Genomic DNA, 56,213 nt, shown 5'->3' on the forward strand with positions numbered 1-56,213 from the left:
AGGGCGTGCAGGTCCACCGCGTCCACGATGTGGCCGCCCATGTGCAGGCGCTGCGCCTGTGGCAGGCGGTCGCCAAGAACGAGAAGGCAGAGGGATGAGCAGGAAACTCTTCGGAACGGACGGCGTCAGGGGCCGGGCGAACAGCCACCCGATGACGGCCGAGATGGCGCTGCGCCTCGGCGCGGCGGCGGGCCGCTACTTCCGCCGCGGCGGGCAGTCGGCGCATCGCGTGGTGATCGGCAAGGACACGCGCCTGTCGGGCTACATGCTGGAGAACGCGCTGACGGCGGGGCTGACTTCGACGGGCATGAACGTGCTGCTGCTGGGGCCGGTGCCGACGCCGGCGGTCGGGTTCCTGACGCGCTCGATGCGGGCGGATCTGGGGATCATGATCTCGGCCAGCCACAACCCGGCCGAGGACAACGGCATCAAGTTCTTCGGCCCCGACGGCTTCAAGCTGTCCGACGAGGCCGAGGCCGAGATCGAGGCCATCGTCGCGGGCGAGATCGCCCTCGCGCAGCCCGGCAATATCGGCCGCGCCAAGCGGATCGAGGACGGGCGCGGGCGCTACATGGAATATGCCAAGACCACCTTCCCGGCCGGCCGTCGGCTCGACGGGCTGAAGGTGGTGGTGGATTGCGCCAACGGCGCCGCCTACCGCGCCGCGCCCGAGGTGCTGTGGGAGCTGGGCGCGACGGTGATCCCGCTCGGCGTGAAGCCGGACGGCTCGAACATCAATGCCGGCGTCGGCAGCACCCACCCCGAGGCCTGCGCGGCGGCCGTACGCGAGCATGGGGCGGATCTGGGGATCTCGCTCGACGGGGACGCGGACCGGGTGGTGATCGTGGACGAGCGCGGGCGGGTGGCCGACGGCGACCAGATCATGGCGCTGCTGGCCGCGCGTTGGGCCGCGCAGGGCCGCCTGTCGGGCGGGGCGCTGGTCGCGACGGTCATGTCGAACCTCGGGCTCGAGCATTTCCTGACGGGCAAGGGGCTGCGGCTCGAGCGCACGCGCGTCGGCGACCGCTACGTGGTCGAACGGATGCGCGAGGGCGGCTTCAACCTCGGCGGCGAGCAGTCGGGCCATATCGTGATGACCGACTACGCGACCACCGGCGACGGGCTGATGGCGGCGATCCAGGTGCTGGGCGCGATGGTCGAGACGGGCGACACGGCCAGCGCGCTGGTCGCGCAGTTCGACCCGGTGCCGCAGCTGCTGAAGAACGTGCGCTACGCCGAGGGGGCCGATCCCCTGTCGGCCGAGCCGGTGCGGCGGGTGATCGCGGCGGCCGAGGCGCGGCTGGCGGGCTCGGGCCGGGTGCTGATCCGCAAGTCAGGCACCGAGCCGCTGATCCGCGTCATGGCCGAGGCCGAGGACGAGGTGGTGCTGCGCGACGTCGTCGACGAGATCGTGGCGGCGGTGGAAACGGCGGCCTGAGGGCGTCCCGCGACGGCCGGGGGCTCTGCCCCCGGACCCCCGGGGTTTTTGGTCAACGAAGAAGCGCTAGGCGCCGCTTGCCACCGGGTCGTGGTCGTAGAGCCAGTCGAAGCGGCTTGGCATCAGGTCCGGCGTCAGGCGGTTCGCGAGGCGCAGGGCAGTGTGGCCGGCGAGGCGCCTCAGCCCTGAGAGGTGGTAGTTGCGGGCGTTTCCGTTGGCCGCCGCGACGATGCGCGCGGCGCGCGGAGCACGGAGCGACTGGTAGCGTGCAAGAGCCGCGGGCTGGTCGGGATCAGCGTCGAGGCAGGCGGCGAGCGTCCAGGCATCTTCCAGCGCCATGACCGCGCCCTGGGCGAGGAAGGGCAGCGTCGGGTGGGCGGCGTCGCCGACGAGGGCGAGGCGGCCGTCCTGCCAGATCGGGGCGACCTCGTGGCGGAAGAGGCCCCAGAGATGCGTCCGCTCAACCGCATCGAGCCAGCCCGGCACCGGGCCGCCGAACCCGGCGAAGGCAGCGCGGAGGTCCGCCGGATCGCCTTGATGCGACCAGCCCTCGTCCTGCCAGTCGCGCCGCTCCTCGATGGCGACGATGTTGCGCAGGCCGCCGGAAAGCGGGTAGCTGACGAGGTGGCGGCCCGGGCCCATGAAGACCTCGGCGCCGCTGCGCCCGCCGTCGTCGGGGATCAGCGCGCGCCAGGCCGTGTGGCCGGTGAAGAAGGGCACCTCGCGCCCGTTCAGCGCCTGCCGGATGCGGCTGCGGAGACCGTCGGCGCCGATGACCAGCGGGCCGGCGGGCGGTTCGGCCACATCCGCCCCGAGCCGGATGGTGATCCCGGCGGCGCGGGCGGCCTCGGCCAGCACCTCCAGAAGGCGGGCGCGGTGGATGAGGCGGAAGGAGGCATCGGGACGGCGGCGGGTGAAATCGAGCCGGATCACCGGGCGGCCACTATGGTCGTGAAGCCGGACGGTGCCGCCGGGGACGGAGACGGCCTCGACGGCGGATCCGAGCCCGAGCGCGTCGATCACGCGCATGCCGTTCGGCGAGAGTTGCAGCCCTGCGCCGACCTCAGCCAGCTCGGGCGCGCGCTCCAGCACGGTGACCTCGGCCCCGCGCCGGGCCAGCGCCAGGGCCGCGGCCAGCCCGCCGATCCCCGCGCCGACCACCGTCGCGCGGCGTTGCTGCAAGGCGGATGCCATCGGCTTCTCCCGCACCGCCGGAAAGCGGCCGTCAGTCGTCGCGGTGGACCCGCTCCTTGCGCTCGTGGCGCTCCTGCGCCTCCAGCGTCATGGTGGCGATGGGGCGGGCGTCGAGGCGCTTGAGGCTGATCGGCTCGCCCGTCATCTCGCAATAGCCGTATTCGCCCGTCTCGATCCGGCGCAGCGCGGCGTCGATCTTGCTGACCAGCTTGCGCTGGCGGTCGCGGGTGCGCAGCTCGATGGCGCGGTCGGTTTCCTCGCTGGCGCGGTCGGCGAGGTCGGGAACCGCGCGGGCGCTGTCCTGCAGACCCTCCAGCGTCTCGGCCGACTGGTCGAGCAGCTCCTGCTTCCAGGCCTCGAGCTTCCGCCGGAAATACTCGAGCTGACGCTCGTTCATGAAGGGCTCGTCCTCGGCGGGGCGGTAATCCTGGGGAAGGAAGGTCTGGGCTTTCATAAGTCCTCCGGCGGCGCCGGGCGGTCAGAAATCCGGCACCTTGGGCGCCCCCATAAAGTATGATCCGCAGCTTGTCACTAGGCTCGCGCAGATGTGGGTGCCTTATCTGCAACTGCTTCCGCGGGGCCGTGGAAAAGCGCCGGGTTGCAGGGAATGATCGCCTCGCACGGGGCGTCGCGGCAGCAGCCTCGCGCTGCCACCGGGCCTTCCGGGAGGCGGGCTTTCCCCGTTGCCGATGCGGGACCGGCGCGGCTAGGCTGCGGCGCAAAAGGGAGGATGCGACATGAGCGATGAACAGGGCTTCGACACGCTGGCGATCCATGCGGGAAGCACGCCGGACCCGGCGACGGGCGCGCGGCAGGTGCCGATCTACCAGACCACGGCCTATGCCTTCCGCGACGCCGATCATGCCGCGCGGCTCTTCAATCTGCAGGAGGTCGGCTACATCTATTCGCGGCTGACCAATCCCACCGTCGCCGCGCTGCAGAGCCGCATCGCCGCGCTGGAAGGCGGCGCCGGGGCCGTCTGCTGCTCGTCGGGCCATGCCGCGCAGATCCTCGCGCTCTTCCCGCTGATGGAGCCGGGGCGCAACATCGTCGCCTCGACGCGGCTCTATGGCGGGACGGTGACGCAGTTCAGCCAGACGATCCGCCGCTTCGGCTGGTCGGCGAAATTCGTGGATCTCGACGACCCCGAGGCGCTGCGCGCCGCCATCGACGAGGACACACGGGCGATCTTCTGCGAATCGATCAGCAATCCCGGCGGCTACGTGACCGACATCCCGGCCGTCGCCGCCGTCGCGGATGCGGCGGGGCTGCCGCTGATCGTGGACAACACGCTGGCGACGCCCTTCCTCTGCCGCCCGATCGAGATGGGCGCCACGCTGGTCGTGCACAGCCTGACGAAATACATGACCGGCAACGGCACGGTCACCGGCGGCGTGGTGGTGGACAGCGGCCGCTTCGACTGGTCCGCCTCGGACAGGTTTCCCAGCCTGTCCGCGCCCGAGCCCGCGTATCACGGCCTGAAGTTCCACGAGACCTTCGGCAACCTCGCCTTCACCTTCCACGGCATTGCCATCGGGCTGCGCGATCTGGGGATGACCATGAACCCGCAGGGCGCCCACTACACGCTGATGGGGATCGAGACGCTCGGCCTCAGGATGGAGCGGCACGTGGCGAACGCCCTGCGCGTCGCCGAATGGCTGGAGAAGGACCCGCGGGTCGAGACGGTGACCTATGCCGGCCTTGCCAGCTCGCCCTGGAACCAGACGGCGCAGCGGCTCTATCCCAAGGGCGCCGGCGCCCTTTTCACCTTCGCGATCCGCGGCGGGTACGAGGCGGCGGTGAAGCTGGTCGACGCGCTGAAGCTGTTCAGCCACGTCGCCAATCTGGGCGATGCGCGTTCGCTGGTCATCCACTCGGCCTCGACCACGCACCGCCAGCTGACCGAGGCGCAGCAGCGCGCGGCAGGGGCCGCCCCCGAGGTGGTGCGCCTGTCGGTCGGGCTCGAGGACGTGGACGATCTCATCGCGGATCTCGACCAGGCGCTGGCCAAGGCTGCAGGCTGACGCCGAGACTTCCTTCGTTGAGCTGAGGCCGGGGCAGCGTCCCCGGCCTCCTTGGCGGCGCGGCAGTCCGTCGGACTGCCGCGGCATCCTCAGTTCGCCGGCGCCTGCGGCTCGGGCAGGTCGACCGGCGGCTGCGGCTCGGGCTGCGGCGCGGGTTCCGGCTGCGGCTCCGGGATCGGCGGATGGCCCGGCGGCAGCTCGGGCGCGCCATGGTGCCCCCCGCCGCGCGGGCCGCGCATCGGCATCGGCGCGCAGGCACCCTCGCCCGTCAGCGCGAACTCGATCTCGACCAGCGCCGCCATCGACATCTCGCCCGGCTGCACCGGCACCGAGGCGTCCGCCATCGCCGCCTCCATTCGCATCATCGGCCGCGGCATCCCGCCGTTCTGCGGCACGTCGCGCAGCACCATGATCGGGCCAAGCGTGACGCCCGCCGCCTCGGCCATGACCTCGGCCTTGCGCCGCGCGTCCTCGACCGCCTCGCGCCGCGCCTCGTCCAGCGTGTCGGCGCCGTCCTCGCGGGTGAACTGGATGCCCTGGATATCGTTCGCGCCCGCCGCCACGATCGCGTCCAGCACCTCGCCGAGGCGCTCCATCTCGGCCACGCGCACCGTCACCAGGTTGCTCGCCTGGTAGCCGGTCACCTCGGGCGCCACGCCGTCGCCGTAGCGCATCAGCGGGTTCAGGTTCAGCCCCGAGGTCTGGATGTCGGCCTCCGAAAGACCGGACTCGCGCAGGGCGGCGATGACTGCGCTCTGCTGCTCGGCGTTCTGCCGCATCGCCTCGGAGGCGCTTTCCGCCTGCGTCGTCACGCCCAGCTGCACGGTCGCAAGATCGGGCGCGACGCGCGATTGGCCCTCGCCCGTGACCGTCAGGCGCGAGGGGCCGTGCATCGGGCCGCAGCTCTCCTGCGCCATCACGGCAGGCGCGGCGAGGCCGAGGGCCAGCGCAGAGACCGCGCCAAGCCGCACGAGGCGCGGCGAAATTAGGGTCGCGAACATGGGGGTTCCTTTCAGGTCAGATCACCATGCGAAAAGAGTGCCTTGCAGATGATGCAGAAGATAGGGGCAAGAGCGCCCAAGTCCTTCACAGATGCGCCAGTTCTGCTTTCCCGGAAGCACAATTTGCGGTAGTGGTGGGTGAGGTCAACGACGTCGTGCCGCAGAAGCATGATGCAAATCGAGCAGCGAAGCAGAACCATGAACCAACATGCCGCCGGTCCTGAATTTGCCATGAGCTTCACGCAGGATGCCGTGTTGCTGGAACGACGCGAGGGGCGGCGGTGGCGACCGCTCGGCCAGGCGCGCTTCGCCGAGGGCGACCTGGCCTTCGTCCTGAACGGCCTGCGCGACCAGGCCGGCGGGCAGTCGGGCGATCTGGACACGATCCTGGTGATCCCGGACGACCAGATCCTCTACACCACGCTGACGGTGCCCTTCGGCTCGGACACGGCGGCCACCATCGCCCGTGCGCTCGAGGGGTTGACGCCCTATGCCGCGGCGGATCTGGCCTTCGACTGGTGTCCGTCGGCCAATGGCGACATCGAGACGCTGCGCGTCGCCGCCGTCGCCCGCCGCACGCTGGTCGAGGCCGAGGAATTCGCCCGCGCCCAAGGCTTCCGCCCCTCGGGCTTCCAGGCCCGCCCGGACGACGACCGCTTCGACGGCCAGCCCGATTTCGGCCCCTCGGGCCTCGTGCAGGAACAGTTCGACCGCCGCCCCTTCAGCGAGCCGGACCTTGGCGAGGTGCGCGTGACCGCACCTGTCATCGACCTGCAGGACGACCCTGCCCCGTCGGCCGCGCCGGCCCTGGTCATCTCGCGCATCACCCCGCATGTCGCCCCCGTTCCCGCCGCCGCCGCGCCCGCGCGGCCCGTTGGCGCGCCCGAGGCCGCAGCCGAGGCGGCATCCGCACCGCTGGCAGAGGACGCGGCAGAGGACGGCGCTGCGCGGACCGGCTCGCCCGTCATCCGCCACGGCCAGGTCGGCAGCCCGGTGGCGACCCGCCGGCTCTCTCCGCGCGCCGAGGCCGTTCTGACGCGCGCCGCCGAGGCCCGCGCGCGCCGCGCCCCGCCGCCGCCCGTCGATGCGCCCTCGGGCGTGCTCGGCCGCATCCGCAGCCTCGATCCGGCGCGGCTTCCGGTGATGGTGGGCGCGCTGGCGCTGGCCCTCGTCGTGGCGCTGCTGATCTTCGGGCGCCAGGCGCCCAACACCCCGCCCGTGGCCGAGGCCGTCCCCGAGACGCTGCCGATCCCCGCGCCGGCGCCCGAAGCCGAGGCGTCCGCGACCGAGGTCACGGAGGCCGCCCCGACCGCGGAGCCCGCTTCGGCGCAGGCCGTGACCGAGGCCGCGCCAGAAAGCGCGGCTCCGGTTGCCGCACCGCTGCCCGCACCGACGCCTGCGCCCGAGGCCACGGCCACCGCGCCCGTGGCGCCGGCCGAACCGGCACCGTCCGCTCCGGCACCGTCCGCTCCGGCCGCCGTGGCCGAGACCGCGCCCGCCCCGGCCAATGAGGCGGCAGCCGAGGCCGCACCCGCAGCCCCGACCGATCAGGACGCGCTGACCCGCGCCCTGGCCGAGGCGCTTGGCCAAGCCGCCCCGACCCCTGCGGCCGCGACGGCCGATCCGGCTGAGGCCCAGGCCGCCGCCACGACCGTCGCGGGCCTCGTGCCGCCTGCCCCCACCCCGCCTGCAGCAGCCGCGCCGACAAGCGCAGCCCCGCCGGCCGCGCCCCGGCCCGCATCCCCGACAACGGCCGCATCCACCGCGGACACCGCCCCGGCCGCCACGCCCGCCACGGCTCCGCCGCCGGCGCCGCGCGCGTCAGAGAGCGCCGCCACGCAAGCAGGCCGCCTGGCCAGCTCCGCCCGCCCGCCCCGGGCGAACCCGACGCCCGCCACCGCTCCGGCCGGCCCGGATGCCCAGCCTGCCGTCCCGGCCGCACCTGCGCCCTATGGCCGTGCCGGCCCCGGCACCGGCAGCCCGGTAACGGCCGCGCGTCCGCCGGCGCGTCCCGCCGCCCGCCCCGCTGCCGCCAGCACCACGGCGCCTGCGCCTGCCCCGGCAGCCGCTCCGGCTGCGGCCGCGGCTCCGGCGCCCGCGCCGGCCCCCGCCGCCCGCCCGGCCGCCCCGCAGGCCGAGGCGCCTCAACCGGCACCCGCCGCGCCGCTCGGCCAGCGCCCGCCGGCACGCCCTGCCAACCTGTCGCTTCTGGAGGAGGGCAGCCGCCGCGAGGAGACGGCCGCCCGGCCGCTGAACTCTGACGAGCGTGCGCTCATGATGGCGCAGCTGCGCGACCTGCGCACGGCCGAGCTTGGCGCGGCTGGCCTGTCCGAGGCCGAACGCGGGCTCGTCTTCCAGCTTGCAGACGCCCGCCCGACCCGCAAGCCCGTCGCCGTCCGCGCGCCCTCGCAAGCCGCCGTGACCGGAGCCGCGGTCAGCGCGGATCGGCCCGAGCCCCGCGCCAGCGCCTCGACGGCGGCCGCGGTCATCGCGCCGGCCGCCCCGGCCGCCGCGCCGGCGCCCGCTCCTTCGCCAGCCAGCGCGATCAGCCGCTCGGGCCGGCCCGTCGCCAAGCCTGCCAGCATCTCGGGCCGCGGGGCGTCAGGCGCACCCGCGACCTCGCCCGCCGCGGTCGAGGCGGCCATCGCGGCCGCCGTGGCGGGCAGCCCCGCCACGCCCGGCGCCGTGCCGCTGACGGCGCTCAGCTCCTCCTCCCTGCCGCCGCGCCGCTCGGGCGCCGCCGCCACCGCCGCCGCCGCGGGCCTTGCCAGCCTCAGCGCCAACACGATGATGGCCGCCGCGCCTGTTGCCGCCGCGCCGATCGCCGCCGCCGCCGCCACCGCGCCCTCTGCCGCCGACCTGCGCGCGGCGGCCGAGGCGCAGGCGGCCGAATCCGCGATGGCCGAGCAGCGCCGGCAGGACGCCGAATTGCAGGCCCAGGCCGAAGCCCGCGCCCGCGCCCAGGCCGCCGCCGACGCCCGTGCCGAGGCGCAGGCCCGCGCTCAGGCCGAGGCCCGCGCCCGCGCCCAGGCCGAGGCCGAGGCCCGTCAGGCCGCCGCCCGCAACCAGCAGTACAAGCCGCAGGAGATCGACAACGAGCCCGACGTGGTCGCCGCCATCCCGCAAGGCGCCATCGGCAATGCTGCCGCCACGGCGACCGTCAGCCAGGGCATCCGCCTGAACAGCACGCAGATCATCGGCACGATCGGCGCGGGCCAGGCCAGCCGGGCGCTGGTGCGCCTGTCGAACGGCCGCGTCCTGACGCTGCGCCTCGGGGACCGCATCAACGGCGGCACCATCACCGAGATCCGCGACAGCCGAATCCTCTACAACCGCGGCGGCCAGGTGCAGGCTCTGGGCGTCCTGAACGGCCAGTAGCCCCGGCCAGCGCCTGCCTTCGGCAGCCTCTCGTCCTTGACGCCCAAGCATCCTGGTGCCGGCCGGCGGTCCGGCGCGTCTCAGCCATCGAGCCGCGTGATCTCGAACCCTTCCGCCTCGAGAAGGCTCAGCACCCCGGCCTCGCCCGGCAGGTGCAGCGCCCCGAAGGCCGCGACGATTCCCTTGCCCTCGGCTGCCGCCGCAGTCGCCCCCTCGAGCAGCGGCGCGATCCAGGCGCGGTTGCGCTGGTCCATCAGGCGCTCCTGCGCCAGCGCCAGCTGGGCGTCGATCTCCTCGCGCGAGAGGCCGGAATTGGCATAGGCGTCGTGCCGCGCGAATTCCCAGATCTTCCAGACGTCTCCCTCGAAATAGGCGTCTGTCAGGGTGACGGCGTAATCGTCCGCATAGGCGGCGGCCGGCAGGTTCGCGCGGATCATGTCCAGCTCCTCTTCCGGCGAAAGATCGGCGAAGAGCGCGAAGACCGTGTCCCACGGCTCGAGCGCCCGGACCTCCAGCGCCTGCGCCGCGGCGCGGTCCACCAGCATGTGGTCGAGCCCCCCGGCCTTGCCGTCCGCCTCGGCCATCTGCCGCATCATGCAAGGCGAGATCCCCAGCATCATCGACACGTACCAAGGCCGCAGCCGCGCCGCCATGATCGGCGGGATGCCCCGATCGTTAAGGGCCGACGTCAGCTGCTGCCACTCCTCGGGCTCCAGCCGCTCGGGCAGCGTCGCGCCTGTCGGATCGACCATCAGCGTCGGATCGGCGGCCAGCGCCTCGGTCAGGCGCGCCTCCTCCTCGGGCCCGGCCTCGACATAGAGCGCGGCGGCCGTAGCGAGGCGGTCCGCGACCCGCTCGGCCAGCGCCTCGTGGCGCGGGTCCGCGAAGTGATAGGTGCCGACAAGGGTGATACGCGCATCGTCGCGCACCGCCTCGAAAAGCAGGCCGCGGCGGAAGGGGACACCCGCGGTCGCCTCCTCGATGGCGGCCGCCCGCTCGGACGGCATGGTCTCGAAGACGTTTCGCCCTTCGCAGCTCTCTGCCAGCGCGGCGCCGCCGAATGACAGGGCCAGGGCCAGCGCGCTTGCCAGGATCCGCATGCTCGTCCTCCTTCTTGCCGTCGTGAATCCGCCGCGAACGTGACACAGCAAGCCGCCGCAGGCCACCCCGCGCCCCCGCCGCAGGTGTTGACAGTGGCGTGAGAGCGGCCTAGATCATCGCCATTGGCACTCGCCCGAGGTGAGTGCCAACAGCGAAACACTGGAACCTGAAACGGAGTGTTCACCAATGGCATTCAAACCGCTGCATGACCGCGTGCTGGTCCGCCGCGTCCAGTCGGAAGAAAAGACCAAGGGCGGTCTGATCATCCCCGACAACGCTAAAGAAAAGCCCGCCGAGGGCGAGATCATCGCGGTCGGCGAAGGCGCGCGCAAGGACTCGGGCGAACTGATCGCTCCCTCGGTTTCGACCGGCGATCGCGTCCTGTTCGGCAAATGGTCGGGCACCGAAGTCACGGTCGACGGCGAAGAGCTGCTGATCATGAAGGAAAGCGACATCCTGGGCATCATCCACTGATCCCGGACGGACGCATCCTTCCCCACTGAATTCAGGAGAGACAAATGGCATCGAAAGAAGTCAAGTTCAGCACCGACGCCCGCGACCGTATGCTGAAAGGCGTGAACATCCTCGCCGACGCCGTGAAGGTGACGCTCGGCCCGAAAGGCCGCAACGTCGTGATCGACAAGTCCTTCGGCGCCCCGCGCATCACGAAGGACGGTGTCTCGGTCGCCAAGGAAATCGAGCTGTCCGACAAGTTCGAGAACATGGGCGCCCAGATGGTCCGCGAAGTTGCCTCGCGCACCAATGACGAGGCCGGCGACGGCACCACCACCGCGACGGTGCTGGCCCAGGCCATCGTCAAGGAAGGCATGAAGGCGGTTGCCGCCGGCATGAACCCGATGGACCTCAAGCGCGGCATCGACCTGGCCACGCTGAAAGTCGTCGAGGCCATCAAAGCCGCTTCGCGCCCCGTCACCGACAGCGACGAAGTCGCCCAGGTCGGCACCATCTCGGCCAATGGCGAGGCCAATATCGGCCGCTTCATCGCCGACGCGATGCAGAAGGTCGGCAACGAGGGTGTCATCACCGTCGAAGAGAACAAGGGGATGGAGACCGAGGTCGAAGTCGTCGAGGGCATGCAGTTCGACCGCGGCTACCTCTCGCCCTACTTCGTCACCAATCCCGACAAGATGATCGCGGATCTGGAAGACGCCTTCATCCTGCTGCACGAGAAGAAGCTCTCGTCGCTGCAGCCGATGGTTCCGCTGCTGGAAGCCGTCATCCAGTCGGGCAAGCCGCTGGTCATCGTGGCCGAGGACGTCGAAGGCGAGGCCCTGGCCACGCTGGTCGTCAACAAGCTGCGCGGCGGCCTGAAGATCGCGGCCGTCAAGGCGCCGGGCTTCGGCGATCGCCGCAAGGCCATGCTGCAGGACATCGCGATCCTGACCGGCGGTCAGGTCATCAGCGAAGACCTGGGCATGAAGCTGGAGAATGTCGGCATCGACATGCTCGGCCGCGCCAAGAAGATCACGATCAACAAGGACAACACCACCATCGTCGACGGCGCCGGTGAGAAGTCCGAGATCGAGGCGCGCGTCGCCCAGATCCGCCAGCAGATCGAGGAAACCACCTCGGACTACGACAAGGAGAAGCTGCAAGAGCGCGTGGCCAAACTGGCCGGCGGTGTTGCCGTGATCCGCGTCGGCGGCATGAGCGAGATCGAAGTGAAAGAGCGCAAGGACCGCGTTGACGATGCGCTGAACGCGACCCGTGCGGCCGTTCAGGAAGGCGTTGTCGTCGGCGGCGGCGTGGCCCTGGTCCAGGGCGGCAAGGCTCTGGAAGGCGTCACCGGCGTCAACAGCGACCAGGATGCGGGCATCGCCATCATCCGCCGCGCGCTGGAAGCTCCGATGCGCCAGATCGCCGAGAACGCCGGCGTCGACGGCGCCGTGGTTGCCGGCAAGGTCCGCGAGTCGACCGACAAGTCCTTCGGCTTCAACGCGCAGACCGAGGAATATGGCGACATGTTCAAGTTCGGCGTCATCGACCCGGCCAAGGTCGTGCGCACCGCGCTGGAAGACGCGGCCTCGGTTGCTGGCCTGCTGATCACCACCGAAGCCATGATCGCCGAGAAGCCCGAGCCGAAAGGCCAGGGCGGCGGCATGGGCGGCGGCATGGGCGGCATGGGCATGGACGGGATGATGTAATCATTCCTGCCCCTGCGGCAGACAGAGGAAGGGCGCCCGGGTGGCGCCCTTTTTCTATGTCTGCGCCTTGCGCTCTTTTCGGGTCGCCGTGCCGTCTTCGCGCCCGCCATCCTCGCGCTGCAGATGGCTCAGCTCGCGCTCGAGGAAGAACGAGATCAGCGAGCGGATCGTGACCAGCCCGCCCAGGAGGATGATGTTCTCGATGTTCAGGTCCAGCATCGTGCGGATGAGGTCGGCGACGATCAGCACCTCCATCCCTGTCAGGATGTGCCGCCCCAGCTCGAGCCGGCCGAGGTTCAGCCGGTGCGAGCGTTCGTGCCCGTCGCGGCGGTGCATCTCGCCGCTGACGAAATTCTTGATGAAGCGCAGAAGGCCCAGCAGCAGGATCAGGATCGCGAAGAGCTCGATCCCGAGGACCAGCCACTCGAATCCGAGGCTGGCCGCGCCCAGGTGATCCGACAGCGAGAAGCTGCTGATGCCGTCCATGCCGCCTCCGCCGACTGCCCCTGCAGATGGGAACAAAGGGGCATCCCTCTGGTTCCTTGGCCCGCAGCCCACCAAAGGGAAAGGACCCCATCATGGTGACCACCGTCGGAACCGAAGACACCTTCCAGGACCTCGTGCGCAACCTGATCCTGCTCGAGCGGGACGCCATCGCCGCCTACGAGTCCACCATCGAGCGGCTGGACGATCCGGCACTGTCCTCGCAGGTCGAGCAGTTCCGCCAGGACCATCTGCAGCATCTCGACGTACTGAACGAGATGGCCGCCGAGGCCGGCGCCGAGGCGCCGCTGGAGGGCGACATGAAGCAGATGCTGACGACCGGCAAGATCGCGCTGGCCGACCTGTTCGGCGACGCCGCCATTCTCAAGGCGATGCGCACGAACGAGGAGGACACGGTCACCGCCTACGAGCGGGCCGCGCATCACCAGGACGCGATCGAAAAGTCGCGCGCCTTCTTCCAGAAGGCGCATTCGGACGAGCTGCGCCACCGCGAGTGGATGCAGCGCACGTCCGAAGCGCTCTGACGCGCGGGGCGGCGGCCAAGCGCCGCCGCCTCAGCCCACCTGCGGCTCGACCCCGAGCGCGGTGCAGAGCGAGCGGAAGCGCGCTTCCGCGACCTCGCCCATCAGCTGGCGGCCCATCGGCGTCAGCTTCAGCTCCAGCCGCTTTCCCTTGACCAGCGTCAGCTTTCCGGCATCGGCCGGATCGTCGGTGGCGAACATCGCGCCGAAGCGCATGGCCTTGCCCAGGATCTCGGCGTCGCGCAGCTGCGCCTCGTCCAGCAGCGCGAACAGCGGCGCCATGGGCGATTTTGCCCGGCTGTTCTTGTAGCGGTGCAGCAGGGCAAGCCCTAGGAAGACCCGCTCGGGATGGCTGAGGGCGGCCATGTTGGCGCGGGTGACGTTGTCGAAACAGGCCTCGGCCCGGTAGTCGGGATGGGCGCGCCAGGCGGTGTCGTGCAGCAGGCAGGCCGCGCGCACCAGGCGGTCTCGCTCGGGCGGCAGGCCCGCGAAGATCGGCAGCAGGAACTGGTAGAGCTTCTTGCCGAAGCCCGGCAGCCGGGCCATCTGCTTCTCGGTGAAGCGCGCCGCCTCCAGCAGCGGGTCGCGCTTGCGCAGCGTGCCGGACATGTGCTCGTACAGCAGCCCCTCGCGAATGCCGTAGCTGCTGACGTTCAGCTCGGACGGCTGGAAGACCTCGATCATCTGCGACAGCACCTGCCCCGCCAGCGGCACCAGCTCGATCCGCGAGGCCGAGATGCCGACCTTGGCGCGCAGCGCGTTCAGCTCGTGTCCCGCGATCCAGTCCACCGTCTCGGTCACGGCGGCGGGAGTCATGCGGTATTCGTGCAGGACCGTCATCGGGTAGCTCGCCCGCTCCATGTCCAGCCGCGCGATGGCGCGCCACGAGCCGCCGACGAGGTAGATCCGCTCGTGATCCGTGCCCATCTGCGCGGCGAGGTCCTGCAGGATGGTGCGGATGTGACCTGGCAGCTCGGCCGGCGGCACCTGCTGCAGGCGGAACGGCCCGAGCGGCGAGGTGACGCGGCGGCCGACCTTGCCATCGGCCACCTCGGCCAGCTCCATCGAGTTGCCGCCGATGTCGCAGACGAGGCCCTTCGCGTCGGGCCAGCCCAGCAGCACGCCCTGCGCCGACAGCCGCGCCTCCTCCTCGCCGTCGATGACCCAGAGCTTCAGCCCGGTCTCCTTCTCGACCCGCGCCTGGAATGCGGGGCCATCCTCGGCCTCACGCACGGCGGCGGTGGCGACGCAGGTCAGGGGCTCGATCCCCATGCCGCGGGCGAGGGCCGCGAAGCGCCGCAAAGCCGCGAAGCCGCGCTCGACCCCCGCCGGGTTCAGCTTGCCGGTGCGGGCCATGTCCTGGCCGAGACCCGCCATGACCTTCTCGTTGTAGAAATAGGCGGGCGAGCGGGCCGCGCCGTCGAAGACCACCAACCGGATCGAGTTCGAGCCGACATCGACGACGCCGAGCCGCTTCAGCGCGCGCTTGGGCAGCTTGCGGAACTTCGGTCCAAAGGGTTCGACCTGTCGGCCGCTGGTCAATCGCACGCCGTTCATGGGGGCCTCTTGTCTTGCGTTCCTGGCGCGGCGGAGCCGCTTATTCGCTCGAATGGGTCAGCGCCGGCACGTCGCGTGCGCCGGCGGTACCGCGTCCCGAAAGAGACGGGTTTTCCATGAAGAAGCGGTGACAGTTGAACAGATCGTCACGTCCCTCGGGCAGATAGCGCACGAAGCGGCCATCGGGTTGCAACAGCCAGCTCTGCGCCTCGTCCGCCAGGTTCGCCGCCATGATCTGGCTGACGATCTGCGCCTTGACGGTCTCGTTCTCGCATTCCACCAGCGTTTCCACGCGCCGGCTGAGATTGCGCCCCATCCAATCGGCCGAGCTGATGAAGACCCGTGCCTTGGCCGAGGGCAGCCCGTGCCCGTTCCCGAAGCAGACGATGCGGGAATGTTCAAGGTAGCGGCCGACGATCGACTTCACGCGAATATTGTCCGACAAGCCCTTGATGCCGGGACGTAATCCGCAGATCCCGCGCACCACGAGGCTGATCTTCACCCCGGCCGCGCTGGCGTCGTAGAGCGCCTCGATCACCTCGGTCTCGACGATCGAATTCATCTTGGCCCAGATCGCGGCGGGCCGGCCCTGCCGGGCGTATTCCGCCTCGCGCCCGATCAGCTCGAGCAAGCGCTCCTTCATGTTGATGGGCGAGATCGACAGGTTCTCGAGCCCGACCGGCTGGACGTAGCCCGACAGGTAGTTGAACACCTTGGTCGCGTCCCGCCCGAGCGCCGGGTTGCAGGTGAAGAGCGAGAGGTCGGTGTAGATCCGCGCGGTGATCGGGTGGTAGTTGCCGGTGCCGTAATGGGTGTAGGTGACCAGTCCCTCGCCCTCGCGCCGCACGACGGTGCTGATCTTGGCATGGGTCTTGTAGTTCACGAAGCCATAAACGACATGGGCGCCCGCCCGCTCCAGCCGGCGCGACTGGCGGATGTTGGCGGCCTCGTCGAAGCGGGCCTTCAGCTCGACGAGGGCGGTGACGGACTTGCCCGCCTCGGCCGCCTCGCAGAGCGCGTCCACGATGGGGCTGTCGCGGCTGGTGCGGTAGAGCGTCTGCTTGATCGCCAGCACGTCGGGATCGCGCGCGGCCTGCGCGAGAAAGCGCACCACCATGTCGAAGGTCTCGTAGGGGTGGTGCAGCAGCATGTCCTTCTGGCGGATCGCGGCGAACATGTCGCCGTCATGGTCCTGCACCCGCTCGGGCACGCGCGGCGTGAACGAAGGCCACAGCAGGTCGCGGCGGCTGTCCAGGACCAGCTCGGCCAGGTCGGCCATGCCCAGAAGCCCGGCGACCTCGATCACCTCGTCGGGGCCGACCTCCAGCTCGTCCATGATCAGGCGGCGCAGGCGGTCGGGCGCGCCCGAGGTGATCTTCAGCCGGATGACGCTGCCCCGGCGGCGGCGCTTCAGCGCGGTCTCGAACTCGCGGACCAGATCCTCGGCCTCCTCCTCGACTTCCAGATCGCTGTCGCGCAGGACGCGGAAGCTGCAATGGCCGGCGTCGCGATAGCCGGGAAAGAGGCTCGAGAGATGCATCAGCAGCAGTTCTTCCAGCCGCAGAAAGCGCTGGCCGCCCGGCAGGGGCACGAAGCGCGGCAGCTGCGCGGGGATCGGCAGCAGAGCCTGCATCTGCCGCCCGTCCGTCTCGCGCGCCAGCTCGAGCGCCAGCGAGAAGCCGGTGTTGGGGATGAAGGGGAAGGGATGCGCCGGGTCGATGGCCAGCGGCGAGAGGACCGGAAAGACGCGGTTCTCGAAATACTCGTGAAGGAAGGTCTCCTCGGCCCCCGTCAGGCGCTGGCGCGAGAGGATCACGATCCCCTCCTGCTCCATCTCCTGCCGGAGGCGGTTCCAGACCGATTGCTGCGCGCTCATCAGCCGGCGGGCGTCGGCGTTGATGAGCGTCAGCTGCTCAGCCGGGGTCAGCCCGTCATCCGAGGCGGTGGTGTTGCCCTCGCGGACCAGCTCGCGCAGGCCGGCGACACGGACCGTGTAGAACTCGTCCAGGTTGGTGGCGCTGATCGACACGAAGCGGAGCCGCTCCAGCAGCGGCACGCGCGGGTTGCGGGCCTCGTCGAGGACGCGCCAGTTGAAGCTGAGCCAGCTCAGCTCGCGGTTGAAAAAGCGGGCGGGACCGGTCGGCACCTCGCCGTCAGGCTCGCGCGGGGCGGGAAACTCGGTGCGCAGGAAATCCGCCAGGGTCATGGGATGGGTCGTCCTGTTGTCGCGGCGCGCGGCAGCCGCTGCGCCCCCGGAAGGTTAAGGTCGGTCCGTGCGGGCTTCAAGCGTCAGCCCCCTGCGGCGCGCGCAGCTGGTCCAGCACCTCGGCGGCGATGCGCCGGGTGATCGGGCCTTTTTCGGCCATCGCGGCGCGGTCCATCGCCGCCACCAGCCGCCGCGCCAGCCCAAGGTCGCGGTCCATGTGCAGCACCAGCCAGTCGAGAAGCCCCGCGCTGACGGCCTGCTGCCGGTCGGCGAACAGCTTGACCAGCACCGCGGCCAGCAGTGCCTCGTCCGGCGGGTTCAGGCGGACCTGCGGCATCGCATCCATGCGCGAGCGCAGGTCGGGCAGCACCAGCCCCCAGTCCCGCGGCGGCGTGCGGGCGGTCAGCAGCAAAAGGCAGCCGCGCGGACCGCAGAGGTTCCACAGGTGGAACAGCGCCTGCTCGGCCCCCGCGGCGAAGCCCGCATGATCGGCATCCTCGACCACCACCGCGCCGCCCTCGGCCGCAAGAAGATCGGCCCCGTCCGGCCGCAACCCCGAGGCGCTGACGCGGCGCGCCCCGTTCTCGGCCGCCCAGAAGGCGGCGAGATGGGTCTTGCCCGCGCCCTCGGGCCCGACCAGCAGCATCCGCCCGTTTGGCCATGAGAGCGGCTGGTCCAACATGTCCAGCGCCGCCTGGTTGGCGGGCGCGGGCAGGAAATCGGCCCGCGCATGGGCGGGCGGCGTCGTCAGGTCCAGCGTCAGCTGGCGGGCGGCGGGAAAGAGGCTCACGCCTGCCCGGGCCCCGGCCCTGGCTCCGTCGAGGCGACCGGAACGACGACCGCGGCCGCCCGCTCACGCTCCAGCGTGCCGCGCGGGACCAGCTCGACCAGCACCGGCAGCGCGGGATCGCCCGGCGCGGCCTGTCCCGTATAGGCGCCGCTCTCGCGGTAGCGGGCAAGCAGGAAGCGCGCCAGCACCCCGAGCGCGGCCGCCATCGGCACGGCCAGCACCAGCCCCACGAAGCCGAAGAGCGTGCCGAAGACCGACAGGGCCAGCAGCAGCCAGACCGGGTGCAGGCCGACATGATGGCCGACGATCTTGGGCTGGAGGTAGTTGCCCTCGACGATCTGGCCGATGGCGAAGATCGCGATCACCGCCCCGATCCACAGCGGATCGCCCCAGAAGCTGAACAGCGCGACGCCGATGGCCGTGGCGCCGCCGATCAGCACGCCGACATAGGGGATGAAGGACAAAACCGCCGCCATGATGCCGATGAAGAAGCCGAAGGGCAGTCCGACCAGCATCAGGCCGAAGGCGTACCAAGTCCCGAGGATCAGGATCACCAGCGCCTGCCCCCGCAGGAAGCCGGCAAGGGCCGCGTCGATCTCGAGCGCGATCTGGCGGATGGTGGCGGCGTGCTCGCGCGGCAGCAGGCTGTCGACCTTCGCCACCATCTTGTCCCAGTCCAGCAGCAGGTAGAAGGCGACGACCGGCACGATGACCAGCAATGCCACCGTGCCGACAAAGCCCCGAAGCGAGCCCAGAACCCGCGCGGCCAGCGCCGTGCCCTGCTCGCGCAGGGCGGCCGACATCTCGGTCAGCGTGCCGGTCGTCTGCCCGCCATCGGGGATGAGGTCGGGAAAGCGCAGCTCGATGAAGGCGCGTCCTTGCGCGATCATCTGCGGCGCGGTCTCGATCAGGGCGGTCGCCTGGCGCACCAGCAGCGGCACGACCAGCAGGATGACCGCGACGAAGGCCAGCACCATGATCAGCGTGATCAGCACGACGGACATGGTGCGCGACAGGCCCGCCCGCTCCAGCCGGTCGGCCAGGGGGTCCAGCAGATAGGCGATCCCCGCGCCCAGGATGAAGGGCAGGACCGCGCCGCCCAGCAGCCACAGCGTCACCAGCAGGGTCAGCGCCGAGACGCCCCACCAGATCAACTGCTTGCGAACCGGGATGCGCATCATCTGTCCCTGCATCTGTGCCTGCGCGAATGTGACGCCAGCGGCGGCGGGTTGCAAGCGGCTGCGGCCTCGCTTGGCAAGCTCCCGGCGATCCGGTAACCCTGCGCCGAATTGAACCGCACCGATCCGGCACGAACCGATCCGCCCCGAACCCCGCCGAAGGAACCGCCCATGCGTCTGTCGCGCTATTTCCTGCCCGTCCTGAAGGAAGACCCGAAGGAGGCGCAGATCGTCAGCCACCGCCTGATGCTGCGCGCGGGCATGATCAAGCAGCAGGCGGCGGGGATCTATTCCTGGCTGCCGCTCGGCTTCAAGGTGCTGCGCCGGATCGAGCAGATCGTGCACGAGGAACAGCAGCGCGCCGGCCACATCCCCATGCTGATGCCGACGCTGCAACCGGCGGACCTGTGGCGCGAGAGCGGCCGCTACGACGATTACGGCGAGGAGATGCTGCGCCTGAAGGACCGTCACAAGCGCGACCTTCTCTACGGTCCGACGAACGAGGAGATGATCACCGACATCTTCCGGTCGCACGTGAACAGCTACAAGGACCTGCCGCTGACCCTTTACCACATCCAGTGGAAGTTCCGCGACGAGATCCGTCCCCGCTTCGGCGTGATGCGCGGGCGCGAGTTCCTGATGAAGGACGGCTACAACTTCGACCTGACCAAGGAGGACGCGCTTCACGCCTACAACCGCCACCTCGTCAGCTACCTGCGCAGCTACGAGCGGATGGGGCTTCAGGCGATCCCGATGCGCGCCGATGGCGGCCCCATCGGCGGGGACTACACGCACGAGTTCCTGGTGCTGGCCGAGACGGGCGAGTCCGAGGTCTTCTACGACAAGGAGATCACCGACCTGACCTTCGGCGACCGCGCCATCGACTATGACAGCGTCGAGCAGTGCCAGGCCGTGCTGGAAGAGTTCACCGGCCGCTACGCCCGCACCGACGAGACCCACGATCAGGCGATCTTCGACGAGGTCCCCGAGGAGCGCCGCCGCACCGCGCGCGGGATCGAGGTCGGGCAGATCTTCTACTTCGGCACCAAGTATTCCGACGCGATGGGCGCCACTGTCGTCGGCCCCGACGGGCAGCGCGTGCCGGTCCACATGGGCAGCCACGGCATCGGCGTTTCCCGCCTTCTGGGCGCGATCATCGAGGCGAACCACGACGAAAAGGGCATCATCTGGCCCGAGGGCGTCGCGCCGTTCCATGTGGGCATCGTCAACCTCAAGCAGGGCGACAACTCGACCGACAGCGCCTGCGAGGCGATCTATGCCGAGCTGCAGACCCGCGGCCTGGACCCGCTTTACGACGACCGGGACGAGCGGGCGGGCGCGAAATTCGCCACCGCCGACCTGATTGGCCTGCCTTGGCGTATCACCGTCGGCCCCCGCGGTCTGGCGGCGAACAAGGTCGAGCTGACCAGCCGCCGCACCGGCGAGAGCGAGGAGCTGTCCCCGAAAGAGGCCATCGCCCGGCTCGAGGCGATCTACGCGCCCGTCCTCGGCAGCGTCGTGCGGGACAAATGATCGGGCTGCTGCGACTGGCGGTCTGCGGCCTTCTGGCCGCGGCGCTGTCGCAATTTCCGGCCTTCTCGGACCAGTATGTGCAGCGCCTCGGGGGCCAGGTCGATGCGCTGACCCGCGTGGTGCAGGATTTCGACGCCAGCGCCACCCGCGCCGGCCTGACCCGGCAGGAGGCGCTGGCCGAGCTGTCGGGCACCGCCTTCCGCGACGCGCACGGACAGGACATGGCCCGGGCCTTCCTGCGCCTCGACCGGGCGCGCGCCGACCTGCAGATGCTGCGCCTTGCCGGCCCGCTGGAGCGGATGGCCCTGCCCCACCGCCTGCGCGATCCCGAGACGCTGACGGCCACCTGGGGCGACTTCCGCCCGGCCGTGCCGCTGACCCGCGCGGGGCTGATCGCCGCGCTGATCGGCTTCATGATCGGCTGGCTCGTGACCGGGCTTCTCGGCCGCCTCACGCGCCGTGACGAGCGGCTCGGCTGGCGCTAGGCCTGCCTTGCCGTTACGGCACCCAACCTGCCCGAACATCCTGCTTTTCTTTTAATCAGGGCGCTTCTAACGTGCCGTCAGGACAATGTTCCAACTGGGAGTCAACGTATGAAAAAGTTCCTTCTCGCGACCGCCGCCAGCGCGCTGATCGCAGGTAGCGCCGGCGCCGAGGACATCAAGCTGGGCATCTCGCTCGGGTTCACCGGGCCGCTGGAATCCATGGCGCCGGGCATGCAGAACGGGGCCGAGCTGGCCATCAAGGAAGTCTCGGATTCGGGCCTGCTGCTGGACGGCTCGACCGTCAGCGCCGTGACCGGCGACAGCACTTGCATCGACGCCGCCGCGGCGACCGCCACGGTCGAGCGCCTGATCACGGCCGAAGGCGTGCGCGGGATCATCGGCGGCATGTGCTCGGGCGAGACCATCGCCTCGCTGGAAAACGTCGCGCGCCCGAACGGCGTCGTGATGATCTCGCCCTCGGCCACCTCGCCCGCGCTGTCGGACATGGAGGATGACGGGCTGTTCTTCCGCACCTCGCCCTCGGACGCGCGCCAGGGCGAAGTTATGGCCCAGATCATGCAGGAGCGTGGCATCCAGTCGGCCGCGATCACCTACACGAACAACGACTACGGCAAGGGACTGGCCGACAGCTTCCAGGCAGCCTTCGAGGCCGCCGGCGGCACCGTGACCACCAATGCCGCGCATGACGACGGCAAGGCCGACTACTCGGCCGAGGTGGCCGCGCTGGCAGCCGCGGGCGGCGATGCGCTGGTCGTGGTGGGCTATGTCGACCAGGGCGGCTCGGGCGTCGTGCGCGCGGCGCTGGACACCGGCGCCTTCGAGACCTTCGTCTTCCCCGACGGCATGGTCGGCAGCGCGCTGGAGGCGAACTTCGGCACCGAGATCAACGGCAGCTTCGGCCAGAACCCGGCCGCCGAGGGCGAGGGCCGCGAGACCTTCCTGTCGATGGCCGAGGAAGCCGGCTTCGACGGAACCAGCGCCTACTCGGCCGAGGCTTATGACGCCGCCGCCCTGATCCTGCTGGCGATGGCCAAGGCAGGCACCCATGATCCCGCGACCTACAAGGACAGCATCATGGACGTCGCCAACGAGCCGGGCGAGCAGATCCTGCCGGGCCAGCTGGCCCGCGCGCTGGAGATCATCAACGAGGGCGGCGACGTGGACTATGTCGGCGCCACGAACGTCGAGCTGATCGGCGCGGGCGAGAGCGCCGGCACCTATCGCGAGATCCAGATCACGGACGGCGCGATCGAGGTCGTCGGCTACCGCTGATCCCGCCGCTTGACAGAAGGCCCGGCACCGTGACAGGTGCCGGGCCGATTTCTATTGCAATGAAGCCGCACGACGGCAGCCTCGCGGTTCACGCGGGGGCGGGGAAGTAGAAGCATGATCGAGGTCCACGACCTTCACAGACATTTCGGCGGCTTCCGGGCCGTGGACGGCGCCAGCGTGCGGATCGAGACCGGCTCGATCACCGGGCTGATCGGGCCGAACGGCGCCGGCAAGTCGACGCTGTTCAACGTCATCGCGGGCGTGCTGCCCCCGACCTCGGGCCGCGTCGTCATGGACGGCGAGGACATCACCGGCCTGCCGCCGCACGAGTTATTCCACAAGGGCCTGCTGCGGACGTTCCAGCTGGCGCACGAGTTCAGCTCGATGACAGTGCGCGAGAACCTGATGATGGTGCCGGGCGCCCAGTCGGGCGAGACGATCTGGAAGACCTGGTTCCAGCGCGGCCGCATCGCCGCCGAGGAACGCACGCTGCGCCGCAAGGCCGACGAGGTGCTGGAGTTCCTGACCATCCGCCATCTGGCCGATGAGCTGGCCGGCAACCTCTCGGGCGGGCAGAAGAAGCTGCTCGAACTCGGCCGCACGATGATGGTGGACGCCAAGATCGTCTTTCTGGACGAGGTCGGCGCCGGGGTGAACCGCACCCTTCTGATGACCATCGCCGACGCGATCATCCGCCTGAACAAGGAGCGCGGCTATACCTTCTGCGTGATCGAGCATGACATGGATTTCATTGGCAAGCTCTGCGACCCGGTGATCGTCATGGCCGAGGGCAAGGTGCTGGCCAAGGGCAGCGCGCAGGACATCATGAAGAACGAGGCGGTCATCGAGGCCTATCTGGGCACCGGCCTGAAGAACAAGGACATGGCTCAATGAGCGATCAGGACGCCGTCTTCGGCAATCGCGGCAACCGCGACCTGTCGGTGGTGAACCCCAAGGGCCGCGGCACGATCGACGGCACCCGCCGGTCCGGCCCCTTGGGCGAGGGTCGCGCAGGCGATCCCTTCCTCATCGGCGAGAACATGACCGGCGGCTACGGCAAGGGCGCCGACATCCTGCACGACTGCACCATCGCCGTCGAGAAGGGGCAGATCGCGGTGATCGTCGGCCCCAACGGCGCCGGCAAGTCCACCGCGATGAAGGCGATCTTCGGGATGCTGAACCTGCGGCAAGGCAGCGTGCGGCTGAACGGGCGCGACATCAGCGCCCTGAACCCGCAGGACCGGGTGAAGGCCGGCATGGGCTTCGTGCCGCAGGTGAACAACATCTTCCCCTCGATGAGCGTGGAAGAGAACCTCGAGATGGGCGCCTATATCCGCCGTGACGACATCAAGCCGACGCTGGAGCAGGTCTACGAGCTGTTCCCGGCCGTCGCCGCCAAGCGCAAGCAGGCGGCCGGTGAGCTGTCGGGCGGGCAGCGCCAGCAGGTCGCCGTCGGACGGGCGCTGATGACGCAGCCGCAGGTCCTGATGCTGGACGAGCCGACTGCCGGGGTCAGCCCCATCGTCATGGACGAGCTGTTCGACCGGATCATCGCCATCGCGCGCGGCGGGCTGCCCGTCCTGATGGTCGAGCAGAACGCAAGGCAGGCGATGATGATCGCCGACAAGGCCTATGTGCTGGTGCAGGGCGCGAATGCCCATACCGGCACGGGAAAGGAACTGATGCAGAACGACGAGGTGCGGCGCACCTTCCTGGGGGGCTGAGCCGTGGACATCCTGAACGCCCTCGTGGTCTTTCTCAACTTCGTGTTCATCCCGGCCGCCGCCTATGGCGCGCAGCTGGCGCTCGGCGCGCTTGGGGTCACGCTGATCTACGGCATCCTGCGCTTTTCGAACTTCGCCCATGGCGACACGATGGCCTTCGGCACCGCCATCGTGATCCTGCTGACCTGGGGCCTGCAGGCGCTCGGCGTCTCGATCCAGCCGCTGCCGACGGCGCTGCTGGCGCTGGTGCCGGCCATCGCCCTGACGGCTGTGCTGGTGCTGGTCACGGACCGGCTGGTCTACCGCTTCTACCGCAAGCAGAAGGCCGCACCGATCATCTTCGTCATGGCCTCGGTCGGGGTCATGTTCGTGATGAACGGCCTGACGCGCCTGCTGATCGGCGTGAACGAGCAGCGGATGGACGACGGCGCACGCTTCATCATCGACGTGCGGACCTTCCGCGAGATGACGGGCCTCACCGAGGGGCTCGCCCTTCGCTCGACGCAGGCGCTGACGGTGGGACTGGCCTTCGTCGTGATGATCGCGCTCTTCTGGTTCCTGAACCGCACCCGTTCCGGCAAGGCGATGCGCGCCTATTCGGACAACGAGGATCTGGCCCTCCTCTCGGGGATCGACCCCGAGCGGGTGGTGCGCCTGACCTGGATCATCGCGGCGGGCCTCATGGTCATCGCCGGCTCGCTCTACGGCCTCGACAAATCCTACCGGCCGTTCAATTACTTCCAGATCCTGCTGCCGATCTTCGCGGCGGCCATCGTGGGCGGCCTCGGCAACCCGCTTGGCGCCATCGCGGGCGGCTTCCTCGTCGCCTTCTCCGAGGTCGCGGTCACCTACCCCTGGGTGCGCGTCGTCGGCTATCTGGCGCCGTGGTACGATCCGGGTCAGGGCAACCTGATGCAGCTTCTGGGCACGGAATACAAATTCGCGGTCAGCTTCGTCATCCTGATCGTGGTCCTGCTGTTCCGGCCGACGGGCCTGTTCCGCGGCAAATCGGTGTAAGGGAGGTCACGTCATGGCAACCAATCGTCAAGCCGCAGCCTCCAGCCCCTGGCGCGCCCCGGTCGTCTTCGCGATCCTCGCGGTGCTCTTCGTGCTGGAAGGCACGGTCAGGAACAGCATGTTCTCGGGCAGCTGGAACACCTCGCTCGCGATCCTGAACATGGGCCTCATCTCGGCGATCACCGCGCTCGGGGTGAACATGCAATGGGGCTATGCGGGCCTTTTCAACGTCGGCGTCGTGGGCTTCCTCGCGATGGGCGCGCTGGCCCCGGTGCTGATCGCCCTGCCCCCGGTGGAGGGCGCGTGGGAGGCCGGCGCCCCCCGCCTGATCCTGTCGCTGCTGGTCGGCCTCGGTGTGCTGGCCGCGGCGAAGATGGTCTACACCCGCTGGCGCAAGGGCTGGCTGGTCGCGCTGGTGCTGCTGGGCGGGTTCTTCCTGTTCCGCCACCTGTTCGACCCCGCCGTCACGGCCATCGAGGCGAACAACCCCGCCCGCCACGGCAATATCGGCGGGCTCGGCCTGCCGGTGCTGCTGTCCTGGCTGGTCGGCGGCCTCTTCGCCGCGGCGGCGGCCTGGGCGATCGGCAAGGTCGCGCTCGGCCTTCGCTCGGACTATCTCGCCATCGCGACGCTCGGCATCGGCGAGATCATCGTCGCCGTCATGCGCAACGAGGACTGGCTGGCGCGCGGGGTGAAGAACATCACCTCGATCCCGCGGCCCGTCGCCTACGAGGTGAACCTGCAGCGCAACCCCGACTTCGTGGCGGCGGCGCAGGACTGGGGCTTCTCGGCCGCCGAGACCTCGGGCATCTGGGTCAAGCTCAGCTACATGAGCCTGTTCCTCGTCGTCCTGCTGGCGGTGATCCTGCTGGCGGAACTGGCGCTGAAATCGCCTTGGGGCCGGATGATGCGCGCGATCCGCGACAACGAGACCGCGGCCGAGGCGATGGGCAAGGACGTGACCGGGCGCCACCTGCAGGTCTTCATCCTCGGCTCGGCGGTGATCGGCATTGCGGGGGCGATGATGGTGACGCTGGACGGGCTGCTGGCACCGACCAGCTACAACCCGCTGCGCTACACTTTCCTGATCTGGGTGATGGTCATCGTCGGCGGCTCGGGGAACAACTGGGGCGCGGTGCTGGGCGCCATCCTGATCTGGTTCCTCTGGATCAAGGCCGAGGTCTGGGGCCCGGCCATGATCGCCGCCCTCACCTCGCCCATGGCCGATGGGCCGCTGAAGGCGCATCTTCTGGACAGCTCGCCCCACATGCGCTTCATCGCGATGGGGATGGTGCTGCTTCTGGTGCTGCGCTTCGCGCCGCGGGGGCTGGTGCCCGAGAGATGAGGCAAAGGGGGCGCCGCGGCGCCCCCTTCCCGTTCAGCTGCAATTGTTGCCCAGAACCACGCTGTGATAGACCTGCCCGTTCGGCCCGCGCACCGCGCCGCTGCCGATCTGGTAGCTCAGTTGCCCCAGCACCTGCTCGCGCTGCGGGGGCTGCGCCAGCCAGGTGCCGACCACCGCAGAGGGGCTCGTCCCGCGCCCGACCAGCTGCACGACGCCGCAGGTCGGATAACCCACCGCCCGGGCCCGGTCGACGACGTTCGAGCCGTTCGAGCCCGCCACATCCAGCCGCCCGCGCTGTGCCATGTCGCAGGCATGGCTGACCGCGATCTCGTCCAGCCGCGCCTCGGGCGCCAGGACGGTCTTGCCTTGGTTCGAGCGCGTGGCGTTCATCACGTCGGTCATCTGCTGGCCGAGCGCGGCGTCCCCGGTGCACGTGGCCGCGAGCGCCTGCTCGGCCGGTGGTTCGGGCGGGGGGCCGGCATAGCCGTCCAGTCCCGTCGGCATGGTGGACCCGCAGGCTGACAGGGCGATAAGCCCGGTCGCGGCAAAAAGCTGGCGAAGCGGCATGGCAGACCTCGGTGCTGGTTACGCAGTTGTTTCGATTGATCTTTGCCAACGCCGCATCTTCCCCTGCGGTTCCGGTGCGCCGCCGGGGCTTGCGCGACGCAAGAACGCCGCTTAAAGCCGCCTCCATGACCCAGCATCAGCATCTTCTGATCATCGACTTCGGCAGCCAGGTGACCCAGCTGATCGCGCGTCGCCTGCGCGAGCTGAACGTCTTCTGCGAGATCCGGCCCTTCAACAGCCTGACCGATGCCGCTTTGCGCGAGATGGCGCCGCAGGCGATCATCCTCTCGGGCGGGCCGGCCAGCGTCACCACCGAGGGCAGCCCCCGCGCGCCGCAGGCGGTGTTCGAGCTGGGCGTGCCGGTCTTCGGCATCTGCTACGGCCAGCAGGTGATGATGGCGCAGCTGGGCGGGGCCGTCGAAGCCGGCCATCACGCCGAATACGGCCGCGCCTTCATCGCCCCCGCCCCCGACCACAAGGGCGACGGCATCTTCGCAGGCCTCTTTGATGCGGGCCGCGAGGAAGTCTGGATGAGCCACGGCGACCGCGTCACCAGCCTTGCCCCCGGCTTCGAGGTGATCGGCGTCTCGCCCAACGCCCCCATGGCGATGATCGCGGACGAGGCGCGGCGCTTTTACGGCGTTCAGTTCCACCCCGAGGTGCACCACACCCCGAACGGCCGCACCATGCTGGAGAACTTCGTCCGCATGGCCGGCTTCACCGGCGATTGGACGATGGCCTCCTACAAGGACGAGGCGATCCGCAAGATCCGCGAGCAGGTCGGCGACCGCAAGGTGATCTGCGGCTTGTCCGGGGGCGTCGACAGCTCGGTCGCCGCCGTCCTCATCCACGAGGCGATCGGCGACCAGCTGACCTGCGTGTTCGTCGATCACGGCCTTCTGCGCCTGAACGAGGGCGAAGAGGTCGTGAAGATGTTCCGCGACAACTACAACATCCCGCTGATCCACGCGAACGAGAGCGACCTGTTCCTCGGCGCGCTGGAAGGGGTCAGCGACCCCGAGGTCAAGCGCAAGACCATCGGCCGCCTCTTCATCGACGTCTTCCAGCGCTACGCCAGCGAGATCGAGGGCGCCGAGTTCCTGGCGCAAGGCACGCTTTACCCTGACGTCATCGAAAGCGTCAGCTTCTCGGGCGGGCCGTCGGTCACGATCAAGAGCCACCACAATGTCGGCGGCCTGCCCGAGAAGATGGGCCTCAAGCTGGTCGAACCGCTGCGCGAGCTGTTCAAGGACGAGGTCCGCGCCCTCGGCCGCGAATTGGGCCTGCCCGACAGCTTCATCGGCCGCCACCCCTTCCCCGGCCCCGGCCTCGCCATCCGCTGCCCCGGCGAGATCACCCGCGAGAAGCTGGAGATCCTGCGCAAGGCCGACGCGGTCTTCATCGACCAGATCCGCAGGCACGGCCTTTACGACGAGATCTGGCAGGCCTTCGTCGCAATCCTGCCGGTCCGCACCGTGGGCGTGATGGGCGACGGGCGCACCTATGACTATGCCTGCGCGCTGCGCGCCGTGACCTCGGTCGACGGGATGACGGCGGATTATTATCCCTTCACCCACGACTTCCTGGGCGAGACCGCGACGCGGATCATCAACGAGGTCAAGGGCATCAACCGCTGCACCTATGACATCACCTCGAAGCCCCCGGGCACGATCGAGTGGGAATGATCTTTACCCCTCCGGCACTATCCGTTTCTACGCTCCGATACGCCATAACGCATTGAACTGTCGAGATAATTTGCACACCATCTATCGTCGCCTATCGGGGGTAGTGTCCCGATTCTCGCGAGGGCTCGTGAGAAGCTGATCGACGCGAAGCGGGCCATTTCAGAGGGCCGGTCACCTGCTCAAGAGAAGCAGCAGGATAAGCGGCGCCTGAAGGAGGCGAAGCGGTTCGGCGAGTTCGGCGAGAAGTGGTTCCAGGAGTCGCGCATGGCCGAAAGCACGCGCGCCATGCGACGCTCGATCTACGAGCGGGACATTCTGCCAACGTTTCGAAACAGGCTTCTCACCGAGATCACGCCGGACGATCTCCGCATGATGTGCGGGAAGGTGAAGGATCGCGGCGCTCCAGCCACGGCCGTGCATGTGCGGGATATCGTGAAGCTGATCTTTGCATTCGCGATCTTGCATGGCGAGAAGGTCGTCAACCCAGCGGATGAAGTTGGGCCTGCGTCTATTGCGACCTTCGTACCGAAGGATCGTTCGCTATCACCTGCCGAGATCCGCGTCATGCTTGGTCAGCTCGAGCATGTACCGACCCTGCCGACTATACGGCTGGGAATGAAGCTGTTCCTTCTAACGATGGTCAGGAAAAGCGAGCTGCAGGACGCGACGTGGGATGAAATCGACTTTGAGAACGCCATCTGGTCGATACCGAAGGAGCGAATGAAGCGGTCGAAGGCACACAACGTCTACCTGTCACAGCAGGCTGTTGACATCTTCATCGCGCTGAAAACTTGTGCGGGTAATTCGCGCTACGTCCTTCTGTCGCGATATGACGCTGACGCCCCGATGTCGCGTGCGACGTTCAATCGGTTTACGACCGCAGTCGTTGTTAGAGCGAAAAAGGAGGGGCTGCCACTCGAACCCTGAATAGCCCCATGTTTCGTGGACGCCTTCTTCGCTAACTTTGAGGCAAGGAGGCCCCTGAAAAGTTCGCTTCGCTCTACGCCACCGATCTCGGTCAGCGGATTTGGGCGTTCCTTGCGCAGTTCGAAAACGTCGCCCGGCTCGAAACAGCGTCGGAACTGGGAAAGCCCTCCGTCGAGGGGCTCGAGGAACAGCTTCTTGCCGAGTTTCGAGAGGACGTCCTTGTCGATCGCGTGAAGCAAATGGTCGGCCACATGGTCCGGCAGATCCTTGAGCAGCGCGACTGGGTGCTCGACCAAAGCGACGTAAAGGTCCAGTCCGTCCCCTTCAGCAAAGCGGCGCGCTATCGTCGACCCGACTGGATCACCTTTCACGCCTTCAGAAACACCAGCGATCCGCGGGACGTCGTTATTACCGACAGGCGGCAGAATCCGCAGCTGCCCGGCGACGCGCGGTGGAGCTACTACGCCACCTTCGCCAGCCCGCTGAAGGCCGCAGTGGCATTTGGAGTCGGCGACATCAAGCAGCTCCGGCAGCAGGTCCACACGCAGGGTTTCCGGCGCGTGCGCGTCGAACGACCGTTCGTGCGCCAGCTGCGCAAGGATCTCCTCGCCCATGGCGTGCCGCGCGTCTGGCTGGACGAAGCGGAGATCGAAATCGGCGACTCGCTGATCGCCAAGATCGATGAGGGCATGAAGCTCAGCCGATACATCGCCGTCGTCCTGTCGAAGAAGTCGATCGACGCCCCTTGGGTGAAGAAGGAGCTCGACCTGGCGATGAACCGGGAGATTTCCACCGGCGAAGTGGTCGTGCTGCCATTGCTCTATGAAGAGTGTGAACTTCCAGGGTTCCTGAAAGGCAAGCTCTACGCCGACTTCTCCAAACCTGAAGAGTATGAAGCTGTTCTGGGCAAGCTCCTGCGACGGCTTCGAATCGCCTGATGAGCGTCGTAGCGGACGGCCCCAGTTCAGCAATGCTTGGCGCGATCGCCGAGCTTTGGCGGCTCAGCCCGCCTGGCCCTGACAATATCCTCGCGCATCCGGCATTCGTGCGTCTGCGCGAGGCCTGCCGTGACAACTACTCTGGCACGGGGAAGACGGGCCCCGCATTCGCGCTCTCGACGGCGTTGAGGGCGTTGGGGCTGCCGTGCCACCTGCAAAAGGACGCCGCCCATTTGGCGCTTCCAGTGGAAGAGGCGGCGGCGGGTCTCGACGCGGCGCTGCGTTCCACGCGGGTGCATCTCGCGCCGCTCGATCTAGCGGATGATCTGTCGCCGCTTGCATTCGGCCCGGCGAAGCTATGTCGGCTGACGCCGGACGAGTTGCGGGTGCTCTTCGATGAGCGCCTCCTAAAGCGGGTCTATCCGCGGCAGGAACTGGACGCCGATCGGCTGTCGGAGTTTCACTGGCATGGTCGTCGAGGAGACGGTGGCGTTCAAACACGGGCCGGAAGCGCGGGTGGTCCCGTTTTTCTCGATGGATCTCAGCCAGGATCTGGGGCGGATCGAGCCACACAAGGGACGGTTTCCATGCGCCTTCGAGGAAGCGCTGTTCTTCCTCCTGCTGGCGCCCTGGGAGGGCTGGTCGACGATGCCGGAAGTGGATTGGGCAGGATTCTGCGTGCCGTGGGTTTATACCGTCGACAGCGACATCTTCGTGCGTCCAGGCTCGCCGCCATCACCCGACACGCTGAGCTGGGAGGATCGCATCTATGATGACGGCTATGGCAGAACCTACGAAGAAGAGCAGCCGGTCGAGCTGCGCCTTGATGACAACGCCGCGACCGAGCTGACTGTTTGGGACCAGAGCCGGTGGGTGATCGTTGAGCAGGCGAAGCAATCGGTTCTGTTTGAGACGCCGGTCGCCCATTTCCTGATCCGCGCCTTCCTTGCCGAAGGCGTGGATGAATTCTCGCCCACATCACAACGATCGAGGCGGCGCTGGGGCTGCGCGCCGACTAACAGAAGAGTTTCCGTGTTGCGCCTGATCGCCATAAGGGAATGCGCGCGACGAACCGGATGCGAGGGCGTGTCGCCGGCCTGCTCGGTGACCGTAGCCATGCTGACCAATATGAGCAGCTCTTCGACATAAGAAGCGCCTTCCTGCACGGCCGCGCCATGACGGACATCTCGACCCAAGAGCAGGTGATGGCCCGTTCGCTGGCTCGTCAGGTCGTAGAGGCGCTGATCTTGGCGACGGAATCGGGACAGATCCCGTCGCGCGAGGATTCTCTGGACAGCCTGCTCGATAAGGGCGCGCCGCTGATCTAACGGCGCTGACCCGCCAAGCCGTCGGTAGCAAAATGTCAGAAAACCGCATATCTTTCTGACAGGAGAATGGCCATGCAACGGTTAACCGAACAGATTCTTGCGTATGCCGGAGGGCTGCCGGAAGGCACGCCCGTGGCGGCTAAGAGCTTGCTCCATCTCGGTAATCGCGCCGCGGTGGATCAGGCCTTGTCGCGTCTGACCGAGCGGGGCCAACTCGTTCGGGCCGGTCGCGGTGTCTATCTGCGTCCCATCACGAGCCGGTTCGGTACGAGGGCTCCCTCCGTCCAACAGGCAGTCGAGGCGCTCGCCAACCAACGCGGCGAGGTCATCGTCCCGAGCGGGGCGGCGGCGGCTAACACGCTTGGCCTCACGACACAGGTGCCGGTCCGATCGGTCTATCTAACCTCCGGCCGCAGCCGGACGATGAACCTCGGCAAGCAGGTCGTCGAACTTCGCCACGCTCCACGCTGGCAACTCGCCCTGGCTCACAAGCCGGCTGGCGAGGCAGTGCGAGCGCTGGCCTGGCTTGGACCGGAGAAGGCGGAAGCCGCCCTGGAAACATTGAAGCGGAGGCTCCCGCCATCCATTTTCAGCGAACTGGTCGCGGCAGCGCCGCAGCTTCCGACTTGGTTGGCGCGCAGCGTGGGAAAGGTGGCCCATGGCTGACGCCTTTCTCCACCTTCCGGTCGCCGACCGCCGCGAGGCGTTGAGCGTCGCGGCCGATCAGTCGGGACGACCCGCGCACCTTCTCGAGAAGGACGTCTGGGTGGTCTGGGCGCTCGCGACCCTTTACGGCTCGGCGCTCGGCGAACATCTGGTGTTCAAAGGCGGTACGTCGCTATCCAAAGCCTATCAGGTCATCCGGCGGTTTTCCGAGGATGTCGACCTGACCTATGACATCCGGACGATCGCACCCGATCTGGTGGGCGACGATGGCGAGGCCCTGCCGAAGACTCGCAGCGAGGAGAAGCGCTGGTCGAGTGAGGTACGCAAGCGCTTGCCAGACTGGGTAGTTGGGACCGTTCAGCCGATCCTTGCTGAGGCGTTGGCCGTTGAGTCGCTTGCCGCCACGATCCGCGTGGACGGTGAGAAGCTCTTCATCGACTACGAGGCCGCGACGGCTGGCTCCGGCTATGTCGCCCCGAGCGTGATGCTCGAATTTGGTGCGCGATCAACGGCGAGCCGGCGAGTGTGCGCGACGTGGTTTGCGATGCTGCCGGTTTGGTGGAAGGCGTCGTCTTCCCGACGGCCCGGCCGCGCGTGATGCATGCGGAGCGGACCTTCTGGAAGAAGGCGACGGCCATCCACGTCTTCTGCCTCCAGGAGCGTCTGCGCGGCGACCGGTTCGCCCGGCACTGGCATGATGTCGCTCGATTGGACGAAGCGGGCTTCGCGGCGGCTGCTTTCGCGGATCGCGAGCTGGCGAACGCCGTCGCCCGTCACAAGGCGATGTTCTTCGCCGAAAAGGCAGCGGACCGATCGCCGATCGACTACGCGGCCGCGGTCAACGGAGGTCTGCAGCTCGTTCCGGCCGGCGATGGGGCGAAGGCCTTGGAAGAAGATTACGCCCGCATGGTTGAGGACGGCCTCCTTCTGGTGGACGCCGAGCCTTTCGAGGCGCTCATGGAGCGCTGCGCAGAGATCGCCGCACGGGCCAATAGCGCGGCAGGATAAGAAAACGGGCTGGGAGGCGACGGTGTACATTTCCGAAATCTACGCGAGCGGCTTCCGGTGCTTCGATCCGAGCGCGCCGTTGCAACTGAAGCTCTCTTCCGGTCTAAATATTCTCGTGGGGCCGAACGACGCCGGGAAGAGCGCGATCATCGACGCTGCCCGCTACGTCCTCTGGACACGTGGCGACGACTATATCCGCCCAGACGAACACGACTTCCACGTCGGCGTCGACGGCACGCGGGCTTGCGACTTCGCCGTGCGATGCACTTTCGACGATCTCAGCGCGGATGAGGAAGCCCGCTTTCTAGAATGGTGCACCAACGAAAAGGGGAAGCTTCGTCTGCACGTCTGCATGCGGGGCGCGGCGGGTTTCTCCTGGCGGCGGCAGCATCATCTCCAGCCAGCACCGAGCTGGCGCCGAAGGCGAAGGCCTGCCGCTCGACGGAGAACTGCGCGAGTATCTAAAGACCACCTATCTCAAGCCTTTACGGGACGCCGAGCGCGAGATGCGAACAGGACGCCGTTCGCGTCTGTCGCGCATTCTCGGCGCGATGCCCACGATGGGCCCCCAGAGCAAGCCCGCCGCGCCGGGTGCCAACGCTACGCTTCACGACACACTTGCCGCCGCTGACGCTGCGGTCCGGGGCAATGCTGCCGTAGGGGGCGTCGCCAGCAGCGTGAATACAGATTTTCTCGATAAGCTGTCGTTTGTGGATGATCGCCTCGTCGCGACGCTGGACCTCGGCGCGGGCGGGTCGTTCGATCAGATCCTCGAACGATTCGAGCTCTATCTGAACGCAAAGGCAGGTACCGAGCGCGTGCAGCGCGGGTTGGGCTATAACAACCTGCTGTTCATGGCGGCCGAGCTGCTCTTGCTTCAGTCGCATCCCGATCAAGTCCCGTTCCTGCTGATCGAGGAGCCGGAAGCGCACCTGCATCCCCAGCACCAGACGCTGTTCATGGAGGTGCTCGCTGCCCGCGCCGCCAAACCGGATTCCGAGAAGGGCGAAACCCATCAGCAGGTCCAGGTCCTGCTCACCACCCATAGCCCGCAACTCGCGGCCGGCGCTGAGCTTGAGACCATGACGATCATCGTCGGTCACCGCGCCTTTCCGTTGGGCGCGGCGCATACCCGGCTCGAAGCTGACGACTATGAGTTCCTGCGCCGGTTCCTCGACGCGACCAAGGCCAACCTGTTCTTCGCCCGCGCACTGATCGTCGTGGAGGGCGACGGCGAGCGCCTGTTGCTGCCCACGATCGCCGAGAAGCTTGGGCGTCCGCTGAGCCGCTACGGCGTCTCGCTCGTAAATGTCGGTCACCGCGGCTTGTTCCGGTACAGCCGGATACTGCAACGCAAGACCGGGAACGCGATCCCCGTACCCGTGGCGCTGATCCCTGACAGGGATATCCCGCCCGCCGAGGCGAAAGACCTCGTCGGTGATCGGAAGACTGAGAACGAGCTGACGCAGGACGAGGTCGTCGCACGGCTGAAGACGCTGCGGCGCGACGTCGGGGACCCCGTCGACGTTTTCATCGCCGACAGTTGGACGCTCGAGTTCGATCTCGCGCTGCGGCCCCAGCTTGCCGAGAGCGTTCACCAGGCGGTCCAACTCGCTAAGACCAGCAGTCGCAAGCCAGAGCGGCTTGCGAAGATCGTGACGAAGGCCAGCGAAACCTACGCAGGCTGGAAGGAGGCTGGGCTCTCCACGACCGAGATCGCCGTCAAGATCTACCAGCCCGTCCACGACAAAGAGGCCTCCAAGGCCGAGGTCGCTGAACAACTCGCCGCCATACTGCGTAAACGCACCGATACGCCGGAGCAGATGCGCGATCGGCTTCCGCCCTATCTAGTGCGCGCGATCTATTACCTGACGGGTGGCTATGTCCCCGGGGCGCCAGCGATCGTACCCGAGCCGGAAGTCGGAGACGAAGAGATCGGGGGCGCCGGGATGGAAGGCGCAGCGGCGGTGGAGGCGTAGCACCATGTTCGAGATCCTGCCGCTCACACCCGAACTGCTTGCCGAACTTGGCGACGAGCTGGGCGGCTGCGACTTCACTGATCCGAGCCAGACCGATTTCCTGGCGGTGGCCACCAGCTGTGACGTCCAGGCGGCACCCGGCAACGGCAAGACGACGCTGCTGGCCGCAAAGCTCGCGCTGCTTTCGCGTAACTGGTCGACCCGCAGGCGGGGCGTCTGCGTCATCTCGCACACCAATGCCGCGCGCACGGAGGTCGAAGACTTGATCGCCCGTCACCCGACCGCAGGGCGGCTGATGGTCTATCCTCATTTCACCGGCACGGTCACAACGTTCATCAACCAGTACCTTGCCTTGCCCTACCTTCGAGGCCTGGGCTGGCACGTGCGCCAGATTGACGACGACGCCTTCGCGGCTGAGGCGCTGCGGCGGTATCCGGCTTGGGGCGTCCTCGACAACCTCGCCAAGAACAAGAAGCTCAAGCTGAAGCGCAGGCTCGAAGAGTGGATTCCGCTTCTCGATCTGGACCCGGGTTTCACGGACACAGATGCAGAGCCCCGGGCGCTGGCGGTGCGCTGCCGCAAAGGGCAATGGGGTGCCCACACCGATTGCGGGAAGGCGCTCGAATCCCTCAAGGCCTCGATGGTCAAGAGCGGGCTCTATCGCTACGCCGACATGACTGCGCTCGGATGGCGCGCGCTCCGCGAAAACCCGGCTCTCGCAGAGCGGCTTCGCGACCGCTTTCCGCTCGCCATCCTTGATGAGGCGCAGGATACCCATGGCGACCAGCTTCGGCTGCTAGAGCACGTCTTCAAGCAAGAGGGAGCGGCGTTCCAGCGCCTCGGGGACAGCAATCAAACCCTCTATGACGACGATGGAGCTGCACCAGCCTATTGGACGCCGGGTCCCGGTTGCATCCCTCTCGATACGAGTCGCAGGTTTGGCGGCGAGATCGCAGGTTTTGCAAGTCGGCTGACTGCGCGCCAGGCTCAGAACATTGTGGGCCTGGGCGCACGGCCTGCGTCGCGGGTAATGGTTCTGTTTGATGAAGCCACGATCGGCGGCGTTCTCGGAGCCTTCGCTGAAGAGGCACGCGCGCTGTGAGGCGGCGATTGCAGCAGCCGCGACGTCTGGGCGGTCGCATCGCGTCACAATCTGGCTGGTAAGAAAGGGGCATGGCAGCCGAAGAGCCTTGTCGACTATCATCCCGCATATTGCAGCGAGGGCGGTTCTCGATCGAAGGCCAACCTCCTTTGCCGGCAGCTTCAGAAGGCCGCGGTACACCACGCCGCGGCGCGTCCTCCCGCAGAGGTCAGCGAGATGCTCGCCGTCGGTGTTTCCGGGCTGGCGCGCGCGCATGGTTGGAAAGCGGCGAATGATCGTCCGATTACTGCGCATAATGTCTGGCCGGCTTTGTCGCATCGCGACCTTGCGTTGCCGCGTGCTGTACGTCGACTGCTCAGGGACCATGTGCTTACCGGTGATGCGGTATGGGAGCAGGCGGCCTGGCTGGCGTTCACGGCGCAGTTGCTGCCACTTTTCAGTCCGCATCCTGAAGGCGCTGAGGCCGAAATCGCGGATTTGTGCAGCTTCGTCGCGGATCAAAAGGCCGATCTCGCCGACCCCGAGCGCCGCTCCACTCAGCAGATGCAATTCGACGATCTCACCTTGCAGCTGGGATCGATCCACTCGGTCAAGGGCAAGAGCGTAGACGGACTTCTCGTCGTAGAGAGTGAGGTCTGGAAGGGCAGTGCTGCAAACGAGCAGTGCATCGATCTAGGCACGGTGCTTCCCCGTGCGTTCGGCGTTACCGACCAGCCATTTACGTGGGTGGGACTTACGGCCGCGACAAATGTCTTCGTGGGCGTGACCAGGCCGCGGGAGTTGCTTGGGCTCGCGCTGCGTAAATCCGAAGCAATGATCCTGCTAGGGCCTGCAACGGACCAAGGGTGGAAACTTGTGGACCTGGTCGCGCAGGCTGCGGAGCTGAAGGGATGAGCGGGCCTGTGTCGACAGTCGGACTCGGGACGTCGGTCAAGCTGATTGGTTTGACCAAGCATACGAAGCACCGCCACGTACCAAGCCCGGTCTCTCCGCACTTCGTGGCGCCACCGGCTCAGTCGAGTCTGTCCTTCAACCCGATTGCCTTGGCGGCGGCGATCGCGAGAACGGCGACGACTTGGGATGATGCACCTGTCGTCTTACTCGACGGATTGCAACAGAGTGCTCTGATCGAACTGGAGACTTTGCTTCAGGATGGATCGGCAGTTGCGCTCGAATCTCATTTTAAATTTCTTGCGGGTACTGCCGGGTCTCAGTTTGCGGCCAAAGTTGGGGCAGGCATTGCCCACCTCTATATGTACGCTCTCGGCTACGCATGGCGAGCAAACGCAGCGTGCCTCTCGTCTTCGCTCAATCCCCATGCAGATTTCATCTACGACGGTGGCAACGCGTCGGGTCACGGTGTTGTGCTCGCTGAGGCTCACGGCTCGTTCGCCAAAGATGCGAGTGCCGCCAAGATAGCGAATACGGCGAAGAGAAAATACACCAAGCAGGTAAAGACCGTCATTGCGAATCCGTCGCCGTTCGGAGAAATTATCCACGGCTATTCGATTGCATTCGGGTCGAAGCCGACGACAGCCGGGAGCTTCTTGGCCATATCGGAGACGCGGATCTCGAAGCCGCGAAAACGCACTACGCCACCGGGCGACCCGCAGCGGGGCGCGACATCCGAAGGTACGTCCGCGCCGATGGCTCTGGCGACCCATCGCTCGAACTTTCTTCTGATAGGCGCACCGGAGGTAACGAACTGGATCGACTGGATCCGTTCGCCGGACTCCCCCGCTCCCGACCGCTACAACGTTCCGCTTCTTCGATTTGACTTTGCTGGCCGGACTTATTTGGCTGCGACGCCGTGGCATTTGCGATCTGGTAGCCCTCCGTGGTGGATCGATGACTTCTTCGATCATCCTGAGTGGTGGCGAATTGCTCGGCGCGCGCGACTATCGCCGTTGCGTCACCCCGGTTCTGACTTTGGCTGGTTCGTGATTGAAGAGAAGGCAGGAGCCGAATTTTTGAACGCACTGAGTAATGCGATCCGCGATCGAGGGGTGGGGCTGCCGGCGACGATAAGGCTTCCAACTTTTGAACCTGCAGGCTTTGCGCTTTCAGCGGGAGATCGCGTTGCCAGAGCCGAGGCAGATGAGCCTTACCAGTATACGCTTTTCCGCGACGGTTTAGCCCTTGTCGGGGAACCTTTCCGTGGGCGGCCGCGCGATGTGGTTGTCTGGTCGCCAGATGGGGGTATGGCGCTTGATTGATGCGGCGGCAGCTCGACGATTACGGTAGAGATAGAGGAAGGAGAATTCATATCGGTCGTAGCATAGCGTGGAAACGGCGATGTTGGTATGAATGCCCTTCGAGTCACCGTTTCGGCCGTCTTGGGCGATAGATGGCGGAAGGTCATTTTCCGATATCGATCCTAAAAATTCAATGTTTTCAGCAGCGCCATTTTCTGACGGTGTGGCTGACGGTATAGCGTCCCGAGAAAAAAACTTTTCTTACTGAAATCAGTGCGTTATGATGCCAGGAAATCATCGAGTGGGAGTGAACTGACCTGACGTCGGCCCCCGTGGCCGGCGTTTTGCGTTTGAGCCCTGCGACAGCCTGCCCGGTTCAACCTCCCCTGCCATTTCCCATATAGATTTCAGAAATTACTGAAATCACGGGAACGACCGAATGAACCTCTCAGCGCTGCGCCAGGACTTCATCCTCCATTTCGGCGAGATGGGCTCGCGATGGGGGATCAACCGGACCGTCGGGCAGGTCTACGCGCTGCTGTTCCTGGCGGACGATCCGCTTTGCGCCGATGATATTGTCGCCGCCTTGGGCTTTTCGCGCTCGAACGTGTCGATGGCCCTGAAGGAGCTGCAAAGCTGGAACCTCGTCCGGCTGCGCCACAAGACGGATGACCGGCGCGAGTTCTTCACCACCCCCGATGACCTGTGGGAGATCGTCCGCACCCTGATCGACCAGCGCCGCAAGCGCGAGATCGACCCTACGCTGACCAAGCTGCGCGAGCTGTCGATGACGACGCCGGACGCGGCGGATGCCGCCGCCCATGCCCGCATCGCCGAGTTGCGCGAGCTGATCGAGCAAATGACGCGCTTTCACGACGACCTCGCCCGCTTCGAGACCGAGCGGCTGGTCGCCCTGCTGAACATGGGCGCGAAGCTCGGCCGTCTCGTGGACGGCGCGGGCCGCCTGATCCCCATCCGCCGCACGAAGACCTGAACCGGAGACCGCCATGGACCCCCTGATCCTGTCGCGGATACAGTTTGCCGCGAACATCTCGTTTCACATCCTCTTTCCCACCATCACCATCGCCCTGGGTTGGGTGCTCTTGTTCTTCAAGCTGCGCTTCAACCGGTCGGGCGAAGAGAAGTGGATGGACGCCTATCGCTTCTGGGTGAAGGTCTTCGCCCTCAGCTTCGCGCTCGGCGTCGTGTCGGGCATCGTGATGTCCTTCCAGTTCGGCACCAACTGGCCGGGCTTCATGGAGGTCGTCGGCAATGTCGCGGGCCCCTTGCTGGCCTACGAGATCCTGACCGCCTTCTTCCTCGAGGCCGCGTTCCTCGGCATCATGCTGTTCGGCTTCCGCCGCGTGCCGGGCTGGCTGCACACGACGGCAACGGCGCTGGTCGCCATCGGCACAACGCTGTCGGCCTTCTGGATCCTGGTCCTGAACAGCTGGATGCACACGCCGGCGGGCTATGAGCTGCGCGACGGGATCGTGCACGCGACCGACTGGTTCGCCATCGTCTTCAACCCCTCGATGCCCTACCGGCTTGTCCACATGCTGCTGGCCTCGGGCCTGACCGTCGCCTTCCTCATCGCCGGCTTCTCGGCACTGCGCTGGCTCTGGGGCGACCGCGGCGCCGAGGTGCGCGCCACGCTGCGCTTCGGCGCGTGGATGGGCGCCCTGCTCATTCCGCTGCAGATCCTTGCCGGCGACATGCACGGGCTGAACACGCTGGAGCATCAGCCCGCCAAGGTCGCCGCGATGGAGGGCAACTGGGAGACGCAGTCCAACGTCCCGCTGGTCCTCTTCGCCCTGCCCGACGAGGCCGCGCGCGAGAACCGCTTCGAGATCGCGGTCCCCGGCATGGCATCCTTCATCCTGACGCATGACTTCGCGGGCGAGGTGCCGGGCCTCAACGACTTCGTGGCCGAGGACGGCACCCGCCTGCACCCGCCCGTCGCGCCGGTCTTCTTCGCCTTCCGCCTGATGGTCGGAATCGGCATGGCGATGCTGGCGCTGTCTTGGTCGGCCCTGTGGCTGATGCGGAAGAAACGCGGCGGCGTCGAGGGCCTGCCGAAGCCCTGGATCTATGCCTTCGTCGGCATGGCCTTTTCGGGCTGGGTGGCGACGCTGGCCGGCTGGTACGTGACCGAGATCGGCCGTCAGCCCTGGCTGGTCAGCGGCGTGCTGACGACGGCAGACGCGCTCGGCCCGATCAGCGGCGGCATGGTCGCCTCGACCCTCGCGGCCTACCTTGCGGTCTACGCCTTCCTGCTGGCCGCCTATCTGGGCACGCTGACCTACATGGCCCGCCGCGCCGCGCGCCATGACGGCACCTCGCCCCAGATCCCGAAACCCGACGCCGGCGTGCGCGTCCTTCAGCCTGCGGAGTAGCGCCATGATGGAACTGTTCGGAGACCCCGCCACCTGGCTGCCCTTCGCCTTCGCGGCGCTGATGGGCGCGGCGATCCTGACCTATGTCATCCTCGACGGGTTCGACCTCGGCGTGGGCCTCCTCTTCCCCTTCGCCACCCCGGCCGAGCGCGACCGCATGGTCGCCTCGATCGGCCCCTTCTGGGACGCGAACGAGACCTGGCTCGTCCTCGCCATCGGCATCCTGCTGGTCGCCTTCCCGGTCGCGCATGGGGTGATCCTGACCGCGCTCTACCTGCCGGTCGCGGTGCTGCTGGTCGGGCTAATCGCCCGCGGCGTCGCCTTCGAATTCCGGGTGAAGGCGCCGACCAGGCATCGCGGCGCTTGGAACCGGGCCTTCTACGGCGGCAGCCTGGCGGCGTCCTTGGCGCAGGGCTTCATGCTGGGGCTCTATGTCACCGGGCTGCAGCTGGGCTGGGCCAACATCGCCTTTGCGGCGCTGACGGCCGTCTGCCTGACTGTCGGTTTCAGCTTCATCGGCGCGGTCTGGCTGATCGGCAAGACCGAAGGCGATCTGCAGCTGAAGGCGATTCACTGGGCGCGGCGCGGCATCTGGGGGATGATCGCGGGCATCGGCGCCGTCTCGGCCGCGACGCCGCTGGTCAGCGGGCGGATCTGGGACCGCTGGTTCAGCTTCCCCGAGGTCGTGCTGCTGTCCCCGCTGCCGGTCATCTCCGTGCTGCTGGTCGTCCTTCTGTGGCGCATCCTGCAGCGCATGCCGTTCGAGAACGACCGGTGGGCCTGGGCGCCCTTCTCCATCTCGACCGTGCTTTTCGTGATGGCCTTCGGGGGTCTGGCCTACAGCTTCTACCCCTATGTGGTGCCCGAGCAGATCACCATCTACGAGGCCGCCGCCGCGCCCGAGAGCCTGATCATCATCCTGGTGGGGGCGCTGTTCGTCCTGCCGATCATCATCGGCTACTCGATCCTCGCCTACACCGTCTTCCGCGGCAAGGCGACCGAGCTGAGCTATTACTGAGGCAGGACGGCCCCGCGCCTGCCAGCGCGGGGCCGTCCCTTTCACCCGATCAGAACGGGCTGTCGGGGTAGTAGAAGTCCTCGGCATTGTCCTGCGTGACCAGAACCGAGCCGATGATGAACTCGCCCGAGACCGGCGCCTGGCTGACAAGACCCACCGCCGTCACCTCGATGGCCGTCGCGATCATCGAGGGCGGGTAGGTCACGTTGGCCGGGATCATCTCGTCCCCGTCCATCGTACGCTGGATCATCTCCTTCATGCCCGCGCCGCCCAGGACGAACTGGATGTCGTCGCGGCCCGCCGCCTCGATGGCGCCCAGGACCCCCATCGCCATGTCGTCATCCGAGGCCCAGACCGCGTCGATCTGCGGATGGCGCTGCAGGAAGTCCTGCATCACGGTGAAGCTGTCGTCGCGGTTCCAGTTGCCGTGCTCCATCCCCAGGATCTCGATGCCCGAGCCGTCGATGGCCGCTTGGAAGCCCTCGACCCGCTCGTTGTCGATGGTGGTCGGGATGCCGCGCAGCACGACGATCTGGCCGCCATCCGGCATCGCCTCGCGCATGTACTCGCCCGAGACGCGGCCGAAGCCGGGGTTGTCGCCCGCGACATAGAGATCCTCGATCCCCTCGACCGAGAGGCCGCGGTCCACCACCGTCACCCAAGCGCCCGAGGCCTTCACCTGCTGCACCGGCCCGGTCAGCGGCTCGGATTCGAAGGGCAGGACCACCAGCGCGTCGATGTTGCGGGTGGCGACCATGTCCTCGATGTCGTTCACCTGCCGGGCCGGGTCGGACGCCGTGGCCAGCACGAATTCCAGGTTCGGATAGGTCTCGGAGAGACGGTCGATGGCGGCCTGGGCAAAGTAGTTCATGCCGCCGGCCCAGCCATGCGTGGCCGCCGGGATGGAGACGCCGATCGTGTGCGTCTCGTCCTCCTGCGCGACCGCCGGCAGCGCCAGAACCAGCGCCATCGCCGTTCCGATTGCAAAATGCTTCATGGTCTTCCTCCCTGATGGTGCCGGATCAGTGCCCGGCCTTGCTTTCGCGCTGCAAGACGACAGCGAGAATGATGATCGCGCCCTGGATCGCGCCGTTGAGATACGGGGACACGAAATCGGTGAGATTGAGGATGTTGCCGATCATCGACAGGATCAGCACGCCCAGCACCGTCCCCCAGACCCGGCCGAAGCCGCCCTTGAGGAAGGTGCCGCCGATGATGACCGCTGCGATCGCCTCCAGCTCCCACAGAACGCCGGTCGCGGACGAGGCCGAGCCGAGGCGCGGGACATACATCACGACCGCGATCCCGACCAGAAGGCCGAGGGCGGCATAGGTCATCAGGCGCACGCGGCCGACGCGGACGGATGAGTAGCGCGCCACCTGCTCGTTCGAGCCGACGGCGGCGCAGTGCCGGCCGAAGGCGGTGCCGCGCATGATGATCTCGCCGATGATGACGACGATCGCGAAGACGATGATCGGCCAGCTGATCCCGAAGATGCCGCCGTAATAGACCGGCTGGTAGAAGGTCCGAAGGCCGAAATCCAGCGACAGCGTGCCTCCATCCGCGAGCCAGGTGACGAGGCTGCGATAGATCCCCATCGAGCCGAGCGTGACGATGAAAGGCTCGATCCTGAGCGCGGTCACGAAGATGCCGTTCAGCAGCCCCGCAACGAGGCCGGCCAGCAGCGCGACCCCGACGCCCAGCATCACGACCGGCAACCCGACCCCCATGCTCGGCAGCGCGAGGTTCATCACCAGGATCATCAGCCCCGCGACAAAGGCCGCCATCGAGCCGACCGACAGGTCCAGCCCGCCGGCGGTGATGACGAAGGTCATGCCGACCGCGATGATGCCGATGAAGGCGGACCGTGCCAGCACGTTTGTCATGTTGTTCCAGCTGAGGAAGTTCTCGTTCATCGAGGCGCCGATGGCCATCAGCACCACCAGCGCGAGGATCGGGCCGATGACGCCCATGCGGATGCGGCCGAGGCGCGGGCGGGCGGCGGGGGCGCGGGCGATGTCGGTCATGCGGCGGTTCCTGCGGTGGTGGGGGCGACGCCCATGGCGAGGCGGACAATGGCGTCTTCGGTGGCCTCGGCTCCAGAGAGTTCCCCGGTGACGCGGCCGTGGCGCATGACGAGGATGCTGTCGGCGAGGCCGATCACCTCCTGCATCTCGGACGAGATGACGACGATGGCCCGCCCCTCGGCGGCGAGGCGGCGGATGAAGCCGTACATCTGCTGCTTGGTGCCGATGTCGATGCCGCGGGTCGGCTCGTCGATGATGAGGATGCGCGGGTCGGCCAGCATGGTCTTGGCGAAGAGCAGCTTCTGCTGGTTCCCGCCCGACAGGTTCCCGACCAGCGCCGCGCGGCTGCCGCGGATGTCGAACTCGCGAATGGCCTCGTCCAGCGCGGCCTCCTCGGCGCGGGTGTCGATCAGGCCCCGGCTGAACTGGCGCAGCGCCTGCAGCGTCAGGTTCTCGCGCATGCCCTTGGCCAGCAGCAATCCGCGCGTCTTGCGATCCTCGGTCAGGTAGCAAAGGCCCATGGCCTGCGCCTGCCACGGCTCGGAGATGCGGACGGGCTGGCCGTTCACCCGCACCTCGCCGGTCGCGGGGCGCAGGCCGCAGAGCCCCTCGAAGGTCTCGGTCCGGCCCGAGCCGATGAGGCCGGCGATACCGAGGATCTCGCCCCGACGCAGGGTCAGGCTGACGTCGCGGGAAAAGCCCGGCACGGTCAGGCCGCGCAGCTCCAACGCGACCTCGCCGGGGCGGCCGTCCTTCGGCGGAAACAGGTCCGACATCTCGCGTCCGACCATCGCGGTCGCCATGGCGTGCTCGTCCATCTCGGCCGCAGGCCCCGACCAAACCACCGCGCCGTCGCGCATGATGGTCAGATCGTCGGCGATCTCGGCGACCTCGTTCAGCTTGTGCGAGGTGAACAGCACCGCCGTCCCCGCCTGCCGCAGCGCGCGCACCTGCCGCAGCAGGATCGCGGTCTCGGCGCTGGTCAGCACCGCCGTCGGCTCATCCATGATCAGCACGCGCGTCTCGCGCAAAAGGGCCTTGGCGATCTCGACCATCTGCTTGTCGCTGTTGGAAAGCGTCGAGACCAGCCGGTCGGGCGAGACGCGACATTCCAGCCGCTCCAGCAGCTCCCGCGTCTTCGCCCGCATCGCGCGCTTGTCGAGGAAGGGGCCGCGCTTCAGCTCGCGGCCGAGGAAGATGTTCTGCTCGACGCTGAGCGGCTCGGCCAGGTTGAACTCCTGGTGGATCATCGAGATGCCGCGCGCCTCGGCCTCGCCGGGCGTCGCAAACGTCGTCACGGCGCCGTCCAGCAGCACTTCGCCCGAGGACGGCGGCTGGTAGCCCGCCATGATCTTCATCGTGGTGGACTTGCCGGCCCCGTTCTCGCCGATCAGGGCGTGGACCCGGCCGGGGCTGAGGGCGATGTCGACGCCATGCAGCACCTCGATGGGGCCGAAACTGCGGCTGACCTGCCGCAGCGACAGGACAGCCGCGCCGCTCACAGCGCCACCCAGGCCGCGTCCTGCTGCGACGAGCGCACGCAGGCGTCGATGAAGCGCATGCCTTCCAGCCCCGCCTCAAGCCCCGGCAGCACGTCCAGCACCGGATCGCGCCGTCCGTCCCGCGCCGCCCGGATCGCCTGCGCGGCGCCGGCATAGATGTTGGCGAAACCCTCCAGATAGCCCTCGGGATGCCCGCCCGGCGTGCGGGTGACGGCGCTGGCCGCCGCCCGCGCACCCGAGCCGCCCCGCGTCAGCAGGCGTTTGGGCTCACCGAAGGGCGTGAACCACAGGTAATTCGGGTCCTCCTGCGACCACTCAAGGCCGCCCTTCTCGCCATAGACCCTCAGCCGCAGGGCGTTCTCGTTCCCCGGCGCGACCTGGCTGCACCAGAGCATCCCGCGCGCACCGCCGGCAAAGCGCAACAGCACATGGGCGTTATCGTCCACCCGCCGCCCCGGCACGAAGGCCTGAAGGTCGGCAGCCAGCTTTTCGACCCGGTCGCCCGCGACGAAGCAGGCAAGGTTATGCGCGTGGCTGCCGATATCCCCGACCGAGCCGCCCGCGCCCGAGCGTTCGGGATCGGTGCGCCACTCGGCCTGCTTGTTCTCGCCCGACTGCTCGGCGGCTTCCGTCAGCCAGTCCTGCGGATATTCGACCTGCACCACCCGAAGGGCGCCCAGATCGCCCGCCGCGATCATCTCGCGCGCCTGCCGGATCATGGGATAGCCGGTGTAGTTGTGCGTCAGGATGAACAGCGATTTCGCCTGCCGGATCGCTTCTGCCAGATCCTCGGCCTGCGCAATCGTGGCGGTCAGGGGCTTGTCGCAGATGACGTGGATGCCGCGCGACAGGAACGCCTTGGCCGCAGGCCCGTGGACGTGGTTCGGGGTGACGATGGACACCGCCTCGATCCCGTCCGGGCGCGCGGCCTCGGTCTCGGCCATCGCCTCGAAGCTGTCATAGCAGCGGTCCGGCTCCAGTCCCAGGGCCGCGCCGCTGTCGCGCGCCTTTTCGGGCGTCGAGGACAGGGCCCCGGCCACAAGGTCGAACTCGCCGTCGATGCGGGCGGCGATGCGGTGGACCGCCCCGATGAAGGCGTCCTTGCCGCCGCCGACCATGCCCAGCCTGATCCGTTTCGTCATGTCGTCAAATCCCCAGCATGCGGCGATTGGCGGCCTCGTCGGCGCCCCCGTCCGCGAAGTCGTCAAAGGCGCGCTCGGTCACCCGGATGATGTGGTCACGGACAAAAGCCGCCCCCTCTCGCGCGCCATCCTCGGGATGCTTCAGGCAGCATTCCCACTCCACGACGGCCCATCCGTCGAAGTCATTCGCCGTCAGCTTCGAGAACACGGCCCCGAAATCCACCTGCCCGTCGCCAAGCGAGCGGAAGCGCCCGGCCCGGCTCACCCAAGGCTGGAAGCCGCCATAGACGCCCTTGCGCCCGGTCGGATTGAACTCGGCATCCTTGACGTGGAACATGCGGATGCGGTCGGCATAGATGTCGATATTGTCGAGGTAATCCAGGCATTGCAGCACGTAATGCGACGGGTCGTAGAGCATGCAGGCCCGCGCGTGGTTCCCCACGCGGTCGAGGAACATCTCGTAGCTGTCGCCGTCATGCAGGTCCTCGCCGGGATGGATCTCGTAGCAGACGTCCACCCCGCAGTCCTCGGCATGATCCAGCAGCGGGCGCCAGCGGCGGGCCAGCTCGTCGAACGCAGTCTCCACCAGCCCCTGCGGGCGCTGCGGCCACGGGTAGACAAAGGGCCAAGCCAGCGCGCCCGAGAAGCTGACCATCGCCGTCAGCCCCATGTTGCGCGAGGCGGTCAGCGCCTTGGTGACCTGATCCACCGCCCATTCCTGCCGGGCCTTGGGATTGCCGCGCATATCCGGGACGGTGAAGCCGTCGAAGGCCTCGTCATAGGCCGGGTGCACGGCGACAAGCTGGCCTTGGAGATGGGTCGACAGCTCGGTCACCTCGACGCCGTTCGCTTTGGCGATCCCCTTGAACTCGTCGCAATAGTCGCGGCTCTCGGCAGCCTTCGCCAGATCGATCAGACGCCCGTCCCAGCTGGGCACCTGAACGCCCTTGTAGCCGCAATCGGCCGCCCATTGGGTGATCGAGTCCCAGCTGTTGAAGGGCGCCTCGTCGCCCGCGAACTGGGCCAGGAACAGCGCCGGTCCCTTGATCGTCTTCATGCTATCCTTTCCTCCGACGGGACGCGCCCGCCGGATCCTGTTGCAAGGTCAGGGCCGCCCGCCGCTGCATCCGCCTCGGTCAGGGCCGGCAGGTTGTCGTGAAGGTAGATCATCGGCACGACCCGCGCCGGCTGCGGGGCCATCCCGTCCGCGATGGCGGTCATGGCGTCCAGCGCCCGCGCGATCTCCTCGGCCGGCTTCTGGTCGATCACGGCATCGACCAGCCCCTGCTCCAGCGCGGCACGGGAATGGGCGGTCAGCTCGTGCAGCACCACCACGGGACGCGGCGCGGGCAGGCCGCGCAGCAGCCCGATGAGCGCCCGGTTGCCCGCCCCGATCGAGTAGATGGCGGTGATCGCCGGCGCCTCGCGCAGGGCGCGAGCGAGGCTCTCGGACATCCGCTCGGGCTGGTCCAGCACCTCGATCGGCGGCAGGACGGTGCAGGCGGCGCCCGGCTCGGCCAGGACCCCGGTCACGCCCGCCAGACGGTCGCCGTGATCGCGCAGATCGCGCCGCCCGAGGATCGGCAGCACCACCCCCTGCGCGCCCCGATGCGCCAGGCGGATCAGTCGGCCTGCCGTCCGGCCCGCCGCCACGTTGTCGATCCCGACATAGAGCGCGCGGGCACTCTCGGCGGCATCCGAGACCAGCGTCAGGACCGGGATGCCCGCCGCGACCAGCCGCGCGATCGCCGCCTCGAGCCGGGGCGACTGGATGCCGACCAGGGCGATGCAGTCGCAGTCGCCGGGGGCCGTCGCCTCCAGCCGCGCCGCCAGCGCCTCGTCGTCAAGGGCCGGCACGTCGTGCCGCTCGATCAGGATGCGGTCGCTGCGGCGCGGGACGACCTGCGCCTCCAGCGCCTCGCGCAGGACGGTGTAGAAGCCGTGATCGCCCTGCGGCAGGTAGAAGCGGAAGCGGTAGGCGCGCTGGCGCGCGAGGTTCGCGGCGCGGATGTCGCGGCGGTAGCCCAGGCTCTCCATCGCGTCGCGAACCCGCTGCGCCGACTTCTCGGCGACCTTGCCCCGGTCATTGAGGACCCGGTCGGCCGTCGAGTAGCTGACACCGGCGGCCCGCGCCACGTCGTGCAGCGTCGGTATGCGCATGAATCTCTCCCCGGCATCCAAGCTGCACGGGAAGATGACAGACGTCAATCATTTCTTGTATGGCGGCCTCGGCGGGCGGCGGCGTAGCCGGCAAGGCCCAGGGCCGGACCCGGCACCAGAAGCCAGGCGGCGGCCGAGGGGCCGAGGCGTTCAAGCACCGCCGCGGCGGCCGAGATCGACAGGATGGTGATCGCAAAGCCGATGGCATTCTGGATCGCCAGCGCGCTGCCCACAAGATCGCGCGGGCACGACGCTGCCGACAGCGCCGAGAATTGCGGCGAATCCGCCACCACCGCCGCCCCCCAGAGCAGCAGCAGCAGCGCGACTGCTGGTCCCGGCAGCGCGTCCCAGGCCAGCGCAAAGGCGGCGGCGCAGCTGCCCGACAGCGCCAGCGCCGTCAGCGCCACGGCGCCGCTGCCGAAGCGCCGCGACAGCCGACCGCCCAGAAGGCAGCCGGCAGCGCCGATCCCGATGATCGCGAAGGACAGGCCCGCCGTCCCGCCCGGAACCCCCGCCGCGGCGCCGCTGGCCGCGACCAGCAGCGGCACCAGCGTCCAGAAGGCGTAAAGCTCCCACATATGGCCGAAATAGCCGGTGGCGGCGGCGCGGAACTGCGGCACGCGGAACGCGCCGAGAACCGAGCGGCGGGGACCGCCGGTGCCCGCGCGGCGCGGCGGAAGGTGCGGGCCGTCGCCGAGAGCGCGGATCATGCCCGCCCCGAGCAGCGCCAGCAGCGACGAGGCGGTGACGATCCAGCGCCAGTCGAGCCCCGCCCCCGAGGCGCGCAGCAGATGCGGCAGCGCGGTGCCGAGCGTCAGCATGGCCACCAGCAGCGCCAGCGCCTGCCCGGTGCGCGCGGGCTCCCAGCTGACGACCAGCTTCATGCCGATGGGGTAGATGCCGGCAAGGCTCAGCCCGACCAGAAGGCGCAGCGCCGCGCCCTGCGCGACCGAGCCGGCCCACCAGGCGAAGGCGGCGTTGCAGGCCGCCCCGGCCAGCGCGCAGGTCACGAAGATGGCGCTGGCCCGGAAACGGTCGGCAAGCCCCGTCAGCGACAGCGTCAGCGTGCCGAGGATGAAACCCGCCTGAACCGCCGTCGTCAGCAGGGCGATGTCGGCCGCGCTCGCGCCCCAGTCCCGCGCCAGCCCCTCGGCCGCGCTGTTGGCGCTGAACCAGAGCGAGGTGCCGAAGAGCTGCGCCAGCGAGATGGTGGCGACCGGCGAGAGTGCCCGCGCCCCGCGCCCGTCCGCGCCCTGTCGCCGTCCCGCCACGCCCGCCCCTCCGCCAAGTCCCTTGGCGACTGGATAGCCCTCTGCGCGGGCGCCTGCCAGACGGCCCTATGGCTGAGGCGGCGAGAAGCTGGTCAGGCGCAGCGCGTTGCCCAGCACGAAGACGCTGGACATCGCCATCGCCGCCGCGGCAAGGACGGGCGACAGAAGGATGCCGAAGACGGGGTAGAGCAGCCCCGCGGCGACCGGGATCAGCGCCGTGTTGTAGGCGAAGGCCCAGAAGAGGTTCTGCCGGATGTTGCGGATCGTCGCCTGCGACAGGGCGATGGCGTTCGGCACGCCCCGCAGGCTGCCCGACATCAGCACCACATCCGCCGCCTCGATGGCGATGTCGGTGCCGGTGCCGATGGCGATGCCGACATCCGCCTCGGCCAGTGCGGGCGCGTCGTTGATCCCGTCCCCGACGAAGGCCAGCGCGCCATGGCGGCGCCTGAGATCCGCGATGGCCTCGACCTTGCCCGCCGGCAGCACCTCGGCCGCGACCTCGTCGATGCCGAGCTGGCGGGCGATGGCGGCGGCCGTGCGGCGGTTGTCGCCCGTCACCATCGCGACCTTCAGGCCCAGATCGTGCAGCGCGGCGATGGCGGCCGGCGTGTCGGGCTTCACCGGGTCGGCCACGACGATGATCGCGGCCAGATCGCCGTCGATGGCGGCATAGAGCGGCGACTTGCCCTCGTCCGCCAGCCGCGCCGCCTCGGCCGCGAAGCCGGCGACGTCATGGCCGAGCGCGGCCATGAAGCGGTCCGAGCCGACATGCACCCGGCGGCCGGCGACCTCGGCCTGAAGACCCTGGCCGCTGACGCTCTGCACCCCCGTCGCCTCGGGCAGGTCCAGCCCCTCGGCCTCGGCCGCCGCGACAAGGGCGCGGGCGATCGGATGCTCGGACCGCGCCTCGGCCGCCGCGACCAGCGCCAGCACTACGGGGTGATCGAATGTGCCGCGCGTCACCAGATCGGTCAGCACCGGGCGCCCCATCGTCAGCGTGCCGGTCTTGTCCAGCGCCACCACCCGCGTGTTCCGCAGCGCCTGAAGGGCCGTGCCGTTGCGGAACAGCACCCCCATCGCCGCGCCCTGTCCGGTGCCGACCATGATCGAGGTCGGCGTCGCCAGCCCCATCGCGCAGGGGCAGGCGATGATGAGGACCGCGACGGCGTTGACCAGGGCGAAGGTCAGCGCGGGCTCCGGTCCCGCCAGAAGCCAGGCGAGGAAGGTCAGCGCGGCGACGCCCATGACCGCCGGCACGAACCACAGCGTCACCCGGTCCACCAGCTGCTGGATCGGGAGTTTCGCGCCCTGCGCCGCCTCCACCATGCGGATGATCTGCGCCAGCATGGTGGCCCCGCCGACGGCGGTGGCGCGGAAGGTGAGGCTGCCCGTCTGGTTGACCGTGCCGCCGATGACCTGCGCGCCGGGACCCTTGGCGACCGGCGCCGGCTCGCCCGAGATCATCGCCTCGTCGACGAAGCTCTCGCCCTCGACCACCACGCCGTCCGTCGCCACGCGCTCGCCCGGGCGCAGCTCGACCAGATCCCCCGCGGCAAGCTGGTCCAGCGGCAGCTCGACGCTGCGGCCGTTCCGGCGCACGCGGGCGATCTTGGGTTGCAGGCCCACCAGCCGCGTGATGGCGGCCGAGGTGCGGCCCTTGGCGCGCGCCTCGAGGTAGCGGCCGAGCAGGATCAGCGTGACGATGACGGCCGCCGCCTCGAAATAGACATTGACCGTGCCGGCGGGCAGCAGGCCCGGCGTGAAGGTCGCGATCACCGAATAGGCGAAGGCCGCCAACGTGCCGACGGCCACCAGCGAGTTCATGTCCGGGGCGCCGCGCAGCAGCGCCGGCAGGCCGATGCGGTAGAAGCGCCGGCCGGGCCAGGCGAGGATCACCGCCGTCAGCGCGAATTGCAGCAGCCAGCTTTCCCGCATCCCGATCCGCGTCATCACGAGGTCATGCACCGCGGGGATCAGGTGCCCGCCCATCTCGAGCGCGAAGACCGGCAGCGTCAGCAGCGCCGCGACCGTCAGATCGCGCGCCAGCACGCGCTGCTCGTCGTCCTTCCGGCGCTGCTGCGCCTCGTCATCGGCGCGCCCGCCCCGCGCCGCCGCCGCATAGCCGGCTGCCGCGACGGCGCCGACCAGGTCGGCCTCGGCGACCCAGGGCGCCGCCGTAATCGTCGCGCGGTCCGAGGCAACGTTGACCGCCGCCGCCTCGACCCCCGGCACCGCCAGCAGCGCCCGCTCGACGCGGCCGGCGCAGGAGGCGCAGTTCATCCCGGTGATCGCCAGCTCCAGATGGCGACCCGGCACCTCGTAGCCAGCCTCGGTGACGGCCTCGACCAGGGCCGCGCGCGGGACCGGCCGCGCCAGCGTCACCTCGGCGCGCTCGGCGGCAAGGTTCACGGCGGCGGCGGCGACGCCCTCCACCCGCAGCAGCGCCTTCTCGACCCGCCCCACGCAAGAGGCGCAGTTCATGCCCGTGACCGGCAGCACGATCTTGGCCGGCTGCTCCTGCCCCGGCACTGTCAGGGCGGCGTGGCTCGTCATCTGGGACTCTCCTCTCGGAACGGCTGATCGCTCCTTGTGCGCCTTCCAGTCGCGGGAAGGTCAAGCGGAAACTCGGCGCCCGCGACGCGCCGCGCGCGGTTGACCTTCCCCCTGCTGGAACCTCTATCTAAGCCGGGAATGGGTGCTGCCAAGTGTGCAGGCCCCGCAATCGCAGGAGGATCACGATGACCATCACCCGCCTTGCCGCCCTCGGCGCCCTTGCCGCCGCCGCGCTGGCCCTTCCGGCCTCGGCGCAGGACGCCGCCTTCCAGCTTCCCCCGCAATGCAGCATGGCCGAGGCGACCGCCGGCGCGGCTCACGACACGCAGATGGATCACGGCGCGGGGCACGGCTCCGGTCACGGCGCGGGCCAAGGGACGGGCCACGGGGTCGATCACGGCGCGGGCGCGGCAGCGGGCATGCCGGATACCGCGGGGCGCCCCGAGCATGTGCAGGAGAACATGGCCCGGATGGCCGTCACCATGCCGGCCATGCACGAGGGCATGATGCATGACGATCCCGACATTGCCTTCGCCTGCGGCATGATCGCCCATCACCAGGGCGCCATCGACATGGCCGAGGTGCTGCTGGAACACGGCAGCGACCCTCGGATGCGCGCGCTGGCCGAGGAGATCATCACCGCGCAGGTCGCCGAGATCGAGGAGATGACGACCTGGCTGGCCGAGCGGGCGGACTGAGGACCGCATGAAGGAGGGCGCGCGATGAACATCGGCGCGGCGGCACGCCGCTCGGGCCTGCCGCCGAAGACCATTCGCTACTACGAGGAGATCGGCCTGCTGACTGCCTCGCGCGCCGCCAACGGCTATCGCGACTATTCCGAGGCCGATGTCCAGCGGCTCGGCTTCGTGCAGCGGGCGCGGCGGCTCGGCTTCTCGGTCGAGGAGTGCCGGCAGCTGCTGTCGCTCTACAGCGACCGCGACCGGGCCAGCGCCGACGTCAAGGCCATCGCCCTCGAGAAGCTGGCCGAGATCGACCGGCGCATCGAAGAACTCGCCGGCCTGCGCCGGATGCTGGGGCAGCTGGTCGAAAGCTGCCACGGCGACGACCGGCCCGACTGCCCGATCATCGACGGCCTGGCTGGCGATGGGCGGGCGGGAGGGGGGCTGGCGGGCGGCGGGCGGGCGGCGGGCGCGGCTGACCCGGCCGCTTCGGCGGGCGCACGGTCAGGAACATCCGTGCCGGCCGTCCGTTAGGGCGCGGCACAGCGTCCACGGAAGGAAGCGCGCCGATGACGGACAGCACCTACACGCCGACCGACCGCCTGAAACCCGTCACCGATAACGTCTGGATCGTCGATAGCGGCCCGTTCAGGGCGATGGGCGTTCTTCCCCTGCCCGTCCGCATGAGCGTCGTGCGCCTTGAGGACGGCGGGCTGCTGCTGCACTCGCCCACGCGCTTCACGCCGGGGTTGCTGGCGCAGCTGCGCGAGATCGGCACGCCGCGCCACCTGGTCGCGCCGAACAGCGCGCATTGGACGATGATGCAGGATTGGCAGAAGGCGCTGCCGGACGCGACCACCTGGGGCGCGCCGGGGCTGCGGGACCGCCGCCAGGTCCGGGCCTCTGGGCTGCGGCTGGACCACGACCTCGGCGGGCCGGAAGCCGCCGGCTGGCCGGCCGAGCTGGAGCAGGTGGACGTTCCCGGCATCGGCGGCTTCCACGAGGTGTGCCTGTTCCACGCGCCAAGCCACACGCTGCTGATGACCGACCTCATCCAGAACCTCGAGCCCGAGAAGATGCCCGCCGTGACCCGGCCGCTGCTGTCGGTCGCGGGCAACCTCGCTCCTGACGGACGGGCGCCAAGCTACTTGCGCGCCGTCGTGCGCATGAAGGGATCGCCCGCGCGCGAGGCCGCGCGCCGCCTGGTCGCGCTGACTCCCGAGCGCGTCATCTTCGCTCATGGCGCGTGGTTCGAGAGCAACGGAACCGCCCGCCTGACCCGCGCGCTCGACTGGCTCCTGCGCGATGAGGCCGCGCCGAAGGCCCGCTAGCCGGGCAGCTCCGTCACGACAGGATCGGTCAGGACCGCGTGCACCGCCTCGCCAGGCGAGAGGCCGAGGACCTGCGCCCCGCTGAGGGGCAGCCGGCAGGAGATGACGGATGCCCCGGCCCTCAGCCGCACCAGCAACGCCCCCTGCCCCGGCGTCAGCGCCTCGATCCGCGCGGCCAGCACGGTGGGGCTGGAGAGACCCGTGACCGGGCTGCGCGACAGAAGCACGTCCGCGGAACGCACGCGCAGCTGCACCCGCGCGCCGGCCGGCAGGGCAAGCGCGGGAACCAGCAGCGGCCCCGTCGGCCCCTCCAGCCGCGTCAGGCCGCCCGGAAGATGCGCCGCCACCAACGCGGGCAGGATCGAGATGGCGTCCTCCAGCCCCAGGACGCGCAGCGCCGCCGCGTCCGACAGGATGGCATGGGCCGCGCCCTCGGCCACGATCCGGCCCTGCTCGATGACGGCGATGCGGTCGGCAAGACGCTCGGCCTCGGAAAGATCATGCGTCACCAGAAGGACCGGCATCGACAGATGCGCCCGCAGGGCCAGCACCTCTTCATGCAGCCGGACCCGCGTGGCCCGGTCCACGGCCGAGAAGGGCTCGTCGAGCAGCAGCGCCAGCGGCCGCCGCGCCAAGGCCCGCGCCAGCGCCACGCGCTGCTGCTGCCCGCCCGACAGCTCGGCCGGCCGCCGCGCGTCCATGCCGCCAAGATTGACCAGCCCGAGGATGCGCGCCGCCCCGTCCGGCGTCGGATCGTCCATCGCCGCCATCACGTTGCCGAGCGCGGTCATGTGCGGAAAGAGCGCGTAGTTCTGGAAGACCAGCCCGGTCCGGCGGCGATGCGGCGGCAGCCACCGACGGCGCGCGCTGTCCAGCCAGACCTCGGCGCCAACCGCGACGCGCCCCGCCTCGGGCCGCCAGAGGCCCGCGATGGCGCGCAGGATCGTGGTCTTGCCGCTGCCCGAGGGGCCGACCAGCGCCATGATCTCGCCCGGCGCCACGCGGAAGCCAAGGTCCAGCGGGATGGGCGCCTGCGCCCGCAGATCGACGTCCAGCGCCATCAGCCCAGCCTGCGCCCGACCCGCGCCGACAGCGCATAGGTCAGCGTGATCGCCGCCAGCGAGATCGCCACCAGCACCGCGGACATGATCCCGGCGCCGCGATTGTCGAAGGCCTGCACGCGGTCGTAGATCGAGATGGCGATGGTCTTGGTCTCGCCGGGGATCGAGCCGCCGACCATCAGCACGATCCCGAACTCGCCGAGCGTATGGGCGAAGGTCA

General features: G+C 68.6%; 53 protein-coding genes (2 of these 53 running past the window's edge). 33 read left to right on the forward strand and 20 right to left on the reverse strand.

Features of this window, described 5'->3' with window-relative positions:
• Together folP and glmM are read left to right on the forward strand one after the other, a co-directional pair.
• Window positions 1-98, forward strand: the 3' portion of a protein-coding gene (gene folP, locus BLP73_RS07035) for a dihydropteroate synthase (protein ID WP_090741761.1). The gene continues 892 nt to the left of window position 1, outside the view; only the last 98 of its 990 coding nucleotides appear in the window; its start codon lies off the left edge, out of view; its stop codon occupies window positions 96-98.
• Window positions 95-1,438, forward strand: coding sequence for a phosphoglucosamine mutase (gene glmM, locus BLP73_RS07040; RefSeq protein WP_090741764.1), 1,344 nt, complete (start codon window positions 95-97; stop codon window positions 1,436-1,438). The genes folP and glmM overlap by 4 nt, the downstream gene beginning before the upstream one ends.
• 66 nt (window positions 1,439-1,504) lie before the next feature.
• Here the strand turns inward: glmM and BLP73_RS07045 are convergent, their stop codons facing one another.
• Together BLP73_RS07045 and dksA are read right to left on the reverse strand one after the other, a co-directional pair.
• The gene (locus BLP73_RS07045; RefSeq protein WP_090741766.1) at window positions 1,505-2,632 is read right to left on the reverse strand and encodes an FAD-dependent oxidoreductase; all 1,128 of its coding nucleotides are present in this window, start codon (window positions 2,630-2,632) and stop codon (window positions 1,505-1,507) included.
• 31 nt (window positions 2,633-2,663) lie between these two features.
• Window positions 2,664-3,086: an RNA polymerase-binding protein DksA gene (gene dksA, locus BLP73_RS07050; RefSeq protein WP_090741768.1), complete on the reverse strand. Its 423-nt coding sequence runs from the start codon at window positions 3,084-3,086 to the stop codon at window positions 2,664-2,666.
• 283 nt (window positions 3,087-3,369) lie between these two features.
• Between dksA and BLP73_RS07055 the strand changes: the two genes are divergently transcribed.
• Entirely contained in the window at window positions 3,370-4,656 is a 1,287-nt protein-coding gene (locus tag BLP73_RS07055; protein WP_090741770.1) for an O-acetylhomoserine aminocarboxypropyltransferase/cysteine synthase family protein, read from the forward strand.
• Window positions 4,657-4,745: 89 nt separating this feature from the next.
• On the opposite strand, the gene BLP73_RS07060 is transcribed toward BLP73_RS07055, so the two are convergent.
• Window positions 4,746-5,657 carry an SIMPL domain-containing protein gene (locus tag BLP73_RS07060; protein ID WP_090741772.1) on the reverse strand — a complete coding sequence of 304 codons (912 nt, stop codon included), beginning with the start codon at window positions 5,655-5,657 and terminating at the stop codon, window positions 4,746-4,748.
• Between the two features lie 198 nt (window positions 5,658-5,855).
• Here BLP73_RS07060 and BLP73_RS07070 point away from each other — a divergent pair, with 198 nt between their 5' ends.
• Entirely contained in the window at window positions 5,856-9,035 is a 3,180-nt protein-coding gene (locus BLP73_RS07070) for a hypothetical protein (RefSeq protein WP_090741777.1), read from the forward strand.
• A gap of 80 nt (window positions 9,036-9,115) precedes the next feature.
• Here the strand turns inward: BLP73_RS07070 and BLP73_RS07075 are convergent, their stop codons facing one another.
• Entirely contained in the window at window positions 9,116-10,135 is a 1,020-nt protein-coding gene (locus tag BLP73_RS07075; protein WP_090741779.1) for a TraB/GumN family protein, read from the reverse strand.
• A gap of 187 nt (window positions 10,136-10,322) precedes the next feature.
• Between BLP73_RS07075 and groES the strand changes: the two genes are divergently transcribed.
• Together groES and groL are read left to right on the forward strand one after the other, a co-directional pair.
• On the forward strand, window positions 10,323-10,610 hold the full coding sequence (groES, locus tag BLP73_RS07080) for a co-chaperone GroES (RefSeq protein ID WP_090741781.1): 288 nt from the start codon (window positions 10,323-10,325) through the stop codon (window positions 10,608-10,610).
• Window positions 10,611-10,654: 44 nt separating this feature from the next.
• Complete coding sequence (groL, locus tag BLP73_RS07085) at window positions 10,655-12,301, forward strand: chaperonin GroEL (protein WP_090741784.1); 1,647 nt, start codon at window positions 10,655-10,657, stop codon at window positions 12,299-12,301.
• Window positions 12,302-12,355: 54 nt separating this feature from the next.
• Here groL and BLP73_RS07090 read toward each other — a convergent pair whose 3' ends face one another.
• Entirely contained in the window at window positions 12,356-12,787 is a 432-nt protein-coding gene (locus BLP73_RS07090) for a DUF1622 domain-containing protein (RefSeq protein WP_090741787.1), read from the reverse strand.
• A gap of 92 nt (window positions 12,788-12,879) precedes the next feature.
• Between BLP73_RS07090 and BLP73_RS07095 the strand changes: the two genes are divergently transcribed.
• Entirely contained in the window at window positions 12,880-13,329 is a 450-nt protein-coding gene (locus tag BLP73_RS07095; RefSeq protein ID WP_090741789.1) for a DUF892 family protein, read from the forward strand.
• Between the two features lie 30 nt (window positions 13,330-13,359).
• Here the strand turns inward: BLP73_RS07095 and BLP73_RS07100 are convergent, their stop codons facing one another.
• The 4 genes from BLP73_RS07100 to BLP73_RS07115 form a co-directional block, all read right to left on the reverse strand.
• The gene (locus tag BLP73_RS07100) at window positions 13,360-14,883 is read right to left on the reverse strand and encodes a Ppx/GppA family phosphatase (protein ID WP_090741791.1); all 1,524 of its coding nucleotides are present in this window, start codon (window positions 14,881-14,883) and stop codon (window positions 13,360-13,362) included.
• Between the two features lie 40 nt (window positions 14,884-14,923).
• Entirely contained in the window at window positions 14,924-17,089 is a 2,166-nt protein-coding gene (locus BLP73_RS07105; RefSeq protein ID WP_090741792.1) for an RNA degradosome polyphosphate kinase, read from the reverse strand.
• Window positions 17,090-17,165: 76 nt separating this feature from the next.
• Window positions 17,166-17,879 (reverse strand): P-loop NTPase family protein, encoded by a 714-nt coding sequence (locus BLP73_RS07110; RefSeq protein ID WP_245686579.1) that lies wholly within the window; start codon window positions 17,877-17,879, stop codon window positions 17,166-17,168.
• Window positions 17,876-19,057: an AI-2E family transporter gene (locus tag BLP73_RS07115; protein ID WP_090742124.1), complete on the reverse strand. Its 1,182-nt coding sequence runs from the start codon at window positions 19,055-19,057 to the stop codon at window positions 17,876-17,878. The genes BLP73_RS07110 and BLP73_RS07115 overlap by 4 nt, the downstream gene beginning before the upstream one ends.
• A 171-nt stretch (window positions 19,058-19,228) precedes the next feature.
• On the opposite strand from BLP73_RS07115, the gene proS reads away from it, so the two are divergent.
• From proS to BLP73_RS07150, 7 genes are all read left to right on the forward strand, one after another.
• On the forward strand, window positions 19,229-20,590 hold the full coding sequence (proS, locus tag BLP73_RS07120) for a proline--tRNA ligase (protein WP_090741793.1): 1,362 nt from the start codon (window positions 19,229-19,231) through the stop codon (window positions 20,588-20,590).
• Window positions 20,587-21,075, forward strand: a complete 489-nt coding sequence (locus BLP73_RS07125) for a DUF2937 family protein (protein ID WP_090741795.1) — start codon at window positions 20,587-20,589, stop codon at window positions 21,073-21,075. The genes proS and BLP73_RS07125 overlap by 4 nt, the downstream gene beginning before the upstream one ends.
• Before the next feature lie 108 nt (window positions 21,076-21,183).
• A complete protein-coding gene (locus tag BLP73_RS07130; RefSeq protein ID WP_090741796.1) occupies window positions 21,184-22,368 on the forward strand; it encodes an ABC transporter substrate-binding protein in 1,185 nt (394 codons plus the stop codon).
• Between the two features lie 114 nt (window positions 22,369-22,482).
• On the forward strand, window positions 22,483-23,262 hold the full coding sequence (locus BLP73_RS07135; RefSeq protein ID WP_090741798.1) for an ABC transporter ATP-binding protein: 780 nt from the start codon (window positions 22,483-22,485) through the stop codon (window positions 23,260-23,262).
• A complete protein-coding gene (locus tag BLP73_RS07140) occupies window positions 23,259-24,092 on the forward strand; it encodes an ABC transporter ATP-binding protein (RefSeq protein WP_090741800.1) in 834 nt (277 codons plus the stop codon). The genes BLP73_RS07135 and BLP73_RS07140 overlap by 4 nt, the downstream gene beginning before the upstream one ends.
• Before the next feature lie 3 nt (window positions 24,093-24,095).
• Window positions 24,096-25,109 (forward strand): branched-chain amino acid ABC transporter permease, encoded by a 1,014-nt coding sequence (locus tag BLP73_RS07145; protein ID WP_090741803.1) that lies wholly within the window; start codon window positions 24,096-24,098, stop codon window positions 25,107-25,109.
• A 13-nt stretch (window positions 25,110-25,122) separates the two neighbouring features.
• Window positions 25,123-26,454 carry a branched-chain amino acid ABC transporter permease gene (locus BLP73_RS07150; protein ID WP_090741805.1) on the forward strand — a complete coding sequence of 444 codons (1,332 nt, stop codon included), beginning with the start codon at window positions 25,123-25,125 and terminating at the stop codon, window positions 26,452-26,454.
• 33 nt (window positions 26,455-26,487) lie between these two features.
• Here BLP73_RS07150 and BLP73_RS07155 read toward each other — a convergent pair whose 3' ends face one another.
• Window positions 26,488-27,021, reverse strand: coding sequence for a CAP domain-containing protein (locus BLP73_RS07155; RefSeq protein WP_090741807.1), 534 nt, complete (start codon window positions 27,019-27,021; stop codon window positions 26,488-26,490).
• A gap of 125 nt (window positions 27,022-27,146) precedes the next feature.
• On the opposite strand from BLP73_RS07155, the gene guaA reads away from it, so the two are divergent.
• The 16 genes from guaA (at window position 27,147) to BLP73_RS07220 (ending at window position 42,263) form a co-directional block, all read left to right on the forward strand.
• The gene (guaA, locus tag BLP73_RS07160) at window positions 27,147-28,706 is read left to right on the forward strand and encodes a glutamine-hydrolyzing GMP synthase (RefSeq protein ID WP_090741809.1); all 1,560 of its coding nucleotides are present in this window, start codon (window positions 27,147-27,149) and stop codon (window positions 28,704-28,706) included.
• Window positions 28,707-28,913: 207 nt separating this feature from the next.
• A complete protein-coding gene (locus BLP73_RS07165; protein WP_281179924.1) occupies window positions 28,914-29,633 on the forward strand; it encodes a tyrosine-type recombinase/integrase in 720 nt (239 codons plus the stop codon).
• 239 nt (window positions 29,634-29,872) lie between these two features.
• Window positions 29,873-30,571, forward strand: coding sequence for a toll/interleukin-1 receptor domain-containing protein (locus BLP73_RS19570; RefSeq protein ID WP_245686594.1), 699 nt, complete (start codon window positions 29,873-29,875; stop codon window positions 30,569-30,571).
• A gap of 468 nt (window positions 30,572-31,039) precedes the next feature.
• The gene (locus BLP73_RS19575) at window positions 31,040-31,720 is read left to right on the forward strand and encodes a hypothetical protein (protein WP_217630646.1); all 681 of its coding nucleotides are present in this window, start codon (window positions 31,040-31,042) and stop codon (window positions 31,718-31,720) included.
• 26 nt (window positions 31,721-31,746) lie between these two features.
• Entirely contained in the window at window positions 31,747-31,899 is a 153-nt protein-coding gene (locus BLP73_RS19580) for a hypothetical protein (protein WP_217630647.1), read from the forward strand.
• Between the two features lie 72 nt (window positions 31,900-31,971).
• Complete coding sequence (locus BLP73_RS07180; protein ID WP_090741813.1) at window positions 31,972-32,565, forward strand: DUF6088 family protein; 594 nt, start codon at window positions 31,972-31,974, stop codon at window positions 32,563-32,565.
• Window positions 32,558-33,163 carry a nucleotidyl transferase AbiEii/AbiGii toxin family protein gene (locus BLP73_RS19900; RefSeq protein ID WP_281179922.1) on the forward strand — a complete coding sequence of 202 codons (606 nt, stop codon included), beginning with the start codon at window positions 32,558-32,560 and terminating at the stop codon, window positions 33,161-33,163. The genes BLP73_RS07180 and BLP73_RS19900 overlap by 8 nt, the downstream gene beginning before the upstream one ends.
• A complete protein-coding gene (locus BLP73_RS19905) occupies window positions 33,124-33,573 on the forward strand; it encodes a nucleotidyl transferase AbiEii/AbiGii toxin family protein (RefSeq protein WP_281179923.1) in 450 nt (149 codons plus the stop codon). Before BLP73_RS19900 ends, BLP73_RS19905 begins: the two co-directional genes overlap by 40 nt.
• A gap of 22 nt (window positions 33,574-33,595) precedes the next feature.
• Complete coding sequence (locus BLP73_RS19990; protein ID WP_175453267.1) at window positions 33,596-34,204, forward strand: AAA family ATPase; 609 nt, start codon at window positions 33,596-33,598, stop codon at window positions 34,202-34,204.
• Window positions 34,125-35,552 (forward strand): ATP-dependent nuclease, encoded by a 1,428-nt coding sequence (locus tag BLP73_RS07195; RefSeq protein WP_217630648.1) that lies wholly within the window; start codon window positions 34,125-34,127, stop codon window positions 35,550-35,552. The genes BLP73_RS19990 and BLP73_RS07195 overlap by 80 nt, the downstream gene beginning before the upstream one ends.
• 4 nt (window positions 35,553-35,556) lie before the next feature.
• Entirely contained in the window at window positions 35,557-36,654 is a 1,098-nt protein-coding gene (locus BLP73_RS07200; protein ID WP_175453269.1) for a UvrD-helicase domain-containing protein, read from the forward strand.
• Between the two features lie 216 nt (window positions 36,655-36,870).
• Complete coding sequence (locus BLP73_RS07205) at window positions 36,871-37,548, forward strand: hypothetical protein (RefSeq protein WP_139165908.1); 678 nt, start codon at window positions 36,871-36,873, stop codon at window positions 37,546-37,548.
• Window positions 37,545-38,870 carry a hypothetical protein gene (locus BLP73_RS18990; RefSeq protein ID WP_139165909.1) on the forward strand — a complete coding sequence of 442 codons (1,326 nt, stop codon included), beginning with the start codon at window positions 37,545-37,547 and terminating at the stop codon, window positions 38,868-38,870. The genes BLP73_RS07205 and BLP73_RS18990 overlap by 4 nt, the downstream gene beginning before the upstream one ends.
• Window positions 38,871-39,288: 418 nt before the next feature.
• On the forward strand, window positions 39,289-39,843 hold the full coding sequence (locus tag BLP73_RS07210; RefSeq protein ID WP_090741824.1) for a GbsR/MarR family transcriptional regulator: 555 nt from the start codon (window positions 39,289-39,291) through the stop codon (window positions 39,841-39,843).
• A 13-nt stretch (window positions 39,844-39,856) separates the two neighbouring features.
• A complete protein-coding gene (locus BLP73_RS07215) occupies window positions 39,857-41,245 on the forward strand; it encodes a cytochrome ubiquinol oxidase subunit I (protein WP_090741826.1) in 1,389 nt (462 codons plus the stop codon).
• Between the two features lie 7 nt (window positions 41,246-41,252).
• Complete coding sequence (locus BLP73_RS07220; RefSeq protein ID WP_090742127.1) at window positions 41,253-42,263, forward strand: cytochrome d ubiquinol oxidase subunit II; 1,011 nt, start codon at window positions 41,253-41,255, stop codon at window positions 42,261-42,263.
• 49 nt (window positions 42,264-42,312) lie between these two features.
• On the opposite strand, the gene BLP73_RS07225 is transcribed toward BLP73_RS07220, so the two are convergent.
• From BLP73_RS07225 to BLP73_RS07260, 8 genes are all read right to left on the reverse strand, one after another.
• Complete coding sequence (locus tag BLP73_RS07225; RefSeq protein ID WP_090741828.1) at window positions 42,313-43,260, reverse strand: ABC transporter substrate-binding protein; 948 nt, start codon at window positions 43,258-43,260, stop codon at window positions 42,313-42,315.
• A gap of 25 nt (window positions 43,261-43,285) precedes the next feature.
• Window positions 43,286-44,290, reverse strand: coding sequence for an ABC transporter permease (locus tag BLP73_RS07230; RefSeq protein ID WP_175453270.1), 1,005 nt, complete (start codon window positions 44,288-44,290; stop codon window positions 43,286-43,288).
• Window positions 44,287-45,792: a sugar ABC transporter ATP-binding protein gene (locus BLP73_RS07235; RefSeq protein WP_245686581.1), complete on the reverse strand. Its 1,506-nt coding sequence runs from the start codon at window positions 45,790-45,792 to the stop codon at window positions 44,287-44,289. Before BLP73_RS07235 ends, BLP73_RS07230 begins: the two co-directional genes overlap by 4 nt.
• Window positions 45,789-46,934, reverse strand: coding sequence for a Gfo/Idh/MocA family protein (locus BLP73_RS07240; protein WP_245686582.1), 1,146 nt, complete (start codon window positions 46,932-46,934; stop codon window positions 45,789-45,791). The genes BLP73_RS07235 and BLP73_RS07240 overlap by 4 nt, the downstream gene beginning before the upstream one ends.
• Window positions 46,935-46,938: 4 nt before the next feature.
• Window positions 46,939-47,991 (reverse strand): sugar phosphate isomerase/epimerase family protein, encoded by a 1,053-nt coding sequence (locus BLP73_RS07245; RefSeq protein ID WP_090741834.1) that lies wholly within the window; start codon window positions 47,989-47,991, stop codon window positions 46,939-46,941.
• A complete protein-coding gene (locus BLP73_RS07250; protein ID WP_090741836.1) occupies window positions 47,988-49,094 on the reverse strand; it encodes a LacI family DNA-binding transcriptional regulator in 1,107 nt (368 codons plus the stop codon). The genes BLP73_RS07245 and BLP73_RS07250 overlap by 4 nt, the downstream gene beginning before the upstream one ends.
• Window positions 49,095-49,138: 44 nt before the next feature.
• The gene (locus BLP73_RS07255) at window positions 49,139-50,365 is read right to left on the reverse strand and encodes an MFS transporter (protein WP_090741839.1); all 1,227 of its coding nucleotides are present in this window, start codon (window positions 50,363-50,365) and stop codon (window positions 49,139-49,141) included.
• A gap of 66 nt (window positions 50,366-50,431) precedes the next feature.
• Window positions 50,432-52,921, reverse strand: coding sequence for a heavy metal translocating P-type ATPase (locus tag BLP73_RS07260; protein WP_090741841.1), 2,490 nt, complete (start codon window positions 52,919-52,921; stop codon window positions 50,432-50,434).
• A 185-nt stretch (window positions 52,922-53,106) separates the two neighbouring features.
• Here BLP73_RS07260 and copM point away from each other — a divergent pair, with 185 nt between their 5' ends.
• The 3 genes from copM to BLP73_RS07275 are packed head-to-tail and all read left to right on the forward strand — an operon-like array spanning window position 53,107 to window position 54,932.
• The gene (copM, locus tag BLP73_RS19910) at window positions 53,107-53,619 is read left to right on the forward strand and encodes a CopM family metallochaperone (RefSeq protein WP_217630649.1); all 513 of its coding nucleotides are present in this window, start codon (window positions 53,107-53,109) and stop codon (window positions 53,617-53,619) included.
• Window positions 53,620-53,643: 24 nt separating this feature from the next.
• A complete protein-coding gene (cueR, locus tag BLP73_RS07270; RefSeq protein WP_090741843.1) occupies window positions 53,644-54,135 on the forward strand; it encodes a Cu(I)-responsive transcriptional regulator in 492 nt (163 codons plus the stop codon).
• Window positions 54,136-54,170: 35 nt separating this feature from the next.
• On the forward strand, window positions 54,171-54,932 hold the full coding sequence (locus BLP73_RS07275) for a DUF4336 domain-containing protein (RefSeq protein ID WP_090741846.1): 762 nt from the start codon (window positions 54,171-54,173) through the stop codon (window positions 54,930-54,932).
• Here the strand turns inward: BLP73_RS07275 and BLP73_RS07280 are convergent.
• Together BLP73_RS07280 and modB are read right to left on the reverse strand one after the other, a co-directional pair.
• Window positions 54,929-55,993 carry a molybdenum ABC transporter ATP-binding protein gene (locus BLP73_RS07280; protein WP_090741848.1) on the reverse strand — a complete coding sequence of 355 codons (1,065 nt, stop codon included), beginning with the start codon at window positions 55,991-55,993 and terminating at the stop codon, window positions 54,929-54,931. The genes BLP73_RS07275 and BLP73_RS07280 overlap by 4 nt on opposite strands.
• Window positions 55,993-56,213: the end of a molybdate ABC transporter permease subunit gene (gene modB / locus BLP73_RS07285; protein WP_090741849.1), read on the reverse strand. It continues 448 nt past the right edge of the window; only the last 221 of its 669 coding nucleotides appear in the window; the start codon falls outside the window, past its right edge; it ends in the stop codon at window positions 55,993-55,995. Before modB ends, BLP73_RS07280 begins: the two co-directional genes overlap by 1 nt.

The organism is Paracoccus tibetensis (assembly GCF_900102505.1).
Lineage (GTDB): Bacteria > Pseudomonadota > Alphaproteobacteria > Rhodobacterales > Rhodobacteraceae > Paracoccus > Paracoccus tibetensis.

Coding starts and splice junctions, on each gene's coding strand:
- glmM (WP_090741764.1), top strand. CDS start 95: ATGAGCAGGAAACTCTTCGGAACGGACGGCGTCAGGGGCCGGGCGAAC.
- BLP73_RS07045 (WP_090741766.1), bottom strand. CDS start 2,632: ATGGCATCCGCCTTGCAGCAACGCCGCGCGACGGTGGTCGGCGCGGGG.
- dksA (WP_090741768.1), bottom strand. CDS start 3,086: ATGAAAGCCCAGACCTTCCTTCCCCAGGATTACCGCCCCGCCGAGGAC.
- BLP73_RS07055 (WP_090741770.1), top strand. CDS start 3,370: ATGAGCGATGAACAGGGCTTCGACACGCTGGCGATCCATGCGGGAAGC.
- BLP73_RS07060 (WP_090741772.1), bottom strand. CDS start 5,657: ATGTTCGCGACCCTAATTTCGCCGCGCCTCGTGCGGCTTGGCGCGGTC.
- BLP73_RS07070 (WP_090741777.1), top strand. CDS start 5,856: ATGAACCAACATGCCGCCGGTCCTGAATTTGCCATGAGCTTCACGCAG.
- BLP73_RS07075 (WP_090741779.1), bottom strand. CDS start 10,135: ATGCGGATCCTGGCAAGCGCGCTGGCCCTGGCCCTGTCATTCGGCGGC.
- groES (WP_090741781.1), top strand. CDS start 10,323: ATGGCATTCAAACCGCTGCATGACCGCGTGCTGGTCCGCCGCGTCCAG.
- groL (WP_090741784.1), top strand. CDS start 10,655: ATGGCATCGAAAGAAGTCAAGTTCAGCACCGACGCCCGCGACCGTATG.
- BLP73_RS07090 (WP_090741787.1), bottom strand. CDS start 12,787: ATGGACGGCATCAGCAGCTTCTCGCTGTCGGATCACCTGGGCGCGGCC.
- BLP73_RS07095 (WP_090741789.1), top strand. CDS start 12,880: ATGGTGACCACCGTCGGAACCGAAGACACCTTCCAGGACCTCGTGCGC.
- BLP73_RS07100 (WP_090741791.1), bottom strand. CDS start 14,883: ATGAACGGCGTGCGATTGACCAGCGGCCGACAGGTCGAACCCTTTGGA.
- BLP73_RS07105 (WP_090741792.1), bottom strand. CDS start 17,089: ATGACCCTGGCGGATTTCCTGCGCACCGAGTTTCCCGCCCCGCGCGAG.
- BLP73_RS07115 (WP_090742124.1), bottom strand. CDS start 19,057: ATGCGCATCCCGGTTCGCAAGCAGTTGATCTGGTGGGGCGTCTCGGCG.
- proS (WP_090741793.1), top strand. CDS start 19,229: ATGCGTCTGTCGCGCTATTTCCTGCCCGTCCTGAAGGAAGACCCGAAG.
- BLP73_RS07125 (WP_090741795.1), top strand. CDS start 20,587: ATGATCGGGCTGCTGCGACTGGCGGTCTGCGGCCTTCTGGCCGCGGCG.
- BLP73_RS07130 (WP_090741796.1), top strand. CDS start 21,184: ATGAAAAAGTTCCTTCTCGCGACCGCCGCCAGCGCGCTGATCGCAGGT.
- BLP73_RS07135 (WP_090741798.1), top strand. CDS start 22,483: ATGATCGAGGTCCACGACCTTCACAGACATTTCGGCGGCTTCCGGGCC.
- BLP73_RS07140 (WP_090741800.1), top strand. CDS start 23,259: ATGAGCGATCAGGACGCCGTCTTCGGCAATCGCGGCAACCGCGACCTG.
- BLP73_RS07150 (WP_090741805.1), top strand. CDS start 25,123: ATGGCAACCAATCGTCAAGCCGCAGCCTCCAGCCCCTGGCGCGCCCCG.
- BLP73_RS07155 (WP_090741807.1), bottom strand. CDS start 27,021: ATGCCGCTTCGCCAGCTTTTTGCCGCGACCGGGCTTATCGCCCTGTCA.
- guaA (WP_090741809.1), top strand. CDS start 27,147: ATGACCCAGCATCAGCATCTTCTGATCATCGACTTCGGCAGCCAGGTG.
- BLP73_RS19570 (WP_245686594.1), top strand. CDS start 29,873: ATGGTCGGCCACATGGTCCGGCAGATCCTTGAGCAGCGCGACTGGGTG.
- BLP73_RS19575 (WP_217630646.1), top strand. CDS start 31,040: ATGGTCGTCGAGGAGACGGTGGCGTTCAAACACGGGCCGGAAGCGCGG.
- BLP73_RS19580 (WP_217630647.1), top strand. CDS start 31,747: ATGACGGACATCTCGACCCAAGAGCAGGTGATGGCCCGTTCGCTGGCT.
- BLP73_RS07180 (WP_090741813.1), top strand. CDS start 31,972: ATGCAACGGTTAACCGAACAGATTCTTGCGTATGCCGGAGGGCTGCCG.
- BLP73_RS19900 (WP_281179922.1), top strand. CDS start 32,558: ATGGCTGACGCCTTTCTCCACCTTCCGGTCGCCGACCGCCGCGAGGCG.
- BLP73_RS07195 (WP_217630648.1), top strand. CDS start 34,125: ATGCCCACGATGGGCCCCCAGAGCAAGCCCGCCGCGCCGGGTGCCAAC.
- BLP73_RS07200 (WP_175453269.1), top strand. CDS start 35,557: ATGTTCGAGATCCTGCCGCTCACACCCGAACTGCTTGCCGAACTTGGC.
- BLP73_RS07205 (WP_139165908.1), top strand. CDS start 36,871: ATGCTCGCCGTCGGTGTTTCCGGGCTGGCGCGCGCGCATGGTTGGAAA.
- BLP73_RS18990 (WP_139165909.1), top strand. CDS start 37,545: ATGAGCGGGCCTGTGTCGACAGTCGGACTCGGGACGTCGGTCAAGCTG.
- BLP73_RS07210 (WP_090741824.1), top strand. CDS start 39,289: ATGAACCTCTCAGCGCTGCGCCAGGACTTCATCCTCCATTTCGGCGAG.
- BLP73_RS07215 (WP_090741826.1), top strand. CDS start 39,857: ATGGACCCCCTGATCCTGTCGCGGATACAGTTTGCCGCGAACATCTCG.
- BLP73_RS07220 (WP_090742127.1), top strand. CDS start 41,253: ATGGAACTGTTCGGAGACCCCGCCACCTGGCTGCCCTTCGCCTTCGCG.
- BLP73_RS07225 (WP_090741828.1), bottom strand. CDS start 43,260: ATGAAGCATTTTGCAATCGGAACGGCGATGGCGCTGGTTCTGGCGCTG.
- BLP73_RS07230 (WP_175453270.1), bottom strand. CDS start 44,290: ATGACCGACATCGCCCGCGCCCCCGCCGCCCGCCCGCGCCTCGGCCGC.
- BLP73_RS07240 (WP_245686582.1), bottom strand. CDS start 46,934: ATGACGAAACGGATCAGGCTGGGCATGGTCGGCGGCGGCAAGGACGCC.
- BLP73_RS07245 (WP_090741834.1), bottom strand. CDS start 47,991: ATGAAGACGATCAAGGGACCGGCGCTGTTCCTGGCCCAGTTCGCGGGC.
- BLP73_RS07250 (WP_090741836.1), bottom strand. CDS start 49,094: ATGCGCATACCGACGCTGCACGACGTGGCGCGGGCCGCCGGTGTCAGC.
- BLP73_RS07260 (WP_090741841.1), bottom strand. CDS start 52,921: ATGACGAGCCACGCCGCCCTGACAGTGCCGGGGCAGGAGCAGCCGGCC.
- copM (WP_217630649.1), top strand. CDS start 53,107: ATGACCATCACCCGCCTTGCCGCCCTCGGCGCCCTTGCCGCCGCCGCG.
- cueR (WP_090741843.1), top strand. CDS start 53,644: ATGAACATCGGCGCGGCGGCACGCCGCTCGGGCCTGCCGCCGAAGACC.
- BLP73_RS07275 (WP_090741846.1), top strand. CDS start 54,171: ATGACGGACAGCACCTACACGCCGACCGACCGCCTGAAACCCGTCACC.
- BLP73_RS07280 (WP_090741848.1), bottom strand. CDS start 55,993: ATGGCGCTGGACGTCGATCTGCGGGCGCAGGCGCCCATCCCGCTGGAC.